Origin of the sequence: Rhodanobacter lindaniclasticus (assembly GCF_004799035.1) — a bacterium.
Lineage (GTDB): Bacteria > Pseudomonadota > Gammaproteobacteria > Xanthomonadales > Rhodanobacteraceae > Rhodanobacter > Rhodanobacter lindaniclasticus.
The window spans coordinates 1-54,600 of record NZ_MWIO01000027.1 but is presented as its reverse complement, the minus strand read 5'-3'; the positions used below and the strand labels follow the sequence as shown (position 1 = coordinate 54,600).

Here is a 54,600-nt window from a genome sequence, read left to right as displayed (position 1 = left end):
GGATGATAGAGAAACATGCCCGGCGTCATCGGCGCGAAGCGCCCCAGCACCTGCACGAGTTTTCCCGTACGCAGCAGTTCGGCGGCGATCGGCTCGGGCACCTGGGCAAGGCCCACGCCCTCCACGGCGGCGCCCAGCAGAGTGGGGAAGTCATTGGCGATGAACGGGCCTGACACCGCCACCTCGGTCGCGCGGCCATCGTCATCGAGCGCCCACGGCGCGAGTGCGCCGCTGGATCGCCGCGAGCGCAGACACGCATGCCGGCCCAGATCGTCCGGCCGCTCGGGCCGGGGAGTCTGCGCAAAATAGGCGGGGCTGCCGACGACGATGAGGCGGAACGGCGGCGTCAGTCGCACGGCGACCATGTCCACCGGCACGTGCTGGCCGAAGCGAATGCCGGCGTCGAAGCCGTCGGCCGCAAGGTCGACCAGCTTCTCGTCGGCGGCCAGCTCCACTTCCACCTCGGGACAGGCACGGCAGAACGAGGCGATCAGCGGCTCCAGCAGCACCGGCACCACGCCGCGAGGCACCGCCAGGCGCAAGCGTCCGGCCGGCCGCTGTCCGAGATCGCGCGCGACCTCACCGGCAGCGACCAGCTCCTCGAACGCGGGCTGGGCGCGCGCCAGGAATCGTTCGCCCGCTTCGGTCAGGCCGACGCTGCGCGTGGTGCGCACGAACAGCGCCGTGCCCACGCGATCCTCGAGGGTGCGCACCGCCTGGCTGATCGCCGACGGGGTCACCCCGAGTTCCGCCGCCGCCCGGCGAAAACTCAGGTGCCGCGCAACGCCGAGGAATGCTTCCACGCCGTCCAGCGCGCCTTGTCTGACTGTGAAGTTTTTCTTCATGGGGCGGTCACGTTGTGGCGGATAGTCGCTGGCGATAAGCGGTGCAAGCATGAATGCAGCGCCGCACCCACGCCGGCCGCACAGGAGACTACATGCCGCCGCAAATCATTTTCCAACTGCAGCTCGTGCTGGGCTATGTCGCGTGGCTGCTGTGCTTCAAGGCCTGGTTCTGGCCCAGGCTCCGGTCGATGGACCGGTTCGAAGCGCAACGCGCCATCGCCACGCTGCACAGTTTCCGTTTCTTCGGGCTTGCCTTCATCGTACCGGGCGTGGTCGGCCCGCATCTTCCTGCCGGCTTCGCCGAGTTCGCCGCGTACGGCGACTTCGCCACCGGCGTGCTGGCGGTCCTTGCGCTGCTTGCGGCACGCATGCGCCCCGTTTTCCGGGCCCTCGTGGTCGCCTTCAATCTGGTCGGCATGGTCGATCTCGTCCTCGACTACTGCCATGCCGTCCGTCTCGGCCTTCCGGAGCTGGCCGGGCAACTGGGTGCCAGCTATGCGATCCCGATCCTCTACGTTCCCTTGCTGATGATCACGCACATCGCGGCCTTCCAACTGCTGTTGCGTCCCGCGCATGGCCGTCGCGATGCGCGGGCGAGCGCAGGCGAACGCGGGTGAAACGGGCTTCTGGAGCGGGCTGTCCCGCAGTGGCAACTCGAGCCTCTGCACTTCGACCCGGCGGCCGGTGACGCATCGAGCGGGTGGCGGGCGAGGTTGGCCGGATCGGTCCGCTCCGGGTCCGATGCGGGGCTCGTCGAGGACGGAACGGCTGCCTAGAGTGACGGCTCCCCCATGATGGAGTCGCCCCATGTCCGACACCCCCGCCTTGCTGGTCATCGACGTGCAGCAATCGTTCCTGCAGGCGCCGTACTGGCGCGAGGACGACGTGCCGCTGTTCCGCGAGAAGTTGTTGCAGCTGATCGACGGCGCGAACGCCCGCGGCTGGCCGATCGTGCGCATCCTGCACGAGGAGGCTGCCGGACACTTCAGCGTGGCGTCGGGACTGGTGCAGCCGATGGCATGGGTGCCGCAGGTGCACGACGCGGTGTTCCGCAAGCAGGTGCACAACGCGTTCACCGGCACCGGCCTGCAGGCATGGCTGCGCGAGCGCGGCATCGGCCGCGTCATCATCAGCGGCATCCGCAGCGAGCAATGCTGCGAGACGACCGCCCGGGTCGCTTCCGATCTCGGCTTCGACGTCGACTACGTCACCGAGGCCACGCTGACCTTTCCGATGGTCCACGCCGGCAGCGGCACTCGCTACGATGCGCAAGACATCAAGCAACGCACGGAACTGGTTCTGGATGGACGCTTTGCCCGCATCCGCACCGTCGATGACGTCCTCGCCGATCACTGAGGTGTGCTTCGTGCTGCCGCCGGACCTGATCCTGCTGGATCTGGCCGGCGCGGCCGATGCCTTTCGCATCGCCGCCACGATGGGTCTGCCGGTGCGCCTGCGGCTGATGGCGCCGGTGGTGACGGGCGAGGTGGCGCCGACCGCGCTCGGCGTGGGTCTCGCCGGCGTCGAGCCGCTGCCGGCGAAGCTGCCCGAGTACGTGCTGATCGTGGTGTGCGGCGCCACCGGCAGCGCCGCACGCCTGTTGTCATCGGTGGCCGGCAAGACCCTGGTCGCATGGTTGCGGCAGCATGTCGTCGCCGGGCGGCCACTGGCCTGCGTCTGTTCCGGCGCGCTGCTGGCGGCAGCCGCCGGCCTGCTCGACGGGCGGCGCTGCACCACGCATCACAGCCTGCTCGACGAGCTGCGCCAACTGGCGCCGGCGGCCGAGGTGCTGGACAGCCGCGTATTCGTGGAAGACGGCGAGGTCTGCACCAGCGCCGGCATCACCGCCGGCATCGATCTCGCGCTGCATCTGATCGCCAGGCTCGGCTCGCCGCGCCTGGCCGCCGCCGTGGCGCGGGAAATGGCCGTCTACATGCGCCGCGCCGCCGGCGACCCGGCGCTGTCGCCGTGGCTGGAAGGGCGCAACCACATGGACATGGCCATCCACCGCGTGCAGGATGCACTGCTCAAGGCGCCCGCGCAGGACTGGCCGCTGGCGCGGCTGGCCGACATCGGCCACCTCAGCGTGCGCAGCCTCACGCGCCACTTCCGCGAAGCCAGCGGCATGTCGGTCAACCGCTATCACGCGCGCCTGCGGGTGGCGTTGGCGCGGCAGGCGCTGGCCAATGGCGACACCGTGGAGCGCGCGGCCGAGCGCGCCGGCCTGGCTTCGGCGCGACAGCTGCGCCGCTTGTGGGCAGCGCATGCCGACGACCGTCCGGCGTCGGTGCGGCCGCGCGCTTGAGCCTGCCTAGAGCAGGCTTTCCAGCGGCAGCAGCTTGAGCATCTGCACCTCGACCCGACGGCCGGTGGTGGCGCCGGGGTCGTGGTCGTAGGTCACCGGCTTGCCGTGCTCGGTGGCCTGCCATTGCATGGCGCCGCCATGCGCCGAGCCGTCCTGTTTCAGGGTCACGCGGTAGGCATGCTCGGGCAGCGTGGCGCTGTCGAAGAACGCGGTGACCGCCGCGGCCAGCGGCGGGCAGTCGACGATGATGCCCATCTCGGTGTTGAGCAGTTTCGAGCGGGCGTCCATGTTCATCGAGCCGATGAACACCTTCTGCCGATCCACCACGACGGCCTTGGCATGCAGGCTGACCCCCGAGGAGGTGCCGCCGGTGGTGGCCGGTTGCGGCGCGCCGGCGGCGGCCTGCAGTTCGAACAGCTGCACGCCGCTCTCCAGCAGCGGTCGGCGATAGCGCGAGTAGCCCGAGTAAACGATCGGCTCGTCGTTCGAGGCCAGCGAATTGGTCAGCACCTTGACCGTCACCCCGCGCCTGGCCAGCGCATCGAGATAGGCCGTGCCGCGCTCGCCGGGGATGAAGTAGGGCGAGATCAGCAGCAACTCGTGCTGCGTGCCATCCGCCATCGCCTTGATGTCCGGGCCGATGCGCAGCTCGGGCTGGTCCTCGGTCGCCTCGATCTTGGCCGGCTGGTCGGCCACCAGCGTGGCCGGTCCCCAGAACCACTGGCCTTTGCGGTCGGCGGAGGCGCCGTAGGGCAGGGCGTCCAGCGTGGCCTGGGCGTAATCCGATTGCGCGAACGCGCGCGCATCGTGCGCCAGTTCGGTCCGCAGTTTCGCCAGGTCGACATGATCGGCATGCTTGCCATGGAATGCCTTCACCGGATAAGCCGCGTCGCAGTTCCAGTACTCGTCGAAGGCATGCGAGGCCTGTGGCACCACCGGGCCGATCGCGATCAGGTCGAGGTCGCGGAAATGGGTGTCCTCGCCCGCGTCGAAGTATGCATCGCCGATGTTGCGTCCGCCGACGATCGCCACGTTGCCGTCGGCGATGAACGACTTGTTGTGCATGCGCCGGTTCAGCCGGTGCGTGTCGAGCAGGAACTGGGCAGCCTTGGAGAATACCGACGGCTTCTTCGTCGCGAACGGGTTGAACAGGCGCACCTCGATGTTCGGGTGGGTATCCAGCGCATCGAACAGGTCGATCGCCTGGCTGGCGTTGATGTCGTCCACCAGCAGGCGCACGCGCACGCCACGGTCGGCCGCGGCCAGCAGGCGCTGCGCCATCAGTCGCCCGGTCGCGTCGTTGTCGAAGATGTAGTACTGCAGATCCAGCGAATGCTGCGCGTGGTCGGCCAACGCCACGCGGCTCATCAACGCATCGGTGCTGCGGATCAGCAGGCGAAAGCCCGACTGATCCTGGTGTTTGTCGGTCTCGGCATGCACGTAGCGCGCCGCCGGCGTGCCCACGGTCGGCGGCAACGCCTTCGACACCGGCTTGACCACGGGCGCGGGCGGCGAGCAGGCCGCCAGGGCCACGCCGAGCAACACCGCGCCAAGCACACTGATGAGTCGCCGCATGTTCACCCGCCTTTTGCTGCGTGCCGATCACGGCTTCGCGGCCATCGTCCACCGCCAGCGACTTACTTTGCGAAGACGGTCGTGAAATCCATGCGACCGCGAGCCCTCGCCTCTGACCCGGGTACTCGGTTTTCCGTCTCTCGCTTATCCCCAGCTCGACAACGGCGTGGCGCCGGGCGCAAACATCCCCTGCGGCCCGAAGTGGAACATGCGGGAGCGATCGCGTACGTAGTCGTGGCCTTTTTCGGCGAGCACGGACCGGTTCAGTTCTTCATACCACCGCTGCACCGTGGTGGCGTCGGTGAGCAGCAGGAAGGTCCAGTCGGGGAACACGACGGTGATGGGTTCGTCGCCGTGCCAGGCGAACTGCGCCTCCGCGCCATGCTGCACCATGTCGGCACCGATCAGCTGGTTCAGCGAGCTGCGGATGCGCTCGAACTCCATGTCTGGGAGCAGCGGGGTGAAGTTCTTGACGCCGTGGAGTTGGCCTTCATGGCGCCGGTTGTCGGTTTCCTTGCCGCGAACGATCACATCCTTCAGATCGTAGTCGCCGTGGATGTAGACCCAGCCCTTGCCGGCGTGGTCGAGCTGCAGGCAGCCGTAGTGGCGGGATGCGGGATCGACGTCGACACGCCAGCGCCACTCGGCCGAGCAGGCGGCGGGGCGACCCACGCCCCAGGCCGCCCAGCTTTCCGGACGCTGCGGATCGCCCATGGCAGGCATCTTGTTCTCGGCCGCCAGGTAATGCATGCCGTCGTGCCAGGCCTTCATCGCCTTGTCCCGCTTGGCCGGCTTGAAGGCCCCCGGGTGCATGCCCGGGTGCACCACCAGCCCGGCGATGACGTAGTCCTGTTTCACCATGCGCCCCGCCACCGAGCGCATGAGGCCCGGCGGGTTGACGTCGGCGGTCTTGGCTTTCACCAGGGCCGGTTTGGGGTAATAGCCGGGCATGCCGACGTAGCGCAGCGAATCCTCGTTGGTATGTCGCACCAGCAGGATGACCTTGCGCTCCCGCGCCACCATGAGGAACTTCTGCAGGTCGATGCCGCGCATTCCCATGCCGATACCCATGATCGTCGTCCCTGTGTCGTATGGATGGGGGAGTGTACGAGTTTTGAAACTCGAGATCGGAGCAAAAAGCCCCGGCGACGGGGTTCCGGACTCGGCACGCAAGGCTCTCTTACCCGTCGGTATAGCGGCGAAGCCCCGGCGGCAATCAAGGGGGACGAATCAAAGGGGACGGGGGTAATTAAGCTGGTTTGACCACCTCAAGTCACTGATGCTCCCAGGGGACGGAATAGCTAACCCGTGGCGCTCCAGTCACGCGGCCCGCGGTTCCACCCGGCGCAGGATTTCGTCGCGTGTGGCCAGTGTCTTGAGGTCGTAAGTCGCCTGCAGGTTCAGCCAGGACACCGCGTCGCCGCCGAAGTAGCGTGCCAGGCGTTCGGCGGTGTCGGCGCTGATGCGGCGGCGCTCATTGACGATTTCGTGGATGCGGGTGGCCGGTACGCTCAGTGCCACGGCCAAAGCATTGGCGCTCATCCCGAGTGGGGTGAGGTAGTCCTCGCGCAGGATTTCGCCGGGATGTACAGGGCGCATGCGGTTGACGGGAAGTTTCATGATGCTCTCTCAGTGGTAATCCACGATTTCGACGTGTTCGGGCCCGCCGGCGGTCCACACAAAGCACACGCGCCACTGCCGGTTGATGCGGATGCTGTGCTGGCCAGCGCGATCGTGCTTGAGGGCCTCGAGCTGGTTGCCCGGTGGTGAACGCAGAAACTCAAGCGTTTGTGCGGCATCGAGTTGTGACAACTTGCGGATGGCGGCGTCCTTGATGGCGCGAAGCCGACGAGGGTCACCACCCTCGAACAGCGCCTGCGTATCCTTGCAGTGAAAGCTCCTGATCATGTATCGACGATATTACGTTTGACGTAATACGTCAAACGTGCTGTGCATTCGTTGGGCAAAGCATCGCCTTGGTCGAGAAGGTGTTGCCAGCGGATCAGAGCCGCTCAAACGCGAACGGCGCCGTATCGCTACGGCGCCGTTGCAGTTTCAGACTCCGGCCTTCGCCGGAATGACGAGCTTCAGAGCGCCTCGAAAATTCCCGCCGCGCCCATGCCGGTGCCGATGCACATGGTCACCATGCCGTACTTCTGCTTGCGACGGCGCATGCCGTGCAGCAGCGTGGCGATGCGCACCGCACCGGTGGCGCCGAGCGGGTGGCCCAACGCGATGGCGCCGCCGAGCGGGTTGACCTTGGCCGGATCGAGCTTGAGATCACCCATCACGGCCAGGGCCTGGGCGGCGAAGGCTTCGTTGAGTTCGATCCAGTCGAGCTGATCCTGGCTGATGCCGGTCTGCGCGAGCGCTTTCGGAATGGCTTCCTTGGGGCCGATGCCCATGACCTCGGGCGGCACGCCGGCGACAGAGAAGCCGACGAAGCGGGCGAGGGGCTGCAGGTTGTATTGCTTGATCGCCTTTTCGCTGGCGAGCAGCACGGCGCCGGCGCCGTCGGACATCTGGCTGGAGTTGCCGGCGGTGACGGTGCCGCCGAACTGGCCGTTGCGGAACACGGTCTTGAGCTTGCCCAGCACGTCCAGCGTGGTGCCGGCGCGCGGGCCTTCGTCCTGGTCGATGACGCGACTGTCGGTGGTGATGCCGCGGCTGCCCAAGTCCGGATAGTGGTCGTCGAGCTGGAACGGGGTGATCTCGTCCTTGAACTCGCCGGCGGCCTGGGCGGCGAGGGCGCGGCGGTGGCTTTCGACCGAGAACGCGTCCTGCTGCTCGCGGCTGACCTTCCACTGCTTGGCGACGTTTTCGGCGGTGATGCCCATGCCGTAGGCGATGCCGATGTTCTCGTCCTGGAAGATCGCGGGGTTCATGGCGATCTTGTGGCCCATCATCGGCACCATGCTCATGCTCTCGGTGCCGCCGGCGAGCATCAGGTCGTCCAGGCCCAGGCGGATGCGGTCGGCGGCCATCGCCACCGACTGCAGGCCGGAGGAGCAGAAGCGGTTGACGGTGACGCCGGGCACGGTGTGCGGCAGGCCGGCCAGCAGCAGGCCGATGCGCGCCACGTTCATGCCTTGCTCGGCCTCGGGCATGGCGCAGCCGATGATGACGTCGCCGATCTGGTGCGGGTCGATGCCCGGCGCCTGCGCCATCACGGCGCGGATCACGTGGGCGAGCATGTCGTCCGGGCGGGTGTGGCGGAACACGCCGCGCGGCGCCTTGCCGACCGGGGTGCGGGTGGCGGCGACGATGTAGGCGTCTTGCACTTGCTTGGTCATTTTGTTCTCCGTTGCCCTTCGCGCGGTGCGCGGATGCGGGCGAAGTCTTGTCGTGGCGGTAAGGGTCAGTTCCGCAGCGGCTTGCCGGTGGTCATGGTGTGGGCAATGCGCGCCTGGGTCTTTTCGGTTTTCGCCAGCTCCACGAAGTGCTTGCGTTCCAGTGCCAGCAGCCATTCCTCGTCGACGCTCGAGCCGCGCTCGATCACGCCGCCGCACAGGGTGTCGGCGATGCGCGAGGCGATGTCGACGTCGTGTTCGGACGCGAAGTAGCCGGCCTGCAGATTGGCCAGCTGCGCCTTGAAGGTCGCGGTGCCGACGTCACCGGCGACGGTGACATGGGCGGGCAGGGGCGGGCGGTAGCCGGCCTCGGCCAGCGACAGCGCCACCTTCTTGGCCACGTACAGCAGCTCGTAGGCGTTGAACACGACCACGTCGCTGTCGCGCAGTAGGCCCATGTTCTTCGCCTCGATGGCGCTGGGGGAAACCTTGGCCATCGCCACGGTCTCGAACACCTTCTTCAGCTCCTCGAACGGGTCGGCCGGATTGGCCCTGGATGCACGCACGGCCAGTTCATGCAGGCCGCCACCGGCGGGCAGCAGGCCGACGCCGGCCTCGACCAGGCCGATGTAGCTTTCGAGTGCCGCCACGGTGCGGGCCGAATGCATCTGGAATTCGCAGCCGCCGCCGAAGGCCATGCCGCGCACGGCCGAGACCACCGGCACCAAGGCATGCTTGATCGCCATGCTGGTGCGCTGGAAGTTGGCGACCATCTTGCCGAAGTCGTCGAACTTGCCGTCCTTCAGCAGGCCCAGCGCGCCTTTCAGGTCCGCACCGGCGGAGAACGGCTCGCCGGTCTGCCAGATCACCACGGCCTTGAGCTTTTCCTCGGCCAGCTTGATCGCGTGCTGGATGCCGTCGAGCACGTGGTCGTTGACGGTGTTCATCTTGGTCTTGAACGAGATGATGCCGACGCCGTCGTCGCCCAGCGTCCACAGGCGGATGCCATCGTTCTCCCACACGGTGGTGCCGTTGTCGAACTTCTCGCCCAGGATCGGGTCGGGGAACAACTGGCGCTGGTACACCGGGTGCTGCGAACGCGGCTTGTCGGCGTTGGCGCTGGCCGAGTACGAGCCGTCCTTGCCGTGCACGCCCTTGCGGCCATCGGTGACCCAGGCGGGCAGGGGCGCTTTGCTCATCGCCTTGCCGGCCTTGATGTCCTCGTTGATCCATGCGGCAACCTGCTGCCAGCCGGCGGCCTGCCAGGTCTCGAACGGACCGAGCTTCCAGCCGTAGCCCCAGCGGATGGCGAAGTCGACGTCGCGCGCGGTGTCGGCGATGTCGGCCAGGTGATAGGCGGTGTAGTGGAACAGGTCGCGGAACGTGGCCCACAGGAACTGCGCCTGCGGGTCGCCGGAGGCGCGCAGCTTGCCGAATTTCTCGGCCGGGTCCTCGATCGCCAGGATCGCGGCGACTTCGTCGGAAGCCTTCTGCTCGGACGGGCGGTAATCCTGCTTGGCAACGTCGAGCACGACGATGTCCTTGCCGGCTTTCTTGTAGAAGCCTGCGCCGTTCTTCTGCCCCAGCGCACCCTTGTCGATCAGGCCCTGCAGCCATGCCGGCGCCTTGAAATACTGGTGCCACGGATCCTCGGGCAGGGTATCGGCCATGGTCTTGATGACGTGGGCCATGGTGTCCAGGCCGACCACGTCGGCGGTGCGGTAGGTGGCGCTCTTGGGGCGGCCCACGGCCGGACCGGTCAGCGCGTCGACGGTGTCGAAGCCGAGCTTGAACTGCTCGGTGTGGTGCATGGTGGCCAGCATCGAGAACACGCCGATGCGGTTGCCGATGAAGTTCGGCGTGTCCTTGGCGATCACCACGCCCTTGCCGACGGTGGTGACCAGGAAGGCTTCGAGGCCGTCCAGCACGTTCTGGTCGGTGAGCCGGGTCGGGATCAGCTCGACCAGGTGCATGTAGCGCGGCGGATTGAAGAAATGCACGCCGCTGAAGCGGTGGCGCATTTCCTCCGGCAGCGCCTCGGCCAGGGTGTTGATCGACAGGCCGGAGGTATTGGAGGCGATGATCGCGGTCTTCGACAGATGGCCGGCGATCTTCTTGTACAGGTCGAGTTTCCAGTCCATCCGCTCGGCGATCGCCTCGATCACCAGGTCCACGTCCTTCAGATGATCGAGATCATCGTCGTAGTTGGCCGGGACGATCGAGGCGGCCAGGGCCTTGTCGGCCAGCGGGGCCGGCGACAGCTTGGCCAGGTTGGCGATCGCCTTCAGCGCGATGCCGCTCTTCGGACCCTCTTTTGCGGGCAGGTCGAACAGCACGGTTTCGACGCCGGCGTTGGTCAGGTGCGCGGCAATCTGCGCGCCCATGACACCGGCGCCCAGCACGGCGGCCTTGCGGATGCGCAGGCTTGATGTGGGGGAGGATGCAGCGGTCATTGGCTTCTCCGATGGTGCGATGGTGGTGACGCGATCAATGGGGCAGGCGGCGCGGGCGGGGCGAGTTCAGGGGTGGCTCAGCCCGGCGGCGGCGAAGCGGATCAGATGCTGGACGGTCTGCTCAAGATGTTCTTGTTCGGTGACGTCGCCCTTGCGCTGGATCATGCCGAAGCCCGACATGGCATGGGTCAGCGCGCCAGTGACCAGGTCGATGCGCCAGTACAGCTCGGACTTGCCGAGGTGGGGCAGCAGCCGGGCGAACTCACTGGTGAACTGGCGCATCACGTGGCCGTAGTTCTCCGACAGGAAGCGGCGCAGGCTGTCGTCGTGCTCGGCGAAGGCGCGTGCCAGCACACGCATGAACAGGGCGCCGCTGCCGTCGTGCGACAGCTCCAGCGCGGGGCGGATATAGGCGGCCAGCACCTGCTCCAGAGTGGCCTCGCCGCCGGCCAGCTTGTGCAGGGCGGCCAGGCGGTTGGCGTTCAGGGCGTCCAGGCGGCGGCGGAAGACCTCTTCGACCAGCTTCTCCTTGGAGCCGAAGTGGTAGTTGACGGCGGCTAGGTTGACCCCCGCGGCGGAGGTGAGCTGGCGCAGCGAGGCGCCGTCGAAGCCGCGCTGGGCGAACATCTTTTCCGCGGTGCCGAGGATGCGATCCCGGGTGGAGCTGGTTGAGTTCACGGAGCGGACGTCCTTCGGCAACCGGCACGATTCAAACGATCGTTTGAGCATACGGGAAGCGCTTCCCGGGCGTCAAACGAACGTACGGATCAAGCCTGCGCGATCCTTGCCAATGAGCTAGAATCTGTCAGACTTTAGTGGGCTAAATCCTCAATCCTTGTCAGATTTGGCTACTCTTGCCGGTAGTTGCCGGCGCAATCACCTTTCCCGAAATCCGTTTGCCGGAGCAGATTCCCATGGCGCTGGAGCGCACCCTTTCCATCATCAAACCCGACGCCGTCGCCAAGAACGTCATCGGTGAAATCTACGCCCGTTTCGAAAAGGCCGGCCTGAAGATCGTCGCCGCCCGCATGAAGCAGTTGTCGCGCGCCGAAGCCGAAGGCTTTTATGCGGTGCATCGCGAGCGCCCGTTCTTCAAGGCACTGGTCGAGTTCATGATCTCCGGTCCGGTGATGATCAGCGTGCTGCAGGGCGAGAACGCCGTGCTGGCCCATCGCGACCTGATGGGTGCCACCAATCCGAAGGAAGCCGCGCCGGGCACGATCCGCGCCGACTTCGCCGAGTCGATCGACGCCAACGCCGTGCACGGCTCCGACGCGGTGGAAACCGCCAAGGTGGAAATCGCCTACTTCTTTGCCTCCACGGATGTAGTTGGTTAATTTGTGCGTTCATCCTTGAACGCGAAGATCAAAATGCGGCCATCCGTGGCCGCACAGTAAAAACAAGTGCGTTCGTCCCTGAACGCGAAGATCAAAAAGCGGCCATCCGTGGCCGCACTCTTCACAAGAGCTTTTCCTTGGACCAAGTTGCTGCCAGCTCGAAGAAGGTCAACCTGCTCGATTTCGATCGCCAGGGTCTGCGTGATTTCTTCACGCAGATCGGCGAGAAGCCGTATCGCGCCGAGCAGGTGATGAAGTGGATCTACCACGACCTGGAAGACAACTTCGACAACATGACCGACGTGGGCAAGGCGCTGCGCGCCAAGCTCACCGAGGCCTGTTACATCGGTGCGCCGAAAACCCTGCTGGACAAGGTCGCCACCGACGGTACGCACAAGTGGCTGCTGGGCATGGACTCGGGCAATGCGATCGAGACGGTCTACATCCCCGAGCCGACCCGCGGCACCTTGTGCGTTTCCTCGCAGATCGGTTGCGCGCTGAACTGCCAGTTCTGCTCCACCGGCGCGCAGGGTTTCAACCGCAACCTGTCCACCGCCGAGATCATCGGCCAGGTGTGGGTGGCGGCGAAGTACCTGGGCAACGTCACCCACCAGAATCGTCGCATCACCAACGTGGTGATGATGGGCATGGGAGAGCCGTTGGCCAATTTCGAGAACGTGCTGAAGGCGATGAAGCTGATGCGCGACGACCTTGGCTTCGGCCTGGCATCGAAGCGCGTCACCTTGTCCACCGCCGGCCTGGTGCCGCTGATCGACCAGTTGTCCGATGCCATCGACGTGTCGCTGGCGGTATCGCTGCACGCGGCCAACGACGAGCTGCGCACCGAGTTGATGCCGATCAACAAGCGCTACCCGATCGCCGACCTGCTGGCCGCCTGCCAGCGTTGGGTCGCGCGCAAGCCGCGTACCTCGATCACCTTCGAATACACCTTGATGAAAGGCGTCAACGACCAGCCCGAGCACGCCCGCCAGCTGATCAAGCTGATGCGCAAGCTGCCCACGTGCAAGGTCAACCTGATTCCGTTCAACCCCTTTCCCGGTACGCAGTTCGCGCGATCGGACGCGGCTGCGATCCACGATTTCCAGAGTCAGCTGCTCAATGCAGGCGTGCTGACCATGCTGCGCCGGACCCGTGGCGACGACATCGACGCGGCCTGCGGCCAGTTGGCGGGGCAGGTTGCCGACCGCACCCGGCGCAGCGCCGAACTTCGCAAGCGGCAGAACCAGGGGGCTTCGCATGCGCTTTGACCGGTTGGTGATTCCGTGCCTGTTGTTCGCGCTGGCCGGTTGCGTCACCACGCACACCAATACCGGCGCGCTGGGCAAGCCGTTGCCGCAGGAGACCAAGGCCGAGCAGGCCAAGGAAGCGGCACGCATCCACACCGAGCTGGGCCAGCATTACCTCACCATCGGCGACATGCAGACGGCGCTGGCCAAGGTGCAGATGGCGCTGAAGTTCGACCCCGACTACGCGCCGGCGCATACGGTCATCGCCTTCATTTACGCGCGTATCGGCAACCTGGCCGAAGCGGAGCAGCACTACCGCAAGGCGGTTGCGCTGGAGCCGACCAAGGGTGCGTGGAACAACAACCTGGGTCAGTTCCTGTGCTCGCAGGGCAACTATGCCGAGGGCGAAACCTATTTTCGCAAGGCGGTGGCCGATCCGTTCTACGCCACCCCTTCGGAGGCCCTGACCAACGCCGGCGTCTGCCAACTGCTGGCGGGCAACAAAACCAGGGCCGAAGCGGATTTTCGTGACGCCATCGCGCGAAATCCACAAAATGGCGAGGCACTCTTCCAACTCGCAAGCCTTCTGTACCAGGGGAAAGATGCGTTTCGCGCGAGGGCATTCCTGCAGCGTTTCGACGCGCTGGGCAAGCCGACTGCCGCTTCGCTGAAATTGGGGCACGACATCGAATCGAGCATGGGCAACCCGGAGGGGGCCCGCAATTACGGCAAGCGACTGCGCAGCCAGTTCCCGGACTCGGAACAGGCGCACGCCCTTGACTCAACCCAAAACCCATGACGTCCATGCACTCTCCATCGTCCGAACACGCGCCTGACGGCGCCCGACTTCCCGCCGCCCAGGCGGCGGGGCAGGGCGTGACATCCGGCGAGTCGACCCAGCCAAGCTTCGGCAGCCGGCTGCGGGCGGCACGCGAGGCGCGCGGGCTCGACCTGGAAGCCTGCGCCACCACGCTGCGCCTGCCGGTGAGGGTGCTGCGCAAGCTGGAGATGGACCAGTACGACGGCACCGATTCGAAGGTCTACCTGGGCAGTTACATCGCCAAGTACGGCCACTATCTCGGCATCAACGAGGTCTCGGTCCAGCTGGAAGTGGATCGCATCCGCCAGGTCGACACGCCGCTTGTCACCAGTGGCGGCATCTCCCATTCGCGTTTCCTGTTCGATCGCTACGCCACCGCCGCCACCTATGTGGTGCTGACCCTGGTGATCGCCGTGCCCACGCTCTGGTTCGGCGTGAAAAGCACGCTGGACCGGGACATCACCCACCTCGCTCCGCTGGACGCTGCCCCGGTAGCGCAACAGGATCCGGTCGGCGCCGCTGCGGTGACGGCAACCGGACATGATGCCAGCCAGCCCGCGGCAACCGCCCAGGTCGATGGCACCGAGGCGGAGTCGGAGCAGCCCCTGCTGGCGTCGATGGCGCCGTTCCCGAACCTCTCCAGCCCGACCCAGGCCAAGTCGCCGGCCACCCCTCCGGTGGTCAGCAGCGGCGGCCATCAGCTGGAGCTGACGCTGAGCTCACCGAGCTGGGTCGAGGTGACGCGTGCCGACGGTACGCGTCTCGAATACGGTTTGCTGCCGGCTGGCAGTCATACTGTCTACTACAGCGACCAGCCGCTGAACGTGAGCATCGGCAACGTCGGCGGCGCCCAGGTCGTGATCGACGGAAAGGCGATCGGCCTGGACGATTTCCGTCGCGCCAACGTCGCGCATTTCCGCATGCACGTGCAGGACGGCAAGGCCTCCGCCACCAGCCTCTGATCGGTTCCGCCGGCGCTGCCGGCGCTCCAATTCGGTTATGCTTGCGCACTGCCCGCCTGCGACCAGGCGGGCCTGACTTATCCATTACCTGTGTTTACGCGCCGGACTGCGCCAAGCGGTGTGCGGCCTCTTGAACGGTGATTGCATGGCATTTGAAGAGTACGACAAGTACGAACAGAGCGAATTGGTACAGAAGTGGCTGCGCGAGAACGGAGTTTCGATCGTCGTCGGCATCCTCATCGGCCTGGTCGGCATCTTCGGATGGCAGCAATGGCGCAATCACCAGGTGCGCAACGAGAGCGCGGCCTCGCAGCTCTACCAGCAGGCCAAGGTGGCGCAGCTGTCCGGCAAGACCGACGTGGCTACCCAGCTGACCGACCAGCTGATGAAGGATTACGCCAAGTCGCCCTATGCGCTGTTCGCCGTCAGTGACCGCGCCCGGCAGCAACTGCAGGACAAGCAGCTGGACAAGGCCCAGGCCTCGCTGGAGTGGGCCGAAAGCCACACCACCGAAGAGCCGCTGAAGGCACTGACCATGGTGCGGATTGCCCGGGTCCAACTGGCGCGCGACCAGGCCCAGGCCGCGCTGACCACACTCGACCGCGTGCCGGCCGGCAGCTTCCAGGCCCTGGCGCAGGAACTCCGCGGCGATGCGCTGGTCAAGCTTGGACGCATGGACGACGCACGCAAGGCCTACCAGTCGGCCATGTCGGCACTGAGCGAGGACGCCCCGCAACGCGGCGCCTTGCAGATGAAACTCGATGATCTGGCCGTGGCCGGGAAGCAGGGTGCATGAAAGTTCACATGATCAAACGCGCCATGCTGGTTTCACTGGTATCGCTGCTGACGCTCGCCGGTTGCCACTCCTTCAAGAAGGAGAACGTCCAGCCACCGACGCCGCTGGCCAAGGATTTCAAGCCGACGGTGCAGGTGACCCGGCTGTGGCGCGCACGGGTGGGCGACGGCGCGGGAGACAGCGGTGTGCGACTGCGCCCGACCGTGGTCGATGGCGTGCTCTATGCGGACAGCACCGACGGCAAGCTGGCTGCGTTCGACGCCACCAGCGGCAAGAAGCTGTGGTCGAAGAGCTCGCGCACGCACGGCTGGTTCGGCTGGGGTGACAAGAAGCGCAAGGACGCCATGTACGCCGGCGGCCCGGCGGTCAGCGGCGACCTGCTCGCGGTGGGCACGCTCGACGGCCACGTCTACGGCGTCAGCGCGAAGGACGGCAGCCCGCGCTGGGAAGCCGAGCTGGACACGCAGGTGCTGGCCTCGCCCCTGATCGTCGGCAACCAGGTCATCGTGCGCGGCAGCAACGGCCGGATCTATTCGCTCGATACGGCCACCGGCGAGCGCCAATGGGTGTACGACCAGGGCAACGTGCCGCTGCTGAGCGTGCGCGGCAACGGCGGCTTGCTGGTCGCCAACGGCGTGGTGTTCTTCGGCAGCGATGATGGTCTGCTGGTCGCCTTGCGCCAGGACAACGGCAGCAAGTTGTGGGAGCAGCGCCTGGCCAGCGGCGAAGGCCGCACCGAGATCGACCGCCTGAGCGATGCCGATGGCACGATCCTGCTCGACGGCAGCACCTTGTACAGCGCCGCGTACCACGGCAACGTGGTGGCCGTCGACGGCCCCAGCGGACGCCCGCTGTGGTCGCATCCGTTCTCCAGCTACACCTCGCTGGCGTCGAAGTACAACTCCATCTTCGGGGTCGACGACCAGTCGCGCGTATGGGCCTTCGACAAGTCCGGCGGTGCTGACATGTGGAAGAACGACTCGCTGCGCTATCGCTGGCTGACCGGGCCGGCGGTGCAGGGCAATTACGTGGTGGTCGGCGACGCCGAAGGCTACGTGCACTGGCTGCAGACCGGCGACGGCGCACTGGCCGCGCACGAACGCCTTTCCAAGAAGGCGATCCGCGCACAGCCGCTGGTGGTGGGTGACGTCGTGTACGTCCAGGACGTGAAGGGCCGCATCGGCGCCTATCGCCTGTCCTCGCCCTGATCGAAGAACGAAGTTCCCATGTTGCCCGTCGTCGCCCTGGTCGGTCGCCCGAATGTCGGCAAATCGACCCTGTTCAACGTGCTCACGCGCAGCCGCGACGCGCTGGTGGCAGACATGCCCGGGGTCACGCGCGATCGTCACTACGGCGCCTGTCACCTGGGCGAACGGCCGTTCCTCGTGGTGGACACGGGCGGCTTGTCCGGCGTCGAGGAGACGATGGACGTGCTCACCGCCAGGCAAGTGCGACTGGCGATCGACGAGGCCCAGGTGCTGGTTTTCGTGGTCGATGCGCGTGACGGGCTGCTGCCGCAGGACCACGCGATCCTTGCCGAACTGCGCCGCAGCGGCAAGCCGATCATTGCGGCGATAAACAAGACGGACGGTCTGGACGAACAGGCCGCGCTGGCGGAATTCGCCGCGTTCGGCATGGCCTCGACCCTGCCGATCTCGGCCGCGCACGGGCGCGGCACCGACGAGCTGCTGCGTGCAGTGCTGCCGCTGTTGCCGCCGGACGAGGATGTCGCGGGCGAAGTGGCCACCGAGGATGGCAGCATTCGCGTGGCGATCGTCGGCCGCCCGAACGCCGGCAAGTCCACCCTCATCAATCGCCTGCTCGGCGAGGAACGGCTGATCGTCTCCGACGTGGCCGGCACCACCCGCGACCCGATCCGGGTCGCACTGGAGCGCGACGGCAAGCGTTACACCCTGATCGACACCGCGGGCATCCGGCGCAAGGCCAGGGTCGAGGAAGCGGTTGAGAAGTTCAGCGTGATCAAGACGCTGCAGTCGATCGCCGCCGCCCAGGTGGTGGTGATGATGATCGACGCGCGCGAGAACCTGGCCGATCAGGACCTCACCCTGATCGGCTACGCCATCGACGAGGGCAGGGCGCTGGTGATCGCGCTCAACAAGTGGGATGGCCTGGACGCCTACCAGCGCGAGGAGTGCCTGCGCGCGCTGGATCGTCGGCTGGTGTTCGTCGACTGGGCCAGGCGCGTGCATATTTCCGCGCTGCACGGTTCCGGGCTGCGCGAGCTGATGCGCGCGGTGGTGCGTGCGCATGCGTCGGCGACGAAGGAGCTGGCCTCCTCCGACCTGACCCGCACACTGGAAAAGGCGTACGAGAGCTACCAGCCGCCGCTGGTCAACGGCCACGCGCCGAAGTTGCGCTTCGCGCATCCGGGCGGCACCAATCCGCCCACCATCGTGATCCACGGCACGCGCACCAAGCACATCGCGCCGGCCTACCAGCGCTACCTGGAAAACTTCTTCCGCAAGCGTTACAAGCTCGAAGGCACACCGATCCGCATTGCCTTCCGCGAAGGCGAAAACCCCTATGCGGGGCGCAAGAAGGTGTTGACCAAGGAGCAGCAGCACAAGGCCCGACGCCGGCTCAGCGAGCTGATCAAGCGCACGCGCTGAGCGCCTGCCGTCAGGGCAGGTCCGACGGCAGCAGGCCATACACGGCCGCGTCCCGCGGCTGCCCGTTCACCAGCAGGCGGTGGCGGGCGATCGATTCGAACCGTGCGCCGATGCGCAGCGCCGTGGCGCGGCTCGGCGTGTTGTCCGGCAGCGCCACGACTTCGATGCGGATCAAGCCCAGCCGCTCGAACCCGAAGCGGGCAACCAGTTGTGCCGCGGCCGCCGCCAGGCCCTGCCGCTGGCGGCCTTGGCGTACCCAGTAGCCGAGGTTGGCGCGCCGATGCAGCGGCTCGAACTGGTTGAGCCCCACGCCGCCCAGCAGCGAACCGCCGCACCCGTCGCGCATCGCGAAGGCAAAGTGGTGGCCGGTGTGCCAGCCAGCCTGGCAGTGGCTGATCCACGCGCTGGCCTGATCACGGCCATAGCCGGCGTGGCACCAGGGCAGCCAGCGTCCGACACTGGCGACGGATTCCTGCACGGCGTCCACCAGCCGCCCGGCATCGTCCTCCATCCACGGGCTCAAACGCAGCCGTGCATCGCACAGCTCGATCGAGTACTGCGGGTCTTTTTCCATCTGCCTGCCCGGGTTGCCGGTGTGTCGTCGTTTGTGCGCGTGTCGCCCAGCCGGGATAATGCATCCTTTACTGTCAGGGATCAGCATGAGCGCACGCATACTCGACGGCAAACGCATTGCCCGGGAACTGCTGGAACAGGTGCAACTGCGGGTCGCCGACCGGGTGGCCCGGGGGCTGCCTGCGCCGGGGCTGTCCGTGGTGCTGGTCGGCAGCGATGCCGCCTCGGCGGTATACGTGCGCAACAAGCGCAAGGCCTGCCATCAGGCCGGTTTCCGTTCGTTCGATCACGACCTTCCGGCTGAAACCACGCAGGCCGAGTTGTTCGCGCTGATCGACCGCCTCAACGCCGATCCGCAGGTGCACGGCATCCTGGTGCAGTCGCCGCTGCCTGAGCACATCGACGAGGACGCGCTGGTCGACCGCATCGATCCCGGCAAGGACGTGGATGGATTCCAGGCGGTCAACGTGGGGCGGTTGGCGCTGCGCCGGTTCGGCCTGCGGCCGTGCACCCCGCGCGGCGTGATGACCCTGCTCGGCCACACCGACCGGCCGGTGCGCGGGCAGCATGCGGTGGTGGTCGGCGTGTCCAACCACGTCGGCAGGCCCCTGGTGCTGGAGCTGATGATCGCCGGCTGCACCACCACCTCGTGCCATCGCTTCACGCGGGATCTGGAAAGCTTCGTGCGCCAGGCCGACATCGTGATCGTGGCGGTCGGCAAACCGGGGCTGGTGCGCGGCGACTGGATCAAGCCCGGTGCGGTGGTGATCGACGTCGGCATCAATCGGCTGGAGGATGGACGGCTGGTCGGCGACGTGGAATTCGCGCCGGCCGCCGAGCGCGCCAGCTGGATCACGCCGGTGCCGGGCGGGGTCGGGCCGATGACGGTCGCCACCTTGATGGAGAACACGCTGGAAGCGGCCGAGGCGCAAGCTGTCCGCAGCAGCGCCGGCTAGGTCGTTCGCTCAGCCGCAGTGACTGGTACCGTGGGAGTCGAGCGAGCAGGGCATGACGGTCGCCTCGCCACCGGCTGCATGGTCAGTCTGGATGGTCGTATGGCTGATCGCGAAGCGGTCGCGCAGCATGGCTTCCAGTTCGCGGCGCACGTCGTGACAATCGACATCCAGCTCGACGAAAACGTGCGCCGACAGCGCCGGCATGCCCGAGGTCACCTCCCATACGTGCAGGTCGTCCACGCGTGTTACCGCGGGCAGGGCATGCATGGCCTGGGCGATCGCGTCCGGCTCCAGCCCACGCGGTGCCGCCTCCAGGAAAACCCGACCGGCGTCGCGCACCAGGCCGATGCCGGCCCTGAGCATCAGCGCCGCCACCACCAGCGCCGCGAGGGAATCGAACCGGTTCCACCCCGTCCACCACACCAGCACGCCGGCCACCGCCGTGGCGATGAACGCGTAGAGATCGGTGAGAACGTGCTGGTAGCTGCCCTGGATGTTGAGGCTCTCGCGATTGGCCTTGCTCATCGCCCACACCGCCAGCAGGTTCACGCCAATGCCCGCCACCGCCACCACGGTGACCAGCAGGCCGTGCACGGAGGGCGGGTGGATCAGCCGGCGCACCGCCTCGGCCACGAACCATACCGACAGCAGCAGCAAGGTCACGCCATTGGCCTGTGCGCTGAGGATCTCCACTCGCTTGAGCCCGAAGGTGTAGCTGCCGCGCGCCGGCCGGCTGGCCAGCCGCATCGCCACCAGCGCCAAGGCGATCGCGCCGACGTCGGTGAGCATGTGGCCGGCATCGGAGATCAGCGCCAGCGATTGGGCAAGGATGCCGACCACCACCTCGACGATCATGAAACCCAGCAGCAGCAACAGGGCGATCGTCAGGTAAGGTCGATCGGCATCACGGGCCACGCCGTGGGCATGATGGCCAGATGCATGGGCATGGCCATGCCGGTGCGCGTGATCATGATCGTGGGACGGATGCGAGTGCACGGTTGCTCCTGCGGGGGAGGCCAAGATACACGCCGGGCGCGGTGCTATGTCATCACAGCGCGGCGATCGGGAGTGCGCGCGGCCAGCCTGGCGCTGGCGAGGGCAGTGAAGGGAACGTATAATTCCCGCTTTGCAGCGGGACATTTCGCATGCGCATCCTCGCCGAGGCCCTGACCTACGACGACGTCTACCTGGTTCCGGGCCATTCCATCGTCCTGCCGCGCGACGTGAACACCTCGACGCGATTCACCCGCGGCCTGCGCCTGAACATCCCGATCGTTTCCGCCGCGATGGATACCGTCACCGAGGCGCGCCTGGCCATCACCATGGCGCAGAACGGCGGCATCGGCATCATCCACAAGAACATGACCGCCGAGCAGCAGGCCGCCGAAGTGCGGCTGGTGAAGAAGTTCGAGGCCGGCGTGATCCGCAACCCGATCACCGTCGGTCCGGAGACCTCGATCCGCGAGGTGCTGCGGCTCACCCATGCGCACAACATTTCCGGCGTGCCGGTGGTCGAGGGCAATCGGCTGGTCGGCATCGTCACCAGTCGCGACATGCGTTTCGAACGCAAGCCGGACGACCCGGTGCGCAACATCATGACCCGCCAGGACAAGCTGGTCACGGTAAAGGAAGGCGCCAACCAGGATGAGGTGATGCTGTTGCTGCACAAGCACCGCATCGAGAAGGTGCTGGTGGTCAACGACGACTTCCAGTTGCGCGGTCTGATCACCGTGAAGGACATCCAGAAGGCGCGCGACAACCCGCACGCCGCCAAGGACAGCCACGAGGCGCTGCTGGTCGGCGCTGCCGTCGGCGTGAGCGGCGACACCGAGCAACGCGTGGCGGCCCTGGTCGACGCCGGCGTCGACGTGCTGGTGGTGGACACCGCACACGGCCATTCGCAGGGCGTGATCGACCGTGTGGCCTGGGTCAAGAAGCACTATCCGCAGGTGCAGGTGGTGGCCGGCAACATCGTCACCGGCGAAGCGGCGCGCGCGCTGCTCGACGTGGGCGTGGACGCGGTGAAGGTGGGCGTGGGCCCCGGCTCGATCTGCACCACCCGCGTGGTGGCCGGCGTCGGCGTGCCGCAGATCACCGCGATCGACCTGGTCGCCACCGCGCTGAAGGACGAGATCCCGCTGATCGCCGACGGCGGCATCCGCTACTCCGGCGACATCCCCAAGGCACTGGCGGCCGGCGCCTCCAGCGTGATGCTGGGCTCGATGTTCGCCGGCACCGAGGAATCCCCGGGCGAGGTCGAGCTGTTCCAGGGCCGCTCGTACAAGAGCTACCGCGGCATGGGCTCGATCGGCGCGATGCAGCTCGGTTCCAAGGATCGCTATTTCCAGGACGAGGCCGACGCCGACAAGCTCGTGCCCGAAGGCATCGAGGGCCGCGTGCCGTACCGCGGGCCGCTACGCAACATCATCCATCAGCTGATCGGCGGTTTGCGCGCCTCGATGGGTTACCTCGGCGCGGCCACCATCGAGGACGTGCGCAACAAGGCGCAGTTCGTCAAGGTCACCTCCGCAGGCGTCACCGAAGCGCACCCGCACGACATCCAGATCACCAAGGAAGCGCCGAATTACCGACTCAACTCGTGACGAGTCCGGGCCTTCCAGTACTTCGCGGCGTCCTTCCTGCATCCGGGGAAGGGCGCCGCGGCCGTTTTTGTACTTTCCAAGAGTCTGAAAGATGCAAGGCATCCACTCCGACAAGATCCTGATCCTCGACTTCGGCGCGCAGTACACGCAGTTGATCGCCCGCCGCGTCCGCGAGCTGGGCGTGTACTGCGAGATCTGGGCCTGGGACCACGAACCTGCCGAGATCGCCGCCTTCGGCGCCAAGGGCATCATCCTGTCCGGCGGCCCGGAATCGACCACGCTTCCGGGTGCACCCAAGGCGCCGCAACAAGTGTTCGATGCGGGCGTGCCGATCCTCGGCATCTGTTACGGCATGCAGACCCTGGCCGCGCAGCTGGGCGGCGCCACCGAAGCGGCCGACCAGCGCGAGTTCGGCCATGCCACGGTGGACATCGCCGCCAGCAGCCGCCTGTTCGACGGCCTCAGCGACCACGTCGACGCACACCGGCTGGACGTGTGGATGAGCCACGGCGACCACGTGTCGCGCGCGCCGCCGGGTTTCGTCGTCACCGGCAGCACCGACCGCATCCCGGTGGCGGTGATGGAGAACCACGACAAGCACTGGTACGGCGTGCAGTTCCATCCGGAGGTGACCCACACGAAGCAGGGCGGGGCGCTGCTCAAGCGCTTCATCACCGAGGTCTGCGGCTGCGCCACGCTGTGGACGCCGGCCAACATCATCGACGACCAGATCGCCCGCGTGCGCGAGCAGGTTGGCGACGATCACGTGCTGCTGGGCCTCTCCGGCGGCGTCGATTCCTCGGTGGTGGCCGCGCTGCTGCACAAGGCGATCGGCGATCGGCTCACCTGCGTGTTCGTCGACACCGGCCTGCTGCGCTGGAAAGAGGGCGACCAGGTGATGGCGACCATGGCCGAGCACATGGGCGTCAAGGTGATCCGCGTGAACGCGGCCGACCGCTACTTCAAGGCACTGGAAGGCGTGGCCGACCCGGAAGCCAAGCGCAAGATCATCGGCGGCCTGTTCGTGGAGATCTTCGACGAGGAGTCGGGCAAGATCACCGCCGACGGCAGCAAGGTGAAGTGGCTGGCGCAGGGCACGATCTACCCCGACGTGATCGAGTCGGCCGGCAGCAAGACCGGCAAGGCGCACGTCATCAAGAGCCACCACAATGTCGGCGGCCTGCCGGCGCACATGAAGCTGAAGCTGGTCGAGCCGCTGCGCGAGCTGTTCAAGGACGAGGTGCGCCGCATCGGCGTGGAGCTAGGCCTGCCGCGCGAAATGGTCTATCGCCATCCGTTCCCGGGGCCCGGTCTGGGCGTGCGCATCCTCGGCGAGGTGAAACGCGAATATGCCGAGCTGCTGGCCCAGGCCGACGCGATCTTCATCGACGAGCTGCGCAACGCGGACTTGTACGACAGGACCAGTCAGGCCTTCGCCGTGTTCCTGCCGGTGAAATCGGTGGGCGTGGTGGGCGATGCACGTGCCTACGAATGGGTCATTGCCCTGCGCGCCGTCGAAACCATCGACTTCATGACCGCCCACTGGGCACATCTGCCCTACGACTTTCTCGGCAAGGTATCCAACAGGATAATCAACGAATTGCGTGGCGTTTCTCGTGTTGTCTATGACATCAGCGGCAAGCCGCCTGCCACGATCGAGTGGGAATAAGACAATCAACGACTTATATGCAGCAGCAAAGGCCGGCCAAGCGCCGGTCTTTTCTCAAGTAAAGTCAATAAATCATTGAAATGACAAACGAAAAAACGGAAACTTCGAGTGATTTCTCAGCTGACGATGTGCGCCACATGCAGCGCGCCTTGCAGCTGGCCGCGCACGCCCGCGATGCCGAGAACGAAGTGCCGGTGGGGGCGGTGCTGGTATTGAATGGCGAAGTCATCGGCGTGGGCTGGAACCGCAACATCACCCTGCACGACCCGACCGCCCACGCCGAAGTCATGGCCATGCGCGCCGCCGGCGAGCAGCTCGCCAACCATCGGCTGTCCGGTGCCACGTTGTACGTGACGCTGGAACCGTGCTCGATGTGCGCGATGGCGTTGATCCACGCTCGCATCGGTCGCGTGGTCTATGCAGCGGCCGATCCCAAGACTGGCGCGGCCGGCAGCGTGTTCGACACCTTGATCGACGCGCGCCACAACCACCGCATCGAGGTGGCGGGCGGGCTGCTGGCCGACGAATCGGCCCGCATGCTGCGCGACTTCTTCCGCGCCCGCCGCTAGTGTCCGCGTGGCACCGCTGCCACGGTATCGGCACCACCGTAGGTGGCATCGGGCGGCCTGCTGCCGAGCAGGCGCATGCGCAGGCCCCAGGGCGCCACGAAGTCCAGTGCCATGCGCCCGGCCCACGGGCCGGAAGTCAGTCGGCGCGGTGCGCCACTGACAGCAACGCCGCGCTGCCGCAGCCAGGCATCGGTGCGCAGGGTCCCGTCGGAGATGAGCTGCAGGGTTTCGCTCGAATCGCGGGCAGGGGAGCCCCCACGCTCGGCGAACAGTTCCAGCATCGAACCGCTGCCGCAGGAAAGCAGGCGGGAGTCTGATGCTCCCGCCGTGACCGACGCCGGGTCGCCGACCGGGCGGCAATCCAGCACGTCGTGGAAGAACGCCGACGCCTGCCGCAGATCCGGCACGCCGATCCTGACGTAGTCGCCATCGCCGAGAGTCGCTGCGCGCATATCGGCGGGCACCGTCGCCAGCAGGCCGGCGACGACGAGCCACAGGAAGAACACGGCTTTGTTGTTCATGATGGGGTTTTCCGAAGAACTCGGCAGCCAGATGGTGTCGATCGCCTTCGGCAAAACCCGTGACTGATGACCGGTGTGTTTCCCCGGGCGAACAGTTCCGTCATGCCACCACCGTTCCCTGCGGGGAAACGATGTGGTTACCGCGACGTCATTGATTCGACGCCCCTGCGGCCTGACCCTCTCTGACACACCCGAGCCGGCTTGTTCGTCGACCGGCCACCGCCTCATCGACAGGACCCGGCACCATGACCCACGACACCACACAGCGGCTTCGGCTGCAGCAGCCGTACCAGCACCATTGGCGCAGCCTTTCCTCGATCCGTGCCGGTCGCGATACCGCACGGCAATTCCTCACGACCATGGCCGGGCTGGGTCCCGACGACGGTTATGACTGGCTGCAGCGGATCGGCCGCACGCAGGCGACCCGGCGATGGACGGTGCAGGGGCGCGACCAACGTTGGCCAGCATGACCTGACGGCAGCAACACGGCTGCCGGAAGGCGGGCGCCGTCATAGAGATTTCTGACGTTGACATATTCTGACTAGGCAGATATATTGCCCGGCAATCCGTTCCGAGGTCATTGCCGTGAACAAGTCCAAAGCAGACACCATCGACATCCTGAGCGGCGGCGAGCTCGGTTTCCTAGTCAGCGCAGCGCGCTCCGCCATCTGGAACTCGATCGAAGCCGAGTTGCAGTCGCTGGACATCACCGCGGCGCAGTTCGTGGTCTTCAACAGCATCGCCCTGGGCAAGGGGCGCACCATCGGCGAATTCTGCCGGCTGCTCGGCTACGACTCCGGCGCGATGACGCGACTGCTCGACCGCATCGAGAAGAAGGGGCTGATCCGGCGGGTGGCCAATCCCGAGGACCGGCGCAGCTTCCTGCTCGAACTCACGCCGGAGAGCAGGGCAGTGTTCCCGCAAGCCAAAAAGCGGGTGCAGGCGGTATTCAAGCGGCTGCTCGCGGGCTTCGACGAGAAGCAGGCCGCAGCCCTCAGGCAATCACTGGAGCAGGTGCTGGCCAACGCGGCCGGCATCTCCTGACCTTTTCACACAAACCCCAACCGTTTCGCGCAATAGAAATCCGTTGCCCTGCACGACCATGTATCTGCCTGGGCTGATAGCTGCCCGAGGCCACGAGGTGCCGCGATGACCACGCTCGTCCGCTCCCATCCCACTGCCACGCCAACCGGCGTTCGCATACTCGCGCTGGCGGCCATGCTGCTGTCCGGTTGCACAAGCATGGCCGGCCTGCATACGCAGGCTCACGTCGATGATCCGCAGGGAATCGCCGCCGGTCGCAGCCTCGGGGCCGTGCCGTTGTCCGATGCCGCCTGGCCACGACAGGACTGGTGGCTGGATTACGGTGACGCCCAACTCGATCGCCTGGTCGACCGCGCCTTGGCGGGCCAGCCCGGCCTGCGCATCGCCGAAGCGCGGGTGAGAGCGGCGGACGCCGTGGCGGGCATGGCCGGCGCGTCACTCGTCCCGCAGGTCGACGGCGGCTTCCACAGCACGCGCGAACGCTTCAGCGAACACGGCACGGTGCCGCCGCCGATCGCCGGCAGCTGGCAGACCATCAACGACGCCTCGCTGGGGTTGCACTACGAACTGGATTTCTGGGGCAAGAACCGCGCGGCCGTCGACGCGGCGCTGGATCGCGCGCACGCGGCCGAGGTCGACCTGCAGGCGGCCCGGCTGATGCTGACCACCGCGATGGTGCGTGCCTACCTGCGGCTCGATGCGGCCTACGCACGACGCGACCTGGCCCAGGCCACGCTCACGCAGCGCCGGCAGACGCTCGCGCTGACCCGCAAGCGGGTCGCCGCCCAGCTCGATTCCGCGCTCGAACTGACCCAGGCCGAGGCGGGATTGCCGGCAGCGCGCGAGCAGATCAGCGCGGCCAACGAGGCCATCGCGCGCATCGGCAACCAGATCGCCGCGCTGGAAGGCGAGGGCCCCGACGCCAGCCTCACCATCACGCGCCCGCAGCTGGCGCCACCCGCGCCGGTGGCCGTGCCCGGCGATCTTCCGGTGGGCCTCATCGGGCGGCGGCCCGACGTGGTCGCGCAACGCTGGCGTGTCGAGGCGGCGGGGCAGGACATCAAGGTCGCCAAGGCGCGCTTCTACCCGGACATCAGCCTGAACGCCTTCCTCGGCCTGCAGCGGCTGGGCTTCGACGACTTCCTCTCGGCCGGCAGCCGCGTGCTCGGCGTCGGGCCCGCGATCTCGCTGCCGATCTTCGACGGCGGCCGCCTGCGCAGCAACCTGGCCCTGCACCAGGCCGGGTACGACGCCACGGTCGAGGCCTACAACGCCACCGTGCTCGCCGCCGTGCACGACGTGGTCGACCAGCTCGTGTCGCTGCACTGGCTCGACGAGCGGCAGCGCGAAGAGCAGCAGGCGCTGGCGCTGAGCCAGCACGCTTACGAGCTTGCGCAGGCGCGCTATCGCAGCGGTCTGGCCAGTTACCTGCAGGTGCTGAGCGCCGAGGGCCAGGTGCTGGGACAGAAACAGCAGGTCATCGCCTCGCAGGCGCGCCAGCGCGAACTGCACCTCAACCTCGTCCGGGCCCTGGGCGGTGGCTACGTCGCCGCTGCGCCGGCCGGGGCGTCCAATCCGCGGAGTGCTCACCATGAAACCCGTTGACACCACCATGCCTCCCGCCGACAACGAAGCGGGTACGGAACGCTCGCCGTGGCCGAGCCGGATTGCCGCCCTCGTGCTGGTGCTGGGCGGCGCCATCGCGCTGGCGATCTATTGGATTGCGGTCGGGCAGTACCAAGAATCCACCGAGGATGCGTACGTCGGCGGCAACGTGGTCAGCGTGACCGCGCAGGTGGGCGGGGTGGTGACCGCCATCCGTGCCGACGACACCGACTTCGTGCAAGCCGGCCGTTCGCTGGTGCAGCTGGACGATACCGATGCGCGGCTCGCGCTGGCCCGCGCCAAGGCCCAGTTGGCGCGCACGGTGCGCCAGGTGCGCGCGCAATACGCGGCGGTCGGACAGACGAGCGCCAACCTGGTTGCGCGCGAGGTGGACCTGGCGCGGGCCAAGGCCGATCTTGCGCACCGGCGCGAGCTGCTCGCCAGTGGTGCGATCTCGGGCGAGGAAGTGCGCCACGCCACGCAGGCGGTGCGCGCCGCGAAGGCTGCGCTCGATGCCGCGCGGGAACAACTGGCGGGCCGCCGCGCCCTAGTCGACCGCGCCTCGATCGAGACCCAGCCGGACGTGCTGGCGGCGGCTTCGCAGTTGCGCGACGCCTATGTAACGGCCTATCGCACCGACGTGCCGGCGCCGGTCACCGGTGTGGTCACCGGGCGCCACGTGCAGCTCGGGCAGAAGATCGCGCCGGGTGTGCCGCTGATGTCGGTGGTGCCGCTGGACCATCTGTGGGTGGAGGCCAATTTCAAGGAATCGCAGTTGCGCCATCTCCGCATCGGCCAGCCGGTGGAACTGACTGCCGACGTCTACGGCAAAGCAGTCGTCTACCACGGCACCGTGATGGGCCAGGAGGCCGGCACCGGCAGCGCGTTCTCCCTGCTGCCGGCGCAGAACGCCAGCGGCAACTGGATCAAGGTGGTGCAGCGCGTGCCGATCCGCATCGTGCTGGATTCGCGGCAGGTCGCGGCGCATCCGCTGCAGCTGGGCTTGTCGATGCGGGTGACGGTGGATACCCGTGAGCGCGGCGGGGCGCGGCTGGCGTCGGTGAAGTCGCCGGCACACGGCTATCGCACCGATGTCTACGCGCACCAGTTGGCCGACGCCGACGCGCTGGTCGCCCAGGTCATCCAGGCCAACCGCTAGGTTCCGGCATGAACGCGAACGCTTCCCCGCGCATGTTGTACGCGACCATCGCGGCGCTGACCGCGATCGAGTTCCTGCAGCTGAGCATGACTGCCTTCGCGGCCGGCCCGATCATGGGCGAGCTCGGCATGAGTCCCGAGGACTTCAGCCTGGTCGCGGCGGTGTACGCAAGCGTGGCAATCCTGGTGATCTCGATGCAGCGCTGGCTGGTGGAGCGCCTGGGTGGACGCACGGTCATCCGCTGCGCCACGGCAGTCTCGGTACTGGGCTCGGTGTTGTGCGCGACCAGCAGCGACTTCGCCTCCTTTCTGCTCGGGCGCGTGGTGATGGCCATCGGCGGCGGCGCGCTGTTCACCTCGGCGCGCATGATCATCCATCACCTGCTGGCCGGCCCGCGCCGTTTCGCCGGCATCCGCGCGCTCGGCATCAGCCTGGCGCTGAGCATCGCCGCCGGACCGTGGATTGCTGCCCAGGCAGTCGCAGCCGACCACTGGAGCACGATCTACTGGATCGTCGCCGGCATGGGGGCGCTGGCCTTCATGCTGGCCGGCACCACGCTGTCGCCGATCCCGCTTGCGCCGAAGGGAGAACATGCGCCGCGGATCGTGCACCAGGGTCTGCTGGTCGGCGGCAGCTTCGCGCTGCTCTATGCGCTGCAGCGCTCCAATTACGACTTCTTCAGCGACGCCGGCTCGACGCTCCTGCTGATCGCGCTCGGGAGTGCCGCGCTGCTCGGCTACGCCTGGCTGCAGCATCGTGCGCGGCAACCGCTGCTGCGCGTGCGCCAGATGCTGCATGCGCGTTACTTGGCAGGCATGGCGCTGTTCACCTTCGGCTACCTGATGCTCGGCGCCAACAACTACGTAATCCCGATGATGCTCCAGCGCACGCTGGGCTTCGGCTGGCACACGGTAGGCGTCGTCGAGGCGGTGGGCCTGCTGGTGGCGGTGCTGACCTTCCTGACGGTGACCTCGTTGCTGCCGCGCCATCCGGCGCCGCGCAAGTACCTGGTGACCGGCTTTGCCGCGCTGGCGCTGTTCGGTCTCGCGCTGTCACGCCTCAACACCGGCGCCGACCTGTGGCGCGACGTGCTGCCGGCCCTGGCGTTCTACAGCGTGTTTCTGCTCACCGTGCTGCCGGTGGCGGCGATGCAGTCGTTCCGCCAGATGGATCAGGACGAGTCGGCGTTTTCCAACGCCCAGCAGATGAAGAACATGCTGGCCCAGGCGGGCATCGCGCTTGGCATCACGCTGGCCACGCTGGGCCAGCAGTGGCGTACCGCGGTGCATTACGCGGTGCTCGACAACCGCATCCGGCCGGGCGACCCCGCCTATGAGGCGCTGTTCGAGCAGCTGCGCGAGGGCCTGGCGCACGCCGTGGGTCCGGCCCAGGCCGCACCGCTAGCGATGGCGCGGGTTGCACAGATGCTGGCGCAGCAGTCGGCCATGCTGGCGAACATCGACCATTTCATTCTCGTCGCGGCGCTCGGCCTGCTGGGCGTGGCGGTAACGCTGGTGCAGAAGGTGTTCCGGTGAACGTGTGGCCCGTGTTCGTCCCCGGCGCTGCCTCGACGCGGATGCGCCAGGGCCTGCTGTTGATCGAGCGGCTGCAGCGGGAGCTGGCGCAGGCGATCAACCGGGTGCTCGAGCCCGAGGAACTGGGGCTGGCCGAATGGATGATCGTCTCCGAGCTCGCTGCCGCTGATGCTCCGCTCACGCGCGTCGCGCGGCGGCTCGCGCGCGATCCGGGTGCGTTGTCACGCGCCACCACGCGGCTGATCAAGCGCGGCCTGCTGCGCAGCACCCGCCACGAGAAGGACCGTCGTCGCGCCACCCTCAGCCTGACCCCGCGCGGCCGCGTCCTGCATGACCGCGTGGCCGCGGCCCTCGATGCGACCACCATCGCGACAAGCGCGTCCCGGGCGCTGCCGCTCGATCACCTGCTCTCACTGTTCCCTTGCGGCAGTTCGCCTGCGACGCCATTCGCGGCGGTGTCCCGGGCCACCGCCGCGTCCCCCCGACCGCATGACCTCCATGCCCCTGCAAAGGAGAACGACCCATGAGTCCCCGTCTCGATTTCTACAAAGCCGGCCCCGACGCGATCAAGGCGATGCTTGCACTCGAGCAGCGCATCGCGAAAAGCTCCATCGAAAAGCCCCTGGTGGAACTGGTGCGCCTGCGCGCGTCGCAGATCAACGGCTGCGCGTTCTGCCTGGACATGCACTTCGCCGACGCGCGCAAGGGCGGCGAGGACGAGCGCCGGCTGGCCACGCTGAGCGCCTGGCGCGAGACGTCATTCTTCAGCGAGCGCGAGTGCGCGGCGCTGGAGTGGACGGAGGCCGTCACTCTGGTGAGCCAGGACCATGTGCCCGACAGCGTGTGGTCGTCCGTGCACGGCCACTTCTCGCCGGAGGAGATCACCGATCTCACGCTGCTGATCATCGCGATCAACGGCTGGAACCGCTTCTCCATCGCCTTCCGCAAGATGCCGGCCTGACGTCGCGGAAGAAACGGCCAAACGACAGCAGGAAAAAGCAAGTCACGGCGGGCGGCGCGGGCTAGTGTTCGCGCCGCGGGCCATGGCAGGAGGTGTCACATGCGATCAACGTCCCTGATGTGGCCGGCGGCGGCAAGGCCGCGGCCGGCAGTGCAGGACTGGCGCACCCCGGCGCCGGCGGAAGGCTTCCTGTCGGCCGCGCTGGCGGTGCTGCAGATGGCCGCGGCACTGGAGCCCGATCCGGTGGAAGCCATGAGCTGGTACCGCAGCGTGCCGATCGCGGTGCTGGACGGGCTCACCGCTGCGACGCTGGTGAGGCAGGGCAGGGCACACGCCGTGCTCGCCTTCCTGTGCGCCGCGATCGAGATCGACCGGACCGAACGGCGGACGCTGCAATGAGGAACGCGCTGCACAAGCTCACGCCGGGCCACAACCTTGCCGCCGTGGCCGAGGAATTGCGCGAACTGGAACGCGCTCGCGAAGCGGCCGTCCAGCGCGGCTTCCGCGTGCTGGAGGAACAGCACGCCGCCGTCGCGCAACTGGTGCTGCAGTCCATTGGCGACCGGCAGCGTGCGGTGCGCTGGATGTGCATGCACCAGCGCGCCTTCGGCGGCCGCTCGGCCTACGACCTGCTGGCCGATGGCGACATCGACACCGTCTGCGACCGCCTGTCGAGCGACTCCCCGGAGCCAGCTCCCGCGCTCCAGGCTGGAGGCGCCTGCTGAACTCAAGGGTGCCGCGGGGGACGGTATCCCCCGATCGGGCGCAGGACTAACATAACCGGCCTGTCCGGGCAGCCGGAGGTGGGGATGGTGCGTGGCGCCTATGGCGACCGGTTGGGGAGGTCGTTCCACATGCCCAACCCGCCAAGGCCCTGGTTTCCCGGTCCGCAGGCCGTTACCGACGAGTGGCGGCTGTTCGTGATGGACACTGCACTGGCCTGATCGACCACTTCGTGCCGACGCGGCCGCGTCCATCTTCCGGCACACCCAGCCTGGAGCGCAGCAGCTCATGCCCGATCGCATCCTCGTCCTCTATGGTTCCTACCGCTCCGACCGCGCCGGCATCCGCCTCGCCGAGTACGTGACGCGCCGACTGGCCGCGCGCGGAGCCGATGTGCGGCTCGTCGATGCCAGGCAGATCGGGCTGCCGATGCTCGACCGGATGTACAAGGAATACCCGCCAGGCGAGGCGCCGGCCGCCATGGAAGCGCTCGCCGGGCAGATCCGTAGCGCGGACGGCTTCGTCTTTGTCGCCGGCGAATACAACTGGGGCGTGCAGCCCGGCCTGAAGAACCTGACCGATCATTTCCTGGAGGAATGGTTCTGGCGCCCGGCCGGGATCGTCAGCTACTCCGCAGGGCGGATCGCCGGCGCCCGTTCCAACCTGCATTGGCACGGCACACTTTCGGAGATGGGCATGGTCGTCATCTCCAGCACCGTGACCGTGGGCTCGATCACCCACACGCTCGACGAAGCCGGCGAACCCCTCGGCGAAGCCGGGACATTCCTCGAAAAGTCATTCTCCCGCTTCGCCGACGATCTTGCGTGGTGGACCGAGGCGGCGAGGGCACAGCGCCAGCGCAAGGCCCCGCCTTACTGACATTCGTCGCCTGCGCGAAACACTTGAAGTGACTCCGGGCTCCAAACCGCATCGCTATCCAGGGCGGATGACGTCGCACGGAGCACCAGACCCAGGCCTGTCTCCGTGCTCCACGGCGGGCAACCGCGTATCGGCCCGGGTGGTCACGGATAACCTCGTACCAACCCGGACGCACTGCCGGGGAGTGCGCAGCAAAGTGCACGGCGCTGGCTGCAGCTTTCGCGGCTGCCGGGCGCTTGCGGCGGGGGGGGGGAGTTGATCCGCCGCGCCGGCACGCCGGCGATTTGATCCTGGTCAAGCGGCGTTTCCCGCAAACGGCGATGCTCGCGGCAACCGCTGCTGCAGGACGAGGCCGATGCGCACTGTCGACACCAGGCACCCTCGGGTGCGCCGGCCGGGCACCCACCTCCGGCCCGCCCTCGAGCCGCGCCTGTCCCTGGGAGTACCGCGTGTCTGCTGCGCCCTCGCCTGACCCGTCGTTGACCGGCGAGCGCCTGCGCCCGCACCGCATCGGCATCGATACCGGCGGCGAACACGTGGTCTATCTCCCGCACGGCTCGCCCGCTTGCCAGGGCGAGGGCTTCGGCCCGCAGTCGCGCCTGCAGCTGAGCCTGGGCGGTCACCGGTTGATGGCGAACCTGGCGATCGTGCAGGGCAACGGGCTGGCACCCGACCAGATCGGCCTGAGCGAATCGGTCTGGGCGAGCCTGCGGCCGACGGCGGACGATCACGTGACACTGGCCCATCCTCCCAGTGTCGAATCGCTCTCGAACGTGCGCGCCAAACTCTACGGGGGCACGCTGGCCGAGGCCCAACTGCGCGCGATCGTCGCGGACATCGCGGCGCAGCGTTACTCGAACATCGAGATGGCGGCCTTCATCGCCGCCTGCAGCGGTGACCATCTCGCCCTGGACGAAGTGGTCGCCCTGACGGGCGCCATGGTGGACACCGGCACGCGGCTGCGCTGGCCGAGCCCGATGGTGGTGGACAAGCACTGTGTCGGAGGGCTGCCGGGCAACCGCACCACGCCGATCGTGGTGGCGATTGCCACCGCACTGGGGCTGGTCATGCCCAAGACCTCGTCCCGGGCGATCACCTCGCCGGCGGGTACGGCCGACACCATGGCGGTGCTCACGCCGGTGGACCTGGACGTCGGGCGCATGCGGCGGACCGTCGAGCGCACCGGCGGCTGCCTGGTGTGGGGCGGGGCGATCAACCTGGCGCCGGTGGACGACACGCTGATCCGCATCGAGCGCGCGTTGGACATCGACAGCCCGGGGCAACTGGTCGCGTCGATCCTCTCCAAGAAGGTCGCCGCCGGTTCGACCCACGTGGTGATCGACATGCCGGTAGGCCCCACCGCCAAGGTGCGTGAGGCCCGCCACGCGCGGATGCTGGAGCGGATGCTGCATGCGGTGGCCGGCCGCTTCGGCCTGGGCCTGACGGTGCTGCGTACCGACGGGCTGCAACCGGTCGGCCGTGGCGTGGGACCGGCGCTGGAAGCGCACGACGTGCTGGCCGTGCTGCAGAACCTGCCGGCGCAACCGCGGGATCTGCGCGAGCGGGCGCTGGCGCTGGCGGCGGTGGTGCTCGACACGGCCGGCCGCGCGGAAAGCGGGTCGTCGCTGGCGATGGCGCGCGAATGCCTGGATTCCGGGCGGGCCTGGCGCCAGTTCCAGGCCATCTGCGAGGCTCAGGGCGGCCTGCGCAGTCCGGGCGTCGCGCCGCACCGGTATCCGGTGGTGGCCACGCGCGAGGGCCGGGTCGAGGCGATCGACAATCGCCGCCTCGCGCAGGCGGCCAAGCTCGCCGGCGCCCCGGCGTCTCCGTTGGCCGGCCTGGCCATCGACGTGCGCGTGGGTGACATGGTGGCCTGTGGCCAGCCGCTGTTCACCCTGCATGCGCAGAGTCCGGGCGAGCTGGCCTACGCGCTGGAGTACGTCGCGCGCCACCCGTCCATCGTCTCACTGGGCGCCACTTCCGAGGAGATCGGCACATGAACCTCCTGTATGCGCTGCCCGGCAACGCGGCTTTCGCCAAGGCGCTTTGCCGGCATGCCGGCTGGCGGCGCGGCGAGCTGGAACTGCACCGCTTCCCCGATGGCGAATCGCTGCTGCGGCTGGCCACGCCGCCGCGGGGGAACGTGGCGTTGCTGTGCTCGCTCCACCGACCCGACGCCAAGCTGTTTCCGCTGCTGGCCGCAGCGGCCACGGCGCGCGAACTCGGCGCGACCCGGCTCGGGCTGGTGGCGCCGTACCTGGGCTACATGCGCCAGGACCGGCGCTTCCACCCCGGCGAGGCGGTCTCGGCGCGGGTGATGGGCGAGCTGCTCGGCAAGGTCTTCGACTGGGTACTCACCGTCGATCCGCACCTGCACCGCATCCACCACCTGGCGGAAGTGTTCGACTGCCAAACCGCCGTCGTCACGGCAGCACCGGACCTGGCCGCGTGGATCCGCGCCAACGTGCGTGCGCCGCTGCTGGTCGGCCCCGACGGCGAAAGCGCGCAATGGGTGAAGGCGGTGGCCGCATCGCTCGACGCACCCTGCGTGATTGCCCGCAAACAGCGGCGCGGCGACCGCGAAGTCAGCGTGCGGCTGCCGTCGCTGGCGCGCTGGCGCGGGCACATGCCGGTGCTGCTGGACGACATCGTCGCCTCGGGGCACACGCTGATCGACACGGCCAGGGGTGTACGCGGGCAGCTCGGGCAAGCTGCGCTGGTTGCGGTGGTGGTGCATGGGTTGCTCGCGCGCCAGTCACGCGACGCGCTGCACGGCGCCGGCATTGCCCGGCTGGTGACCACCAATACCGTGCCGGGCGAGCTGGCCGCCATCGACGTGAGCACAGCGGTGGCCGAGGCGTTGCGTGCGATCGGCGGTGAGGCTGGTTGACGCGCCACCGCAACCACTCGCTTGGCCAAACCGGCCCCGAGTTGATCGGCATCAAGACCGGACGCTGCCGCCGGCCCAGCTTGGACGCGCCCGTGCGGGTGTGGCTGGAGGAAGCCCATGAACGTCGCGAAAGTCATCGAGATCATTGCCGAATCGCCCGACAGCGTGGAAGACGCCGTCCAAAGAGGGTTGGAGAAAGCCGCTGGCACGCTGGACGGGATCAAGGGTGCCTGGCTCAGCGAAACCACGGTCGTCACCGACCCCGACGGGAAGATCACGGCTTGGCGCGTGTGCATGCGGGTCAGCTTCGTACTGGGCTGAATGCCGTTCGACCACGCGCTGCGCACCGGCATCGCGCCGGCTTTGACACACGTCAACCAAGCCCGTCGCCGCAACGCAGGCGGATTTGACGTCGATCCATTTCAGCCGCGCGGCGTGGCGCGGCGTCTTGCGCGCCACCGATGGCTTGAAACATCTAGACCGCCTGCACTTCCGCCGAGCTGCGCCATGCGGGTTCGCCAAGACCGTGCTGTGCCGTGAGCATCCGGGCCGCGAGCCGCTGTGGCTCGTCGGGCAGGTGGGTCGCCAGCAGCGGATAGGCGATGGGGCTGTCCATCCAGGGCTGCAGTGCGGCGCGCATCGCGATCTGCGCGAACCACGACTGATGCTCCAGTGTGTCCCGCCAGTGGCTGGGTCCACTCCCGCCGCTACGCAGCACGTTCAGCGCGTAACCGGGGGAGCGCATCGTGCGTTGCCCGTCCGCTGCAATGATCAACCCGGCATGGTCCTCGCCCCGCAGGGGATCCACGGCGTCGGCCACATTATTGGCGAGCAGCGCGAGTCGGGGTTGCGAGGTGATCGCGGTCAGTTGCGTATGGCGCACGCCATGGCGGGCGGCATCCTTCAGCAGTTCCTGTGGCGCGCCGCGCAGCATGGCGCGGGCAAGCAGTCCCCGCGTGTCGCGCTCGCAGCCTCCCCGTGATGCGGCGAGCGCGATGCTGCCACCCAGGCAACCTTCCGCGAGCGCCTGCGCCACTGCCGCCGCCTGCGTGCGGCCCGCTTCGCTGTCGTACTCCAATCCGAGCAGCGCCAGCGCATCGGCGATACCCACGACACCAATCCGGAGACGCGTCGTCACGTTGCCGGCCAGCAGCGCAGCGTTGTCGAGGGCCCGCACGGCCAGAGCCGCGCAATCGGTCAGCGCCGCCGTGTCGATGGCCGCGTGCGGAGCGTCTGCGGGCGACACGAAGCACGCCGCGTTCAGCACGGCGTGCAGCGTGCCGTGGCGCCGCTCGGCGAGGCCGGTACCGGCCTTCGCAAGTACCCGCGGGTCGGGAAGCAGCCGCCAGCTGGCCAACGCATCCATGACGCGCAACCGCCACGCCGGACCTTCATTGCCGGCCTCGGCCGCGGCCAGCGCGCAGGCCACCCGCCACCATGTGTCCTCGATGGAAACATCGTGCAGCACGGAGTGCTCGCGCCATCGGAACCAGGCATCCCAGGCTTCAACGGCGGCGAGGTCGATGAACGGAGACAACGGGCGCGGCTCGATCATGGGCGGACAGGCAGCGGGACTGTGCCGACTATCCCGGACCGCCGGGCGACCGGCTTGACGTGCGTCAAGTCGCCGTGCCGTGGCGGACCGCGGTTACGCGCTGTTACACGGTGTTGCCGGGCCGACATCATGCCGTTGCGGGCGCGGCCTAACCTTGGCGGCAAACGCAACCATCATCGGGAGTACGGCATGGATACCTCGTTCGCACCCCTCGCTGCCCAGACCGGGAATGCCCAGCCACCCGGGTACGACGCGCCGCTCGAGCTGGATATTGCGCACTTGCAGCGGCACATGGTCGTGACGCGCCGCAAGGTGAGGGCAGGCCAGTACCTGTATCGCAACGGGCAGCCGTTCCGCGCGCTGCACTTCGTGCATGCGGGATTCCTGAAGACCTGCGAGTTGTCCGAGGACGGCCGCGAACAGGTGACAGGCTTCCGCATGCACGGCGACCTGCTCGGCGTGGAGTCCATCGGGCTCGGCGCGCACACCTGCGATGCCGTCGTGCTGGACGATGCCGAGATCTGGGAGCTGCCGTACCCGCTGGTGCTGGATGCGTTGCAGCGCATTCCCGAGCTGCAGGTGCGGCTGGCGGCGGCGCTGGCCGAGGAAATCCGGCGCGACCGCGTGTGGATGCTGGTGATAGGGACCTTGCCGGCCGAACAGCGCGTGGCTGCGTTCCTGCTGGATCTCGCCTCCCGCCTTGCACGCCTGGGCTTCAGCGCCCGTCACTTCATCCTGCGCATGGGGCGCGCCGACATCGCCAGTTTCCTCGCGCTCAAGCACGAGACCGTGAGCCGGGCGCTGTCGCACCTGGAGAAGCTCGAGTACATCTCGGTGCTTCGCCGCGAGGTGCGGTTGCTGGACATCCCGAAGCTGCGCGCCTGCGTCGGCACGCCCTGCACGTTGCAGTAATGCGCTTCACGCGTCCTCAAGGACCTGGCGCACGGCATCGACCAGCTGCTCGCGCCGATAGGGTTTGCGCAGCAGTTGGAAGGGTGCGGTCGAGCCGTCCTGCCGTCCCCGGTAGCCGGACGCGAGCAGCACCGCGAGCCCGGGCCGCCGGCGGCGCGCCTCGTGGGCGAGTTCGACGCCATCCATCCCGCGGCCCAGCATCACGTCGGAGAACAGCAGGTCCACCGTCGGGTTCCCGGCAAGCAGCTCCAGCGCTTCGCGCGCACTTTGCGCAGGGATGACCTGGTAACCGAACGCCGCCAGCAGCCGTGCCGCGACGGTACGCACATCGGCCTCGTCCTCGACGACCAGAATGGTGGCGCGTCGTCCGTGCGCGGCGTCGTGCGCGGGCCTTGCCTCCGTCGCGGCGGCGGCCGGCGCCCTGGCCACGGGCAGCAGCAGCTCGATGCGCGTGCCATAGCCGAGCCGGCTGTCGATCGACAGACTCCCGCCGGACTGGGTTGCGAAACCGTACACCATGCTGAGACCGAGGCCGCTGCCCTTGCCGACCTCCTTGGTGGTGAAGAACGGCTCCAGCGCGTGGGCCAGCACGTCCGGTGCCATGCCGGTACCGGTGTCGCTGGTCTCGAATGCCACGTAGCGGCCGGGTGGCAGCTTCCAGCCGTTGGAGGCGTCATCGATCACGAGCTCGCGCGCCGCGATGCGCAGACGTCCGCCGCGCGGCATGGCATCGCGCGCGTTCAGCGCGAGGTTGACCAGGGCCGTATCCAGCTCGTTCGCGTCCGCGTAGACGTCCGGCACCTCCGCGGCGCACGCCACTTCCATCGCGATGGCTTCGCCGAGCGTGCGCCTCAGCATGTTCCCGAGTTCGTCCAGCAGCGGCTTGGGCACCACCGCGCGCGGCTGCAGCGGCTGCCGGCGCGCGAATGCCAGCAGCCTGCGAGTGAGGTCGGCGCCGCGCTCCACCGCACGCAGCGCACTGCCGGTGACCTCGAGCAGGTCCGTGCGATCGGGCAATTCGGCCTCCAGCAATTGCAGATTGCCCGAGATCACCGTCAGCAGGTTGTTGAAGTCGTGCGCGACGCCACCGGTGAGCTGGCCGATCGCATCGAGCCGCCGCGCATGGGCCAACTGTTCCTCGCTGCGGCTGCGCTGCACGGCTGCCGCCAGCAGGTTGGCGACCGCCTGCAGGAAGCCCAGCCGGTCGTGGTCGAAGCCGACCGGCTCTGCCGCGAGCGCAATCAGCGCCCCCAGCGGCTCGTGGCGCCCGAACAGCGGGACCATTGCCACGTCGTGGAAACCGGCCTCGGCCAGGCTGGCGAGGATGGCGGCGTGACCTCCTTCGCGCAGCGAGTCGACCGTGACGGCATGGCGGCTTCCCCTGCCGAAACTGCCGCGCACGAAACCGGTCTGCCCGAAGATGGCCGCGATCGCCTGTGCCGTCGGGCCGTCCAGCCCTGTGGCCGCACGCACGCCCAGCCCGCTGCCATGCCAGTCGGTGGAGAGGATGGCGACGGCCGGCACGTCCAGTGCCGCCGCGACGAGTTCGGGTATCCGGCGGATCGCCAGTTTGTAGTCCGGCGACTCCAGCGCGAGCCGGCCGATCTGCGCGAGAAAATTGTCTTGCTGCGCGCGCGCCAGGGCCTGCCGCACCCGCCGCGTGTCGGAGATGTCGCGGACCGAGGCGATGGCGACCGCGCCGATCTCGGTGCTGATCGGGCTCAGGCCGATCTCGACGGGAAACGCTTCGCCGTCGGAGCGCACGCCCATCAACTCGTAGCCGATGCCCATCGGGCGCACGCGCGGATTGACCATGAAATCCTGGCGATGGATGCGATGGGCATGCCGCAGTGGTTCGGGCAACAGCACCTCCAGCGGCTGGCCCAGCAGCGCCTCGCCCTCGTAGCCGAACATGCGCACGGCCTGCGCATTGGCGAGCACGATGCTGCCTTCCTGGTTCACGGCGACCATCGCGTCGGGCGAGATGCCGAACCAGGTGCGCAGCATGACCAGGCTGACGCTGGCAGGAGGCGGGGAGGGCATTCAGCGCACCGTCTGCACGCGCGCCGCGAACAGGTAGCCGGCGCCCCGCACCGACTTGATCAGTTCGGGGTTGGCCGCATCGGATTCGATCTTGCGGCGCAGTCGCGCGATCTGCACATCGATGGCACGATCGAACGAACTGGCGCCGCGGCCATGGGTGCGTCCCATCAGGTCGTCGCGCGACAGCACCCGGTTCGGATGCTCGACGAACACGCGCAGCAGCTCGAACTCGCCGGTGGTCAGCGCGATCGCATCGCCGTGACCGTTGCGCAAGGTGCGTCCCAGCGGATCGAGGCAGTAGTCGGCAAAACGGAACGTCGCCTCGTCCTGCTTGCCGGGGTTGCCGGCGGTCGGCGCGCTTCGCCGCAGCACGCTGCGCACGCGCGCCAGCAGTTCGCGCAACTCGAACGGCTTGGTGACGTAGTCGTCCGCGCCCAGCTCCAGGCCGACCACGCGATCCACCGATTCGCCGCGGCCGGTGAGGATGATCAGTGCGCCGTCCCAGTTTCGCCGCAACTGGCGCGTCAACTCGAGGCCGTCCTCGCCCGGCAGGCCGAGGTCGAGCAGCACCAGGTCGACCGGCTGGCGCGCCAGCACGGTGTGCATCCCGGCGCCGTCGGCCGCCGTGCTGACCGTGAAACCCTGGCCCGTGAAATAGCGACGCAGCAGATCCAGCACGCCGGTGTCGTCATCCACGACCAGCAGATGTAGTGGCTCAGGCATGGTGCCCGCCGCACACAGGAATACGGTGGCCGCAGCTTATCGCAACAAAACCGCGGGCGCGGGCCGAAATCCGCGATATGGCGGCCGATGGCGGACTTTTCGGCGTTGAAGTTGACGCACGTCAAATGGCCGTGGCCGCCGCGCGGGATAGTGGCATCCGCCAGTCAGGCAGGGGCCCGTGCCTGGCAGGCGCGTCGATGCAGTCATCCGGCGCGCAGGAGGAGGGACCGCAGCGCGGCCTCGCCGCCGGGGCGCGAAGGATTGACAGGCGTGCCGACGGGAGATCGTCGGCAGGGCTGGATCGACCAGGCTCGGATCGATCCGGGCGCGGGATGGATGCGCCCCTGACCGGGCAGGATCCGCGCTCCAGGGACGGAGCGCGGATCAGGGATCGGAGAACATGTTCAGGCACATCCTGATTCGACGCCGACGCGGGTTCGCGCCATGCCATCGGGCAGGCCGTCACCTGGCACAAGCTGTCGGCGCGCGTGTCACCGGCCTGCAGGTGATGATGGAACCCACCCCCGCCAATGCCGTGGAGCGACTGGTCGAAACCCCGCCGGAACCATGGCGACAGCTGGCCGGCGCCCATGCCGACAAGCTGCTTTCCCCGTTCGTGCGCGAGGCGGGGCAGGCCGGTGTGGCGTGCGACACGATCGGAGCCGGGCGGTCTGCGGTGGCGCGCAATCGCGGCGAAAGCCGCGGAAGCGGGTTGCGACCTGATCGTGATGGCCTCGCACGGCAGGCACGGCATCGCCAGGTTCGTGCCTGGCAGCGAGACGGCACAGGCTCCGACGCATGCCTGGACGCCGTGCCGGTGATGCACTGAGCGAGCGCTGGTGCCGCCGTCCCCCATGCAGAGCAGGCCATCATGATCGAACCTTCCTCTTTGCATGTGTCGGCGCTGTGGCCGCACCTCGTCGCCTTCCACGCCACCATGCTGCTGCCACTGGTCGTCGGCCTGCCCCCGATCGTCGCGATCATGGAGAGCGTGTACGTGATGACCGAGCGCGAGATCTGGCGGCAGATCGCCCGCTTCTGGGGCAGGCTGTTCGGCATCGCGTTGCTGGCGTGGGCAGTCGGCTCGATCGTGCTGGTCGTCCTGCATGGAGTGGATCCCGGCCGCTCCGTCCGCTACCTGCACGGGCTCCCGGAACTGGCGCTGACCCTGCCGGTGATGGCGCTCGTGTTCGCGGGCGGCGTGGCGCTCTGGCGCCGCTTCGGCGACTGGCTGGGCGTGCGGCGGCTGCGGCACCTGCTCGTCACCTGGCTGTGGATGGCGCTGTCGACCCTGCCGGTGCTGGGCATCGCGCTGGTCTACGGGCTGATGGACAACCCGGCCGGCGCCTGTCTCGATCCCGGCAATCTGCAGGTGCGGATCTGCGATCTGCCGGCGGCGCTGCGCAACCCCGCGGCGCAAGCGCGGTTCGTGCACCTGCTCGGTGCCAGCTATCTCACGGGGGCGACGCTGGTGTTGTCGGTTTCGGCCTGGTACCTGGCGCATCGCCGCAACGTGCAGATCGCGCGCCGCTCGATGACCGTCGCGGCCAGCTTCGGCCTGGCCGCGGCGCTGTCGCTGGCCGTGCTCGGCTTCCGCGGCGACGTGCCTTTGTCGTTCTGGTCGTTCCGTGCGATGGCGCTGCTGGGGGCCTGGGCCATCGCGCTGTTCGGCGTCGCGTTCTGGCGCGCGTCACGACGGCAGCTGGACCGGCGGGGATTCCTGCGCCTTGCCGCATTGAGCCTGCCCGTGCCGTGGGCGGCGGGTGCGCTGGGCTGGCTGGCGAGCGAAGCGGGCCGCGGCCCCTGGCTGGTCAATGGGCTGCTGCCGGTCACCGCGACGCAGGCGGGAGCGTGGGAGACGGCCATCGCGGCGGTGGCGTGCGCGGCCGTCGCGGGCCTGTTCGTGGCCGGCGCGATCCTGTCGCTGGGCCTGGTCCGCCTCGGCCCGGAGGGCATGAAGATGTGGCCGGCAGACGCCGACGCGGCAAGAAAGTACTGATCCGATCCGGTCAACGAAGGAGGGTGGACGATGTGGTATTTCGCTTGGTTCCTGGGTGTCGGGCTCGCCTGCACATTCGGCATCCTCAACGCGATGTGGTTCGAACTGCACGCCGACGACGAACGCGACCGGGCGGCGGTCGTCAACGACTATTGCTGAACCCGCCCGCCGTCGGACGCGGGCCACCCTGCCATCGGCACACCCATGAAAGACGTCCTCAGCCACCTCGGGAACCGCCGGGAGCAGCTGGCGGCGACGCCGGTAGCCTAGGTGACCGCTTCGGCGACTGGTGGTTTGGCTGCGCCGCGCGGCATGTGCCGATGCGGGCGGATGTCCCGGCATTGACGATGGCGCGGCGCCGGCGTGGTTCCGCAAGTTCATGAGGCGGGTCAGGCATGTTCAGGATGGTTCTTCGTTCGCTGGGGATGCCGCTGATGCCGGAGGAGCGGCCGGATCCCCGGCCGGCGGCGGGTGAGGTGCGCATCCGGGTGGAAGCCTGCGGCGTGTGCCGCACCGACCTGCACCTGGTCGATGGCGAGTTGCCGCAGGCACGCCTGCCGGTGGTACCGGGACATGAAGTGGTGGGCACGGTGGACATGGTCGGCGCGGGAGTCGACGCATGGAAGGCCGGCGACCGCGTCGGCGTGCCGTGGCTGGGCAGCGCCTGCGGCACCTGCGACTACTGCGTGCGCGGGCGCGAGAATCTCTGCGACACGCCGCAGTTCACCGGCTGCACGCGGGATGGCGGCTACGCCACCCACATGCTGGCCGACGCCGCGTTCTGCCTGCCGCTGCCGCGGCGCGACTACCCGGACGCCGCACTGGCTGCACCGCTGCTGTGCGCCGGGATGATCGGCGGCCGCGCGCTGCGGCTGGCGGGCGAGGGCGCGACGCTGGGGCTGTACGGCTTCGGCGCGGCGGCGCACATCCTGGTGCAGGTGGCGCGCGCCGAAGGGCGCCGCGTGCATGCCTTCACCCGCGCCGGCGATGTCGAGGCGCAGGCGCTTGCGCGCGCGCTGGGCGCCACCTGGACCGGCGGTTCCGCCGAGCCACCGCCCGAACCGCTGGATGCCGCGATCATCTTCGCCCCCGCCGGCGAGCTGGTGCCGACCGCGCTGGCGGCCGTGCGCAAGGGCGGCACCGTGGTGTGCGGCGGGATCCACATGAGCGACATCCCGGGCTTTCCGTACCGCCTGCTGTGGCAGGAGCGCCGCCTGCTCTCGGTCGCCAACCTCACCCGGGCGGACGGCTACGCCTTTCTCGCCACGGCCGCACGAGCCGGCGTGCGCACGCACGTGCACTGCTATCCGCTGGCCGACGCCAATCGTGCCCTGGCGGACCTGCGTGACGGCCGTGTGCAGGGCGCCGCCGTCCTGCTGCCACCGGCATGAACAGCGCCGCGCCCGTCGCACGCCGGGCGCACGTGATCGGCCGGCGCCTGTTCGACCTCCAGATCACGACAATCCCTGCCCGGCGCGCGTGTACACCAACGCGCTGGAACTGCGTGGCGCACCCGCGCCAGGCGTCCCGGTGGGCCGCAAGCAGGCGAGCGTCCGCGACATCATCGTGCTGATCGCGGTCGCCCCCCCGCTGGCCGTGCTCCGGCATCGAAGCGGCGGCGGTTGATCTGCATCAACATCCCGCGCCCGGGCCGGTCCACCCTGAAAACCTCGCAACGCGGAGAGCCAATCATGCGCACCGACGGACAGATTCAGCAGGACGTCATCGACGAGCTTCACTGGGAACCGGCCGTGCAGGCCGATCACATCGGCGTGGAGGTACGCAAGGGCATCGTCACGCTGGCCGGCCAGGTCGGCAGCTACATGGAAAAGTACGCTGCCGAGCACACCGCACAGCGCGTCGCCGGCGTGCGCGGCGTGGCCGTGGACCTTGAAGTCGTGCTGCCCGGCGAGAGCCATCGCACCGATGCGGACATTGCGGACGCGGCCATCCGCGCCATCGAGTGGAGCGCGTCGATCCCCCGGGATAGCGTGAAGGTACTGGTCGATGATGGCCACGTCACGCTCAGCGGTACCGTGCCGTGGGCCTTCGCGCGCGAGGCGGCTACGTCATGCGTGCGCGGGCTGATGGGCGTCAAGGACGTGGTCAACCTGGTCACGATCAAGCCGCCGGCTACCACCCACGACATCAAGGGAAAGATCGAGGCGGCGCTGCAGCGCCAGGCCCACTTGCACAGCAAGGCCATCACGGTCGGTGTCGATCGCGGCACGGTGACGCTGTCCGGCAAGGTCGACTCGCTGGGCGAGCGCAACGTGGTCGAACAGGCGGTGTGGAATGCCCCGGGCGTGAAACGCGTCGTGGACCACCTCCAGGTGCATTGAGGCAGCCTCGTGTCGGCGGTCGCGGGTCGATGCCCGGCCGCCGGTGCGCATGCCCGCACCGACCGGATCACCGCAGCCTTGCCGCCGCGATGGAGGCCATCGACTGCCCACGCAGGCATCGGATGGCACGCCGCGAACGATCGCGGCGGTCACGGCATGCGCCCGCGTCCGCCGCGCGCGTCGCCTCCGTTCAACTCAATGGCATACCAGCACCGGCACCGAGCTGGTCAGCAGGACCTTGTGCGTCTCGCTGCCCAGCAGCAGCCGGGAGAGGCCGCGCCAGCCGTGCGAGGCCATCACGATCAGGTCGCACTGGCGCTGCTGCGCCTCCCGCACGATCGATTCGCTGGGCGTGTCGCCGACGACATGGCTGCCTTCGTACGGCACCCCGGCTTTCGTCGCCAGTTCGCGCACGTCGGCGAGATGGCGCTCCGCACGTTGCACGGCGCCCTCCATGTAGGTGGTCTCGGTGGCCTCGATCATCTCCGCCATGTAGGTGAAGGTGTGGAAGGGCGGGATCACGTGCAGCGCGCAGACGCTGGCGCCGCACGACCTGGCCAGTTCGACGCCGAGCCTGACGCCGTGCAGGCACAGCTCCGAGCCGTCGGTGGGAAGCAGGATGCGTTTGAACATGATCGGTTCCTCTTCGTTGGGGTGGGCGGCAGCGGGTGCTGCCGGGTTTCACTCAATGGCGCAGCAGCACCGGCAGCGCGGCATGCTCCAGAACATGCCGCGTCACTCCGCCGAGCACCCATTCGCGAAAGCGGGTGTGGCCGTAGGCGCCCATCACGAGCAGGCCCGCGTCTACCTCGCCGGCGGCATCGAGCAGGGCACTGCCGACGTCGTCCTCGCTGCCACCATGGATGGTGCGGCTCTCCGTCGCCATGCCGTGGCTATGCAGGTAGCTGGCCAGGTCGAAAGGCGGCAGCCAGGCGCTCATCCTCACCGGCGGGCGCTGTTCGCCCTGCAGGATCACGATGCGTCGCGCGCCTTGCAGCAGGGGCAGCGCGGCATGGGCGGCGCGCGTCGCCTCGGTCGAGCCGTTCCAGGCGATCGCGACGGTATCCAGCGCGGGAACCCGCGTGGCCGCGTGTTCCGGCGCCACGATGCAGGGCAGGCCGCCGGCGCCCAGCACGATGTTGCCGACCGACGCCGGCGTGCCCCAGATCGCGCGCTCCGACCGCTCGACCACCAGCAGGTCGTGCCAGCTGCCGGCTAGCGCGATGACCTCCGGCACATGGCCCTCGGCCACCTGCCAGGCGGCCTTGCGCTGGCCGAACTGCCGCACGTGGGCCTCGAAGGCCGCGGCCGCCGCGAAGGCCTCCTGCTCCAGGTCGAGCGTTGCGTCCAGCAATTCGGCGAACAGCACCGGCTCGAAGGAAGGCATGGCCTGCAACGGAGAGGCGCACACCCAGATGCCGGTCAGGTTGGCGTCGAGGGAATCGGCGAGGCGCGCAGCGTATTCGACGCCGCCGCTCCAGCGTTTGAAGCTTTCGGAGAACACCAGGATGTCACGCATGGGAGCGGCTCCGACGGGAGGGAATGGCATTCAGTCCACGAGGAAAGTCACGCGCAGGCAGACGCGCCACTCGGTGACGTCGCCGCTCGCCGACGTGCGCACCTTGATGTCGCTGACCCATGCGCCCTGGATCCTGTCGATGGTGGTGGCAACCTTGAGCAGGCCGGACTGCACGGCATCCTCGATGCCCTTGGCGGATGCGGAGGTGATCTCGATGGTCTTGGCGATGGCGTTCATGGGACATTCCTCGGACAGGTGGCTGGTCGACCGCCCGCACGGACCCGTGTCCCGGCGCGGCAGCCGCTACCAACGTAGGCGAGCCCGAGCGCCGGCTTGTTGACGTGCATCAATGGATGTCCGGGTGGGCGCGGGAGCATGCATCGTGCCGGCAGTGCCGGCATCGTCGCCTCGCAACGGGAGCCCCGCCATGCAAGTCCGCCAAGCCATGTCCACCCACGTCGTCACCGTCACGCCGGATACGCCGATCGGCGACGCCATGCGCACCATGCTCGGCGAGCACATCAGCGGCCTGCCCGTGGTGGACGCGCAGGGTGCGCTGGCCGGCATGCTGACCGAGGGCGACCTGATGCGCCGCGTCGAGACCGGCACCGAGCGCAGGCGTCCCGCCTGGCTCGCTTTCGTGCTGGGCCCCGGCCGGCTGGCGCACGACTACACCGCCTCGCACGCACGCCGCGTCGGCGAGGTGATGACGCGCGAGGTGGTCACTATTGCCGCCGACGCGCCGCTGGACGAGGCAGTGCGGAAGATGGAGCAGCATCACGTCAAGCGCCTGCCGGTAGTCGGCAGCGGTGGCCTGGTGGGCATCCTCAGCCGCGCCGACCTGCTGCGGGCATTTGTCGAGACGGCGCCCGACGAGGCGCCGCCCGATCTCTCCGACGCGGCCATCGCCCGCCGCATCGCTCGCGCGTTGGACGCGCAGGCATGGGCATCGCGGCAGGGCATGCACGCGGACGTGCGCGGCGGCGTGGTGACCTTGCGCGGCGTCCTGGTCAACGATGCCGTCCGCAACGCGCTGGTGGTGCTGGTCGAGAACATGGCCGGCGTGGTGCGCGTGGACGACCAGCTCGTCACGGTGGAGCCGCTGACCGGGGCGGTGGTGCGCCTGCCGTGGGAATCGGCGCGTTGAGCGCACGCGGCCCGGCACCGCCTGCCGGCAAGCATGGCCCGCGCCTGCACGCGGCCACGGTGCGCGCCGCATGGCGATAGACGCAGATGCGGAAGGGATGGACCGAGTCCAGCTCCAGTCAGCCAGAGATCTCGTCGAAGGCCGCACCGATGGTGGCGTCCCTGGCGCCATGCGCGGCATCAGCGGGGCAGGTGGGCGCGCAGTTCGGCCGGGGACAGCGTCATCAGCTCGCGACGCACCTCGCCCACGATGCACGCCGCGGTGGCCTCGTCCAGGCTGTCATGCAGCGCACCGAGGAAGCGCGGCGGAGCCACCAGCACCAGCCTGTCGTAGCGGCCCTCGCGCCGCCCCTGCCGCACGACGGCGCCGAGGGTCTCGGCGAAGCGTTGCGCGTGCTTGTCGCGCAGCGAGGTCTTCGGCTCGATCGCGTGGCGGCTCGGGCTGTTGCTTTCCTGCGTGCGGGGCAGCCGGCCGTGCTCAAGATGGCGCCCCGGCGAGCGGCCGTCGGGGTAGTAGTAGCAGGCTATCTCGACGGGCTCGGCTCCCCTGCGGAGCGATTCGAACAGGCGCGCCCTGGCGGCATCGGCGACCAGGATCCAGGTATTCGGCATGGTGCTTCTCCGGGCCGGTCCGTGGATGGAGCGGCAACCCGCAGGCTAGACCGTGCCCGGCACGCCATCTTGATGACGATCAACAAGCGCGCCGGTTTCTCCTGCTCGGTCGGGCCGCGCTCGCGCGAACGGTTTGCGTGACATGGATCAACTCCGCCGGGCCTCGCCTGCCTAGATTGAAGACCTCCGCGGCAGGCGGTCGCCACCATGGCGGCCCCCGCGGCCCATCCAGGAGGATCTGCCATGCATGCCTATCGCCGTTTCGCCGTTGTTTCACTGGGTGCCCTGGTCGTCGCCATAGGCGGTTGCCAGACCTACGTCAGGAAGGCCGACTTCGACGCGACCGTCAACGAACTGCGTGCCACCGACCAGCGGCAGCAGCAGCAAATCGACAGCCTTGCGCAGCAGATGCAGCAGCGCTTCGCCGAGTACGACGCGAAGATCGCCCAATCGCCGGGGCGTATCCGTGTCGACGTCGCCTCCCACTTCGCGTTCGACAAGGCCACCCTGCGCGACGAGGACAAGCCCATGCTGGACGACTTCGCGAAAGTCGTCTCCGGCCACTTCCCGCAGGCCGTGGTGACGGTGGAGGGATTTGCCGACGCGGCGGGCGGCAAGCCGTACAACCTGCGCCTGGGCCAGGCCCGCGCCGAGGCGGTGCGCGACTACCTCGTCCAGACCGGTGGCCTGCCGGCCGACCAGGTGCGCGCGGTCAGCTACGGCAAGGCGGAGAACCGCCAGGTGCTGAAGGGCAAGTGGGGCGACGGCGCCGAGCCGAACCGCCGCGTCACGCTGGTGGTGGACTTTGCCGGAACCCTGGCGGCGCCGGGCAACGGGTGAGCGACCATGCCGCAACGGCACGCCGGTCCTTTCCGCGATCGAGACGACGCGGGCGAGCAGCTCGCACAGGCGCTGTCGTTCCTGCGCGGCCAGCATCCGCTGGTGCTGGCCATCCCCCGCGGCGGCGTGCCGGTCGGCCGGATCGTGGCCGATCGGCTGGATGGCGAACTGGACGTGGTGCTGGTGCGCAAGCTCGGCGCACCCGGCCACGAAGAGTTCGCCATCGGCGCGGTCGACGAGGAAGGCAGGGTGCAGACCACGCCGGAAGCCGCCTCGGTCGGAGCGGACGAGCGCTACGTCACGCGGGAGGCGGCCAGGCAACTGGCCACGATACGGAGCCGGCGCGAACGCTACAGCCCGCACCACAGCGCCATCGACCCGGCCCGGCGCGTGGTGGTCGTCGTCGACGACGGTCTGGCCACCGGCGCAACCATGCAGGCCGCGCTGCGGGCCGTGCGCGCGCGGCGGCCGGCGCGGCTGGTATGCGCGGTGCCGGTGGCGTCGCCGCGCAGCCTGGCGGAAGTCGCCGCGCTGGCGGATGACCTGGTGTACCTGTCCGCGCCGGAGCATTTCCGCGCGGTGGGCCAGTTCTACCTCGACTTCGACGCCGTCGAGGATGCGCAGGTGATGCGCCTGCTGGCCCGTCCCCCCGGACCCACGGCGACCACGGTGGAAGCCGTGCGGATCGACGCCGGCGGCGTCGCGCTTGACGGCGACCTGGAAATGCCCGCGCAGGCCGCCGGCCTGGTGATCTTCGCCCACGGCAGTGGCAGCAACCGCAGGAGCGTGCGCAACCGGGGCGTCGCGCATGCGCTGCATGCGCAGGGGCTGGCCACGCTGCTGTTCGACCTGCTCACCGAGGAGGAGGCGCGCGACCTCCCGGCACGTTTCGACATTCCCCGGCTGGCGTCGCGGCTGGACAGCGCCCTGCAATGGGCGGCCGGCCACGCCGGTACCGCCTCGCTGCCGGTGGGCCTGTTCGGGGCGAGCACGGGCGCCGCCGCCGCGCTGGTGCTGGCGGCGCGCGATCCCCGGCGGATCGGCGCGGTGGTCTCGCGCGGCGGCAGGCCCGACCTGGCCGGCGAAGACATGCTCGCCCGCGTGCGCGCGCCCACGCTGCTGATCGTGGGCGGCGCCGACACCCAGGTGATCGCGCTCAACCGCGCCGCGCTGGCGGCGCTGGCGTGCCCCGCGAAAATGGTGCTCGTCCCGCACGCCACCCACCTGTTCGAGGAACCCGGCGCGCTGGAGGCGGTTGCCGGGCTGGCCGCCGAGTGGTTGGCGCGGTGGCTGCGGCACGGCGGGGTGCTGCGCGGCGGCGTCGAGTCCGCGGCTTCCTGAGCGCGAAACCTCGCGCGACGTTGATCTGTATCACCTGCACCCGCGGCGCGACGCCTAGGCTGGTTGCCGACTCGAGCGCGACGCGCGGGTCACCCCGACTCTCTCCCACGAGGACCCATGCCATGGCCAACCTGACCCACTGGAATCCCTTCAAGCCCCTGACCCCGTTCGAATCGCGCGCCCCCATGCTCGGGGATTTCTTCCGCGACTTCGGCCTGCGGCCCCGCTGGCAGGAGCTGGACGCTCCCGACATGCGCATCGACGTGTCGGAGAACGAACGCTCCTATGCGGTGAAGGCCGAAATCCCCGGCGTCGACAAGAACGACATCGACGTGTCGATCGACGGCAACCAGGTCTCCATCAGCGCCGAGGTCAAGCGCGAAACCAGCAAGAAGGACGACGAGCGCGACATCTGCACGGAACGCTATCACGGCCAGGTCTACCGCTCGTTCAGCCTGCCCGGCGACGTGGACAGCGACAAGGCCGATGCCCGCTACGAGAACGGACTGCTCACGCTGACCCTGCCGAAAAAGGAAAACGGCAGCGCGCGCAAGATCACGGTCAGCTGACGGCAGACCTCCAGCCCGCCCTGCGGAAGAGGGCGGGCGGGCTGGAGGGCATGGCCATGGCCAGTCTCCATCACGGCGTTCTCGAGGTGCTCCGCGGCGAAGCCCTGCGGCTGGGGGACGGCCCGCGCGACTACGACGCATTGCTGGAAAGCGCAGCGACGCGCAGCCTGGTGCTGCTCGGCGAGGCGACCCACGGCACCGAAGAGTTCTACCGCATGCGCGCCGACATCACGCTGCGCCTGATCGCCGAACAGGGCTTCGATGCGGTGGCGGTGGAAGCGGACTGGCCGGACGCCTACCGCATCAACCTGTTCGTGCGGGGGGAGGGCCGTGACGCCGACGCCTCACCGGCCTTCGGCGATTTCCGGCGCTTTCCGCGCTGGATGTGGCGCAACGAGGAGGTGCTTCGCTTCGCCGAAGCCCTGCACCAGTTCAACCTCGGCCGGCCGTCGGAGCGGCGTGCGGGCTTCTATGGGCTGGACATGTACAGCCTGTACCGCTCGGCGGAAGCCGTGGTGGATTACCTGTCCGGCGTGGACGAGGAACAGGCGGCCATCGCCAGGCGGCAGTATGCCGCGCTCGACCACGTGCGCGACCCGCAGCGCTACGGCTACGAAGCCGTGCATGGCCTGCGGCCCGACTGTCGGCAGGCCGTGCGCGAGCGCCTGCTCGCGCTATGGCAGCGCGCGCCGGATTACCTCGGGCGCGACGGGCGCGGCGCGGCGGACGCGTTCTTCTTCGCCGAGCGCAACGCGCAGGTGGTGAGCAGCGGGGAGGCCTACTACCGCGCCATGTTCGGTCCGCGCGCGCAGAGCTGGAACCTGCGCGACCAGCACATGGTGGAGACGCTGCTAGCCCTGCAGGGCCACCTGCGCGCGCAGGGCGGCGCGGGCCGGATCGTGGTCTGGGCGCACAACTCCCATCTCGGCGACGCGCGCGCCACCGAGATGTCGTACGCGGGGGAGTGGAACGTGGGCCAGCTCGTGCGGCAGAGCGCAGGCGCGGAGGAGGCCCTGCTGGTGGGCTTCACCACCTACACCGGCACCGTCACCGCCGCGTACGAATGGGATGGCGAAGCCGAGTGCCGCGATGTCCTGCCGGCCAGGCCGGACAGTTACGAATCGCTGTTCCGCGATACCCGGCTGGACCGCTTCTACCTGCCGCTGCAGGGCGAGGTTGCGCATGCGCTGCGCACGCCGATGCGCGAGCGCGCCATCGGCGTGCTGTACCGCCCGGACACCGAGTTGCAGAGCCACTACTTCACCGCATCGCTGCCGGCGCAGTTCGACGCAGTGTTCCATCTGGACGAGACCCGCGCGGTGCAGCCGATGGACGTGGCCGCCGAGACCAGCCCGGCCTGAGCGGCTCGGCTCTTTCCCGCGCCACGCCGCGCGCTACGGCCCTTGTTCGCCCGGCATGTCGCAGGCGTAGCCCAGCGCCGACAGCCCTTCCTCCAGGAAATCGCCGACCAGCGGCGAACCCAGCAGATAGTCCGTGGTGCGCGCGTTGGCGGCTTCCGCGGCTTCCTCGCGCAGCGCCGGCCATTCGGTCGCGGAGGCGTTGTTGCGGCCCAGCCACATCAGGGCGACCAGGTCGATCTTCTGGTCATCGGGAAGCTCGTCGATGAACGACACCAATTCCTGCCGCACGGGGTCGAACGAGTACTCGTCCTCCTGCTCCGTGATCCGGTCCACGTCCTCGTACTCCAGCGGATTGGCGGGGATGTCACGTTCGGCCAGCAGATCCATGCTCTCGTACTCGCGCAGCTTGCGGATGATGAAGCAGACGGCGTCGGGCGGAATCGCCAGCACCGGCTCGGGGCTTTCCGGCATGGACGCGTTCATGGCGCAGCCGCCGCCGGGTAGCCCACCGTCTGGGCGAAGGTGACGAACTGCTCGTCGTCCAGGCCGAGCAGGCGCTCCAGGGCCGCGTGATCGATCGCGCCGCGGAATACCGTGCCCAGCCCCTCCGAGGCGCAGAACAGGTAGACGTTCTCGCCGATGAAGGCCGCGTCCACCGATGCGTACAGGCGTCGCTCCGCCGGCGCGACGTCGTGCATGCGCTCGCCGTGCGCGACATAGACGAGGTTAACCGGCGCCTTGCCGACGAAGTCCTGCAGGCCGGTCCGCGCGCGAAGATCCATCGGCAGTTGCGGCAGCAACGCGTGCTGCCCCGGTGCATAGAGCCACACGCCATCGGCCATCGCGACATAGATGTCCATTGCCATGACGTGGCGCCAGTAGGGTGCGGTGCGGTCGGCGGTCTGCGCGCGGTTCACGCCGAAGGCCGCCCACAGCAGGCCGGAGAGCAGGTCCGGCGGCAGCGGGCGTGGGTCGTATTCCCGCGTGGAGTGCCGCCTGGCCAGCGCATCCAGCAGCGGCAGGCCGCCCTGCATGCGCGGCGGCGGCAGGGTGCGGGCCTGCGCCTGCAGCCCCGCGAGCTTCGAGGCGGCGACGACGACGTGTTCGTTGAGTTCGTGATCTGCGGCCCTGCGAACCATGGCCATGTCCTCCGCTGCTATCCGAGCCGCGCCAGGCGGCGACAGGAGTGGTTTAGCACCCGTCGGCAGCGGACGATTGATCTGGCTCAACCGGATGTCGCGCCAGCGATGCGTGGCGATCCGCCAGCGGTCCCTCGATACCGAACCGGTCGACGAATTCCGCGGAGGCATCCATCAGCAGGGCAGCACCTGCCATGAAGGCGCGGATGCGATGGGCGGCGCCGTCGGCTACGGCCACTTCGAGGTGGCTGACGGCATCGCCGTTGCCGCCGAGTCCGGCGCGGGGCAGGGGCATCTCCTCCACCCGCGCCACGCCATCCATGGTATGAAGCATGTTCATGAGGGTTTCGGCGCGGGTTTCGTCGCCGACGACGCGGATTCTCATGATTCGCATGGCGTTATCGTTCCTGGGGGCCGTCGGCTGGGCATTTCACGCCGTGCGCCACGGCAGCGTATTGATCAGCATCAAGCCGGGACAAAGCGTGGCCGCCGGACCCACACGCCGAAACGCTTCACGCTGCCTTCTTTAATTTGACATAATATACAGACTGC

General features: G+C 68.4%; 59 protein-coding genes (1 of these 59 only partly in view). 38 read left to right on the top strand and 21 right to left on the bottom strand.

Features of this window, described 5'->3' with window-relative positions; genetic code table 11:
* On the bottom strand, positions 1-845 hold the 5' portion of the coding sequence (locus B1991_RS09770; protein WP_136258542.1) for a LysR family transcriptional regulator. 91 nt of this gene lie to the left of the window's left edge; 845 of the gene's 936 nt are visible here — the first part of the coding sequence; its start codon is at positions 843-845; the stop codon falls past the left edge of the window.
* 92 nt (positions 846-937) lie between these two features.
* Between B1991_RS09770 and B1991_RS09765 the strand changes: the two genes are divergently transcribed.
* The 3 genes from B1991_RS09765 (at position 938) to B1991_RS09755 (ending at position 3,150) form a co-directional block, all read left to right on the top strand.
* Positions 938-1,462 (top strand): hypothetical protein, encoded by a 525-nt coding sequence (locus B1991_RS09765; protein ID WP_136258541.1) that lies wholly within the window; start codon positions 938-940, stop codon positions 1,460-1,462.
* A 190-nt stretch (positions 1,463-1,652) separates the two neighbouring features.
* Complete coding sequence (locus B1991_RS09760; protein WP_136258540.1) at positions 1,653-2,201, top strand: isochorismatase family protein; 549 nt, start codon at positions 1,653-1,655, stop codon at positions 2,199-2,201.
* On the top strand, positions 2,179-3,150 hold the full coding sequence (locus B1991_RS09755) for a GlxA family transcriptional regulator (protein ID WP_136258539.1): 972 nt from the start codon (positions 2,179-2,181) through the stop codon (positions 3,148-3,150). The genes B1991_RS09760 and B1991_RS09755 overlap by 23 nt, the downstream gene beginning before the upstream one ends.
* A gap of 6 nt (positions 3,151-3,156) precedes the next feature.
* Here the strand turns inward: B1991_RS09755 and B1991_RS09750 are convergent, their stop codons facing one another.
* From B1991_RS09750 to B1991_RS09720, 7 genes are all read right to left on the bottom strand, one after another.
* Positions 3,157-4,725, bottom strand: coding sequence for a phospholipase D family protein (locus B1991_RS09750; RefSeq protein WP_136258538.1), 1,569 nt, complete (start codon positions 4,723-4,725; stop codon positions 3,157-3,159).
* Between the two features lie 144 nt (positions 4,726-4,869).
* Entirely contained in the window at positions 4,870-5,796 is a 927-nt protein-coding gene (locus B1991_RS09745) for a hypothetical protein (RefSeq protein WP_136258537.1), read from the bottom strand.
* Between the two features lie 249 nt (positions 5,797-6,045).
* Positions 6,046-6,345, bottom strand: coding sequence for a HigA family addiction module antitoxin (locus B1991_RS09740; protein WP_136258536.1), 300 nt, complete (start codon positions 6,343-6,345; stop codon positions 6,046-6,048).
* Positions 6,346-6,354: 9 nt separating this feature from the next.
* A complete protein-coding gene (locus B1991_RS09735) occupies positions 6,355-6,633 on the bottom strand; it encodes a type II toxin-antitoxin system RelE/ParE family toxin (RefSeq protein ID WP_136258535.1) in 279 nt (92 codons plus the stop codon).
* Positions 6,634-6,812: 179 nt separating this feature from the next.
* Positions 6,813-8,018, bottom strand: coding sequence for an acetyl-CoA C-acyltransferase (locus B1991_RS09730; protein WP_136258534.1), 1,206 nt, complete (start codon positions 8,016-8,018; stop codon positions 6,813-6,815).
* Positions 8,019-8,083: 65 nt separating this feature from the next.
* Positions 8,084-10,468, bottom strand: a complete 2,385-nt coding sequence (locus B1991_RS09725; protein ID WP_136258533.1) for a 3-hydroxyacyl-CoA dehydrogenase/enoyl-CoA hydratase family protein — start codon at positions 10,466-10,468, stop codon at positions 8,084-8,086.
* 66 nt (positions 10,469-10,534) lie between these two features.
* Positions 10,535-11,146 carry a TetR/AcrR family transcriptional regulator gene (locus B1991_RS09720; RefSeq protein WP_425466669.1) on the bottom strand — a complete coding sequence of 204 codons (612 nt, stop codon included), beginning with the start codon at positions 11,144-11,146 and terminating at the stop codon, positions 10,535-10,537.
* Between the two features lie 236 nt (positions 11,147-11,382).
* On the opposite strand from B1991_RS09720, the gene ndk reads away from it, so the two are divergent.
* The 7 genes from ndk (at position 11,383) to der (ending at position 18,260) form a co-directional block, all read left to right on the top strand.
* On the top strand, positions 11,383-11,805 hold the full coding sequence (gene ndk / locus B1991_RS09715; protein ID WP_136258531.1) for a nucleoside-diphosphate kinase: 423 nt from the start codon (positions 11,383-11,385) through the stop codon (positions 11,803-11,805).
* A 137-nt stretch (positions 11,806-11,942) separates the two neighbouring features.
* The gene (rlmN, locus tag B1991_RS09710; RefSeq protein ID WP_136258530.1) at positions 11,943-13,073 is read left to right on the top strand and encodes a dual-specificity RNA methyltransferase RlmN; all 1,131 of its coding nucleotides are present in this window, start codon (positions 11,943-11,945) and stop codon (positions 13,071-13,073) included.
* Between the two features lie 22 nt (positions 13,074-13,095).
* Complete coding sequence (gene pilW, locus B1991_RS09705; RefSeq protein WP_246031126.1) at positions 13,096-13,851, top strand: type IV pilus biogenesis/stability protein PilW; 756 nt, start codon at positions 13,096-13,098, stop codon at positions 13,849-13,851.
* Positions 13,848-14,834 carry a helix-turn-helix domain-containing protein gene (locus tag B1991_RS09700; RefSeq protein WP_136258529.1) on the top strand — a complete coding sequence of 329 codons (987 nt, stop codon included), beginning with the start codon at positions 13,848-13,850 and terminating at the stop codon, positions 14,832-14,834. Before pilW ends, B1991_RS09700 begins: the two co-directional genes overlap by 4 nt.
* A 145-nt stretch (positions 14,835-14,979) precedes the next feature.
* Positions 14,980-15,630, top strand: a complete 651-nt coding sequence (locus B1991_RS09695) for a YfgM family protein (protein ID WP_136258528.1) — start codon at positions 14,980-14,982, stop codon at positions 15,628-15,630.
* Between the two features lie 8 nt (positions 15,631-15,638).
* The gene (bamB, locus tag B1991_RS09690; RefSeq protein ID WP_136258527.1) at positions 15,639-16,838 is read left to right on the top strand and encodes an outer membrane protein assembly factor BamB; all 1,200 of its coding nucleotides are present in this window, start codon (positions 15,639-15,641) and stop codon (positions 16,836-16,838) included.
* 18 nt (positions 16,839-16,856) lie between these two features.
* The gene (der, locus tag B1991_RS09685) at positions 16,857-18,260 is read left to right on the top strand and encodes a ribosome biogenesis GTPase Der (RefSeq protein WP_136258526.1); all 1,404 of its coding nucleotides are present in this window, start codon (positions 16,857-16,859) and stop codon (positions 18,258-18,260) included.
* Between the two features lie 10 nt (positions 18,261-18,270).
* Here der and B1991_RS09680 read toward each other — a convergent pair whose 3' ends face one another.
* A complete protein-coding gene (locus tag B1991_RS09680; RefSeq protein ID WP_136258525.1) occupies positions 18,271-18,834 on the bottom strand; it encodes a GNAT family N-acetyltransferase in 564 nt (187 codons plus the stop codon).
* A gap of 85 nt (positions 18,835-18,919) precedes the next feature.
* On the opposite strand from B1991_RS09680, the gene folD reads away from it, so the two are divergent.
* Positions 18,920-19,789: a bifunctional methylenetetrahydrofolate dehydrogenase/methenyltetrahydrofolate cyclohydrolase FolD gene (gene folD, locus B1991_RS09675; protein ID WP_136258524.1), complete on the top strand. Its 870-nt coding sequence runs from the start codon at positions 18,920-18,922 to the stop codon at positions 19,787-19,789.
* 9 nt (positions 19,790-19,798) lie between these two features.
* Here folD and B1991_RS09670 read toward each other — a convergent pair whose 3' ends face one another.
* Positions 19,799-20,704, bottom strand: a complete 906-nt coding sequence (locus B1991_RS09670; protein WP_246031125.1) for a cation diffusion facilitator family transporter — start codon at positions 20,702-20,704, stop codon at positions 19,799-19,801.
* Positions 20,705-20,934: 230 nt separating this feature from the next.
* On the opposite strand from B1991_RS09670, the gene guaB reads away from it, so the two are divergent.
* The 3 genes from guaB (at position 20,935) to tadA (ending at position 24,630) form a co-directional block, all read left to right on the top strand.
* Complete coding sequence (gene guaB / locus B1991_RS09665; RefSeq protein WP_136258522.1) at positions 20,935-22,392, top strand: IMP dehydrogenase; 1,458 nt, start codon at positions 20,935-20,937, stop codon at positions 22,390-22,392.
* A 91-nt stretch (positions 22,393-22,483) separates the two neighbouring features.
* The gene (gene guaA / locus B1991_RS09660) at positions 22,484-24,061 is read left to right on the top strand and encodes a glutamine-hydrolyzing GMP synthase (protein WP_136258521.1); all 1,578 of its coding nucleotides are present in this window, start codon (positions 22,484-22,486) and stop codon (positions 24,059-24,061) included.
* 80 nt (positions 24,062-24,141) lie between these two features.
* Positions 24,142-24,630 (top strand): tRNA adenosine(34) deaminase TadA, encoded by a 489-nt coding sequence (gene tadA, locus B1991_RS09655; RefSeq protein ID WP_136258520.1) that lies wholly within the window; start codon positions 24,142-24,144, stop codon positions 24,628-24,630.
* Here the strand turns inward: tadA and B1991_RS09650 are convergent.
* A complete protein-coding gene (locus tag B1991_RS09650; RefSeq protein WP_246031124.1) occupies positions 24,627-25,205 on the bottom strand; it encodes a VOC family protein in 579 nt (192 codons plus the stop codon). The genes tadA and B1991_RS09650 overlap by 4 nt on opposite strands.
* A 191-nt stretch (positions 25,206-25,396) precedes the next feature.
* On the opposite strand from B1991_RS09650, the gene B1991_RS09645 reads away from it, so the two are divergent.
* The 13 genes from B1991_RS09645 to B1991_RS09585 all read left to right on the top strand — a co-directional run bounded on the left by B1991_RS09645 (position 25,397) and on the right by B1991_RS09585 (position 36,268).
* The gene (locus B1991_RS09645; protein ID WP_136258519.1) at positions 25,397-25,621 is read left to right on the top strand and encodes a hypothetical protein; all 225 of its coding nucleotides are present in this window, start codon (positions 25,397-25,399) and stop codon (positions 25,619-25,621) included.
* A gap of 115 nt (positions 25,622-25,736) precedes the next feature.
* Positions 25,737-26,195, top strand: coding sequence for a MarR family winged helix-turn-helix transcriptional regulator (locus tag B1991_RS09640; RefSeq protein WP_136258518.1), 459 nt, complete (start codon positions 25,737-25,739; stop codon positions 26,193-26,195).
* Positions 26,196-26,300: 105 nt separating this feature from the next.
* Positions 26,301-27,800: an efflux transporter outer membrane subunit gene (locus B1991_RS09635; protein WP_136258517.1), complete on the top strand. Its 1,500-nt coding sequence runs from the start codon at positions 26,301-26,303 to the stop codon at positions 27,798-27,800.
* On the top strand, positions 27,787-28,959 hold the full coding sequence (locus tag B1991_RS09630; protein WP_246031123.1) for an HlyD/EmrA/EmrK family protein: 1,173 nt from the start codon (positions 27,787-27,789) through the stop codon (positions 28,957-28,959). Before B1991_RS09635 ends, B1991_RS09630 begins: the two co-directional genes overlap by 14 nt.
* 8 nt (positions 28,960-28,967) lie before the next feature.
* A complete protein-coding gene (locus B1991_RS09625) occupies positions 28,968-30,494 on the top strand; it encodes an MFS transporter (RefSeq protein WP_136258516.1) in 1,527 nt (508 codons plus the stop codon).
* Positions 30,491-31,021 (top strand): MarR family winged helix-turn-helix transcriptional regulator, encoded by a 531-nt coding sequence (locus B1991_RS09620; protein ID WP_136258515.1) that lies wholly within the window; start codon positions 30,491-30,493, stop codon positions 31,019-31,021. The genes B1991_RS09625 and B1991_RS09620 overlap by 4 nt, the downstream gene beginning before the upstream one ends.
* On the top strand, positions 31,018-31,455 hold the full coding sequence (locus tag B1991_RS09615; protein WP_136258514.1) for a carboxymuconolactone decarboxylase family protein: 438 nt from the start codon (positions 31,018-31,020) through the stop codon (positions 31,453-31,455). Before B1991_RS09620 ends, B1991_RS09615 begins: the two co-directional genes overlap by 4 nt.
* Positions 31,456-31,554: 99 nt before the next feature.
* The gene (locus tag B1991_RS09610) at positions 31,555-31,854 is read left to right on the top strand and encodes a hypothetical protein (RefSeq protein ID WP_136258513.1); all 300 of its coding nucleotides are present in this window, start codon (positions 31,555-31,557) and stop codon (positions 31,852-31,854) included.
* A complete protein-coding gene (locus tag B1991_RS09605; RefSeq protein ID WP_136258512.1) occupies positions 31,851-32,180 on the top strand; it encodes an antitoxin Xre/MbcA/ParS toxin-binding domain-containing protein in 330 nt (109 codons plus the stop codon). The genes B1991_RS09610 and B1991_RS09605 overlap by 4 nt, the downstream gene beginning before the upstream one ends.
* Before the next feature lie 286 nt (positions 32,181-32,466).
* Positions 32,467-33,057, top strand: coding sequence for an NADPH-dependent FMN reductase (locus B1991_RS09600; RefSeq protein ID WP_136258511.1), 591 nt, complete (start codon positions 32,467-32,469; stop codon positions 33,055-33,057).
* A gap of 449 nt (positions 33,058-33,506) precedes the next feature.
* Complete coding sequence (locus B1991_RS09595) at positions 33,507-35,057, top strand: thymidine phosphorylase family protein (protein WP_246031122.1); 1,551 nt, start codon at positions 33,507-33,509, stop codon at positions 35,055-35,057.
* A complete protein-coding gene (locus B1991_RS09590) occupies positions 35,054-35,947 on the top strand; it encodes a ribose-phosphate diphosphokinase (protein ID WP_136258509.1) in 894 nt (297 codons plus the stop codon). Before B1991_RS09595 ends, B1991_RS09590 begins: the two co-directional genes overlap by 4 nt.
* A gap of 117 nt (positions 35,948-36,064) precedes the next feature.
* On the top strand, positions 36,065-36,268 hold the full coding sequence (locus B1991_RS09585; protein ID WP_136258508.1) for a dodecin family protein: 204 nt from the start codon (positions 36,065-36,067) through the stop codon (positions 36,266-36,268).
* A gap of 154 nt (positions 36,269-36,422) precedes the next feature.
* Here the strand turns inward: B1991_RS09585 and B1991_RS09580 are convergent, their stop codons facing one another.
* Complete coding sequence (locus B1991_RS09580) at positions 36,423-37,502, bottom strand: ribonucleotide reductase N-terminal alpha domain-containing protein (protein ID WP_136258507.1); 1,080 nt, start codon at positions 37,500-37,502, stop codon at positions 36,423-36,425.
* A 189-nt stretch (positions 37,503-37,691) separates the two neighbouring features.
* Here B1991_RS09580 and B1991_RS09575 point away from each other — a divergent pair, with 189 nt between their 5' ends.
* Positions 37,692-38,414 (top strand): Crp/Fnr family transcriptional regulator, encoded by a 723-nt coding sequence (locus B1991_RS09575; protein WP_168709613.1) that lies wholly within the window; start codon positions 37,692-37,694, stop codon positions 38,412-38,414.
* 6 nt (positions 38,415-38,420) lie between these two features.
* On the opposite strand, the gene B1991_RS09570 is transcribed toward B1991_RS09575, so the two are convergent.
* Together B1991_RS09570 and B1991_RS09565 are read right to left on the bottom strand one after the other, a co-directional pair.
* Positions 38,421-40,457 (bottom strand): PAS domain S-box protein, encoded by a 2,037-nt coding sequence (locus B1991_RS09570; protein ID WP_136258505.1) that lies wholly within the window; start codon positions 40,455-40,457, stop codon positions 38,421-38,423.
* Positions 40,458-41,180 carry a response regulator gene (locus B1991_RS09565; protein WP_136258504.1) on the bottom strand — a complete coding sequence of 241 codons (723 nt, stop codon included), beginning with the start codon at positions 41,178-41,180 and terminating at the stop codon, positions 40,458-40,460. It abuts the gene before it with no gap.
* A 400-nt stretch (positions 41,181-41,580) separates the two neighbouring features.
* On the opposite strand from B1991_RS09565, the gene B1991_RS19165 reads away from it, so the two are divergent.
* The 5 genes from B1991_RS19165 to B1991_RS09540 all read left to right on the top strand — a co-directional run bounded on the left by B1991_RS19165 (position 41,581) and on the right by B1991_RS09540 (position 45,521).
* Complete coding sequence (locus tag B1991_RS19165; RefSeq protein WP_425466668.1) at positions 41,581-42,009, top strand: hypothetical protein; 429 nt, start codon at positions 41,581-41,583, stop codon at positions 42,007-42,009.
* A gap of 42 nt (positions 42,010-42,051) precedes the next feature.
* Complete coding sequence (locus B1991_RS09555) at positions 42,052-43,179, top strand: cytochrome ubiquinol oxidase subunit I (RefSeq protein ID WP_136258502.1); 1,128 nt, start codon at positions 42,052-42,054, stop codon at positions 43,177-43,179.
* Positions 43,180-43,209: 30 nt separating this feature from the next.
* Positions 43,210-43,338, top strand: coding sequence for a cytochrome bd-I oxidase subunit CydX (gene cydX, locus B1991_RS09550; RefSeq protein WP_136258501.1), 129 nt, complete (start codon positions 43,210-43,212; stop codon positions 43,336-43,338).
* 236 nt (positions 43,339-43,574) lie between these two features.
* On the top strand, positions 43,575-44,570 hold the full coding sequence (locus B1991_RS09545) for a zinc-dependent alcohol dehydrogenase family protein (RefSeq protein ID WP_136258500.1): 996 nt from the start codon (positions 43,575-43,577) through the stop codon (positions 44,568-44,570).
* Positions 44,571-44,870: 300 nt separating this feature from the next.
* Positions 44,871-45,521, top strand: coding sequence for a BON domain-containing protein (locus B1991_RS09540; protein ID WP_136258499.1), 651 nt, complete (start codon positions 44,871-44,873; stop codon positions 45,519-45,521).
* A gap of 195 nt (positions 45,522-45,716) precedes the next feature.
* Here B1991_RS09540 and B1991_RS09535 read toward each other — a convergent pair whose 3' ends face one another.
* The 3 genes from B1991_RS09535 to B1991_RS09525 are packed head-to-tail and all read right to left on the bottom strand — an operon-like array spanning position 45,717 to position 47,277.
* The gene (locus B1991_RS09535) at positions 45,717-46,154 is read right to left on the bottom strand and encodes a universal stress protein (protein ID WP_136258498.1); all 438 of its coding nucleotides are present in this window, start codon (positions 46,152-46,154) and stop codon (positions 45,717-45,719) included.
* A 52-nt stretch (positions 46,155-46,206) separates the two neighbouring features.
* Positions 46,207-47,040 carry a universal stress protein gene (locus B1991_RS09530; RefSeq protein WP_136258497.1) on the bottom strand — a complete coding sequence of 278 codons (834 nt, stop codon included), beginning with the start codon at positions 47,038-47,040 and terminating at the stop codon, positions 46,207-46,209.
* A 30-nt stretch (positions 47,041-47,070) separates the two neighbouring features.
* A complete protein-coding gene (locus B1991_RS09525) occupies positions 47,071-47,277 on the bottom strand; it encodes a dodecin family protein (RefSeq protein WP_136258496.1) in 207 nt (68 codons plus the stop codon).
* A 190-nt stretch (positions 47,278-47,467) separates the two neighbouring features.
* Between B1991_RS09525 and B1991_RS09520 the strand changes: the two genes are divergently transcribed.
* Positions 47,468-48,187 carry a CBS domain-containing protein gene (locus tag B1991_RS09520; RefSeq protein WP_168709611.1) on the top strand — a complete coding sequence of 240 codons (720 nt, stop codon included), beginning with the start codon at positions 47,468-47,470 and terminating at the stop codon, positions 48,185-48,187.
* A gap of 179 nt (positions 48,188-48,366) precedes the next feature.
* Here the strand turns inward: B1991_RS09520 and B1991_RS09515 are convergent, their stop codons facing one another.
* Entirely contained in the window at positions 48,367-48,798 is a 432-nt protein-coding gene (locus B1991_RS09515; protein WP_136258494.1) for a host attachment protein, read from the bottom strand.
* A 243-nt stretch (positions 48,799-49,041) separates the two neighbouring features.
* On the opposite strand from B1991_RS09515, the gene B1991_RS09510 reads away from it, so the two are divergent.
* From B1991_RS09510 to B1991_RS09495, 4 genes are all read left to right on the top strand, one after another.
* Positions 49,042-49,638, top strand: a complete 597-nt coding sequence (locus B1991_RS09510; RefSeq protein ID WP_136258493.1) for an OmpA family protein — start codon at positions 49,042-49,044, stop codon at positions 49,636-49,638.
* 6 nt (positions 49,639-49,644) lie between these two features.
* Positions 49,645-50,979 carry a phosphoribosyltransferase family protein gene (locus B1991_RS09505; protein ID WP_136258492.1) on the top strand — a complete coding sequence of 445 codons (1,335 nt, stop codon included), beginning with the start codon at positions 49,645-49,647 and terminating at the stop codon, positions 50,977-50,979.
* Between the two features lie 122 nt (positions 50,980-51,101).
* Positions 51,102-51,548, top strand: a complete 447-nt coding sequence (locus tag B1991_RS09500) for an Hsp20/alpha crystallin family protein (protein ID WP_136258491.1) — start codon at positions 51,102-51,104, stop codon at positions 51,546-51,548.
* 56 nt (positions 51,549-51,604) lie between these two features.
* Complete coding sequence (locus B1991_RS09495; RefSeq protein WP_136258490.1) at positions 51,605-52,909, top strand: erythromycin esterase family protein; 1,305 nt, start codon at positions 51,605-51,607, stop codon at positions 52,907-52,909.
* Between the two features lie 33 nt (positions 52,910-52,942).
* Here the strand turns inward: B1991_RS09495 and B1991_RS09490 are convergent, their stop codons facing one another.
* The 3 genes from B1991_RS09490 to B1991_RS09480 are packed head-to-tail and all read right to left on the bottom strand — an operon-like array spanning position 52,943 to position 54,433.
* Positions 52,943-53,392, bottom strand: coding sequence for a DUF3775 domain-containing protein (locus B1991_RS09490; RefSeq protein ID WP_136258489.1), 450 nt, complete (start codon positions 53,390-53,392; stop codon positions 52,943-52,945).
* On the bottom strand, positions 53,389-54,048 hold the full coding sequence (locus tag B1991_RS09485) for a nitroreductase family protein (RefSeq protein WP_136258488.1): 660 nt from the start codon (positions 54,046-54,048) through the stop codon (positions 53,389-53,391). Before B1991_RS09485 ends, B1991_RS09490 begins: the two co-directional genes overlap by 4 nt.
* Before the next feature lie 52 nt (positions 54,049-54,100).
* Entirely contained in the window at positions 54,101-54,433 is a 333-nt protein-coding gene (locus B1991_RS09480; RefSeq protein WP_136258487.1) for a hypothetical protein, read from the bottom strand.
* Positions 54,434-54,600 lie beyond the last annotated feature (167 nt).

What these genes read in the sequence shown, in the direction of transcription:
- B1991_RS09765 (WP_136258541.1), top strand. Translation starts at nt 938, where the DNA reads ATGCCGCCGCAAATCATTTTCCAACTGCAGCTCGTGCTGGGCTATGTC.
- B1991_RS09760 (WP_136258540.1), top strand. Translation starts at nt 1,653, where the DNA reads ATGTCCGACACCCCCGCCTTGCTGGTCATCGACGTGCAGCAATCGTTC.
- B1991_RS09755 (WP_136258539.1), top strand. Translation starts at nt 2,179, where the DNA reads ATGACGTCCTCGCCGATCACTGAGGTGTGCTTCGTGCTGCCGCCGGAC.
- B1991_RS09750 (WP_136258538.1), bottom strand. Translation starts at nt 4,725, where the DNA reads ATGCGGCGACTCATCAGTGTGCTTGGCGCGGTGTTGCTCGGCGTGGCC.
- B1991_RS09745 (WP_136258537.1), bottom strand. Translation starts at nt 5,796, where the DNA reads ATGGGTATCGGCATGGGAATGCGCGGCATCGACCTGCAGAAGTTCCTC.
- B1991_RS09740 (WP_136258536.1), bottom strand. Translation starts at nt 6,345, where the DNA reads ATGAAACTTCCCGTCAACCGCATGCGCCCTGTACATCCCGGCGAAATC.
- B1991_RS09735 (WP_136258535.1), bottom strand. Translation starts at nt 6,633, where the DNA reads ATGATCAGGAGCTTTCACTGCAAGGATACGCAGGCGCTGTTCGAGGGT.
- B1991_RS09730 (WP_136258534.1), bottom strand. Translation starts at nt 8,018, where the DNA reads ATGACCAAGCAAGTGCAAGACGCCTACATCGTCGCCGCCACCCGCACC.
- B1991_RS09725 (WP_136258533.1), bottom strand. Translation starts at nt 10,468, where the DNA reads ATGACCGCTGCATCCTCCCCCACATCAAGCCTGCGCATCCGCAAGGCC.
- ndk (WP_136258531.1), top strand. Translation starts at nt 11,383, where the DNA reads ATGGCGCTGGAGCGCACCCTTTCCATCATCAAACCCGACGCCGTCGCC.
- B1991_RS09700 (WP_136258529.1), top strand. Translation starts at nt 13,848, where the DNA reads ATGACGTCCATGCACTCTCCATCGTCCGAACACGCGCCTGACGGCGCC.
- B1991_RS09695 (WP_136258528.1), top strand. Translation starts at nt 14,980, where the DNA reads ATGGCATTTGAAGAGTACGACAAGTACGAACAGAGCGAATTGGTACAG.
- bamB (WP_136258527.1), top strand. Translation starts at nt 15,639, where the DNA reads ATGATCAAACGCGCCATGCTGGTTTCACTGGTATCGCTGCTGACGCTC.
- der (WP_136258526.1), top strand. Translation starts at nt 16,857, where the DNA reads ATGTTGCCCGTCGTCGCCCTGGTCGGTCGCCCGAATGTCGGCAAATCG.
- B1991_RS09680 (WP_136258525.1), bottom strand. Translation starts at nt 18,834, where the DNA reads ATGGAAAAAGACCCGCAGTACTCGATCGAGCTGTGCGATGCACGGCTG.
- folD (WP_136258524.1), top strand. Translation starts at nt 18,920, where the DNA reads ATGAGCGCACGCATACTCGACGGCAAACGCATTGCCCGGGAACTGCTG.
- guaB (WP_136258522.1), top strand. Translation starts at nt 20,935, where the DNA reads ATGCGCATCCTCGCCGAGGCCCTGACCTACGACGACGTCTACCTGGTT.
- guaA (WP_136258521.1), top strand. Translation starts at nt 22,484, where the DNA reads ATGCAAGGCATCCACTCCGACAAGATCCTGATCCTCGACTTCGGCGCG.
- tadA (WP_136258520.1), top strand. Translation starts at nt 24,142, where the DNA reads ATGACAAACGAAAAAACGGAAACTTCGAGTGATTTCTCAGCTGACGAT.
- B1991_RS09645 (WP_136258519.1), top strand. Translation starts at nt 25,397, where the DNA reads ATGACCCACGACACCACACAGCGGCTTCGGCTGCAGCAGCCGTACCAG.
- B1991_RS09635 (WP_136258517.1), top strand. Translation starts at nt 26,301, where the DNA reads ATGACCACGCTCGTCCGCTCCCATCCCACTGCCACGCCAACCGGCGTT.
- B1991_RS09630 (WP_246031123.1), top strand. Translation starts at nt 27,787, where the DNA reads ATGAAACCCGTTGACACCACCATGCCTCCCGCCGACAACGAAGCGGGT.
- B1991_RS09625 (WP_136258516.1), top strand. Translation starts at nt 28,968, where the DNA reads ATGAACGCGAACGCTTCCCCGCGCATGTTGTACGCGACCATCGCGGCG.
- B1991_RS09615 (WP_136258514.1), top strand. Translation starts at nt 31,018, where the DNA reads ATGAGTCCCCGTCTCGATTTCTACAAAGCCGGCCCCGACGCGATCAAG.
- B1991_RS09610 (WP_136258513.1), top strand. Translation starts at nt 31,555, where the DNA reads ATGCGATCAACGTCCCTGATGTGGCCGGCGGCGGCAAGGCCGCGGCCG.
- B1991_RS09605 (WP_136258512.1), top strand. Translation starts at nt 31,851, where the DNA reads ATGAGGAACGCGCTGCACAAGCTCACGCCGGGCCACAACCTTGCCGCC.
- B1991_RS09600 (WP_136258511.1), top strand. Translation starts at nt 32,467, where the DNA reads ATGCCCGATCGCATCCTCGTCCTCTATGGTTCCTACCGCTCCGACCGC.
- B1991_RS09590 (WP_136258509.1), top strand. Translation starts at nt 35,054, where the DNA reads ATGAACCTCCTGTATGCGCTGCCCGGCAACGCGGCTTTCGCCAAGGCG.
- B1991_RS09585 (WP_136258508.1), top strand. Translation starts at nt 36,065, where the DNA reads ATGAACGTCGCGAAAGTCATCGAGATCATTGCCGAATCGCCCGACAGC.
- B1991_RS09580 (WP_136258507.1), bottom strand. Translation starts at nt 37,502, where the DNA reads ATGATCGAGCCGCGCCCGTTGTCTCCGTTCATCGACCTCGCCGCCGTT.
- B1991_RS09575 (WP_168709613.1), top strand. Translation starts at nt 37,692, where the DNA reads ATGGATACCTCGTTCGCACCCCTCGCTGCCCAGACCGGGAATGCCCAG.
- B1991_RS09570 (WP_136258505.1), bottom strand. Translation starts at nt 40,457, where the DNA reads ATGCCCTCCCCGCCTCCTGCCAGCGTCAGCCTGGTCATGCTGCGCACC.
- B1991_RS09565 (WP_136258504.1), bottom strand. Translation starts at nt 41,180, where the DNA reads ATGCCTGAGCCACTACATCTGCTGGTCGTGGATGACGACACCGGCGTG.
- B1991_RS19165 (WP_425466668.1), top strand. Translation starts at nt 41,581, where the DNA reads ATGTTCAGGCACATCCTGATTCGACGCCGACGCGGGTTCGCGCCATGC.
- B1991_RS09555 (WP_136258502.1), top strand. Translation starts at nt 42,052, where the DNA reads ATGATCGAACCTTCCTCTTTGCATGTGTCGGCGCTGTGGCCGCACCTC.
- cydX (WP_136258501.1), top strand. Translation starts at nt 43,210, where the DNA reads ATGTGGTATTTCGCTTGGTTCCTGGGTGTCGGGCTCGCCTGCACATTC.
- B1991_RS09545 (WP_136258500.1), top strand. Translation starts at nt 43,575, where the DNA reads ATGTTCAGGATGGTTCTTCGTTCGCTGGGGATGCCGCTGATGCCGGAG.
- B1991_RS09540 (WP_136258499.1), top strand. Translation starts at nt 44,871, where the DNA reads ATGCGCACCGACGGACAGATTCAGCAGGACGTCATCGACGAGCTTCAC.
- B1991_RS09535 (WP_136258498.1), bottom strand. Translation starts at nt 46,154, where the DNA reads ATGTTCAAACGCATCCTGCTTCCCACCGACGGCTCGGAGCTGTGCCTG.
- B1991_RS09530 (WP_136258497.1), bottom strand. Translation starts at nt 47,040, where the DNA reads ATGCGTGACATCCTGGTGTTCTCCGAAAGCTTCAAACGCTGGAGCGGC.
- B1991_RS09525 (WP_136258496.1), bottom strand. Translation starts at nt 47,277, where the DNA reads ATGAACGCCATCGCCAAGACCATCGAGATCACCTCCGCATCCGCCAAG.
- B1991_RS09520 (WP_168709611.1), top strand. Translation starts at nt 47,468, where the DNA reads ATGCAAGTCCGCCAAGCCATGTCCACCCACGTCGTCACCGTCACGCCG.
- B1991_RS09515 (WP_136258494.1), bottom strand. Translation starts at nt 48,798, where the DNA reads ATGCCGAATACCTGGATCCTGGTCGCCGATGCCGCCAGGGCGCGCCTG.
- B1991_RS09510 (WP_136258493.1), top strand. Translation starts at nt 49,042, where the DNA reads ATGCATGCCTATCGCCGTTTCGCCGTTGTTTCACTGGGTGCCCTGGTC.
- B1991_RS09505 (WP_136258492.1), top strand. Translation starts at nt 49,645, where the DNA reads ATGCCGCAACGGCACGCCGGTCCTTTCCGCGATCGAGACGACGCGGGC.
- B1991_RS09500 (WP_136258491.1), top strand. Translation starts at nt 51,102, where the DNA reads ATGGCCAACCTGACCCACTGGAATCCCTTCAAGCCCCTGACCCCGTTC.
- B1991_RS09495 (WP_136258490.1), top strand. Translation starts at nt 51,605, where the DNA reads ATGGCCAGTCTCCATCACGGCGTTCTCGAGGTGCTCCGCGGCGAAGCC.
- B1991_RS09490 (WP_136258489.1), bottom strand. Translation starts at nt 53,392, where the DNA reads ATGAACGCGTCCATGCCGGAAAGCCCCGAGCCGGTGCTGGCGATTCCG.
- B1991_RS09485 (WP_136258488.1), bottom strand. Translation starts at nt 54,048, where the DNA reads ATGGTTCGCAGGGCCGCAGATCACGAACTCAACGAACACGTCGTCGTC.
- B1991_RS09480 (WP_136258487.1), bottom strand. Translation starts at nt 54,433, where the DNA reads ATGAGAATCCGCGTCGTCGGCGACGAAACCCGCGCCGAAACCCTCATG.